At 33.9% G+C, this 57,671-nt stretch carries 55 protein-coding genes (2 of these 55 running past the window's edge); 19 read left to right on the forward strand and 36 right to left on the reverse strand.

Features of this window, described 5'->3' with window-relative positions:
• Nucleotides 1-2,572 carry the 3' portion of a PAS domain-containing protein gene (locus tag J2Y38_RS11990; protein WP_309842732.1) on the forward strand. 635 nt of this gene lie to the left of the window's left edge, so only the last 2,572 of its 3,207 coding nucleotides appear in the window; the start codon falls outside the window, past its left edge; it ends in the stop codon at nucleotides 2,570-2,572.
• 52 nt (nucleotides 2,573-2,624) lie between these two features.
• On the opposite strand, the gene J2Y38_RS11995 is transcribed toward J2Y38_RS11990, so the two are convergent.
• Nucleotides 2,625-3,056 carry a response regulator gene (locus tag J2Y38_RS11995; RefSeq protein ID WP_309842735.1) on the reverse strand — a complete coding sequence of 144 codons (432 nt, stop codon included), beginning with the start codon at nucleotides 3,054-3,056 and terminating at the stop codon, nucleotides 2,625-2,627.
• Between the two features lie 213 nt (nucleotides 3,057-3,269).
• Here J2Y38_RS11995 and J2Y38_RS12000 point away from each other — a divergent pair, with 213 nt between their 5' ends.
• Complete coding sequence (locus J2Y38_RS12000; protein WP_309842737.1) at nucleotides 3,270-3,770, forward strand: pyridoxamine 5'-phosphate oxidase family protein; 501 nt, start codon at nucleotides 3,270-3,272, stop codon at nucleotides 3,768-3,770.
• A 133-nt stretch (nucleotides 3,771-3,903) separates the two neighbouring features.
• Here J2Y38_RS12000 and J2Y38_RS12005 read toward each other — a convergent pair whose 3' ends face one another.
• The 3 genes from J2Y38_RS12005 to J2Y38_RS12015 all read right to left on the reverse strand — a co-directional run bounded on the left by J2Y38_RS12005 (nucleotide 3,904) and on the right by J2Y38_RS12015 (nucleotide 5,998).
• A complete protein-coding gene (locus tag J2Y38_RS12005; protein WP_309842740.1) occupies nucleotides 3,904-4,620 on the reverse strand; it encodes a DUF72 domain-containing protein in 717 nt (238 codons plus the stop codon).
• Nucleotides 4,617-5,348 carry a DNA-formamidopyrimidine glycosylase family protein gene (locus J2Y38_RS12010; RefSeq protein WP_309842742.1) on the reverse strand — a complete coding sequence of 244 codons (732 nt, stop codon included), beginning with the start codon at nucleotides 5,346-5,348 and terminating at the stop codon, nucleotides 4,617-4,619. Before J2Y38_RS12010 ends, J2Y38_RS12005 begins: the two co-directional genes overlap by 4 nt.
• Nucleotides 5,349-5,425: 77 nt before the next feature.
• Nucleotides 5,426-5,998, reverse strand: a complete 573-nt coding sequence (locus tag J2Y38_RS12015; protein WP_309842744.1) for a ferritin-like domain-containing protein — start codon at nucleotides 5,996-5,998, stop codon at nucleotides 5,426-5,428.
• Between the two features lie 187 nt (nucleotides 5,999-6,185).
• Between J2Y38_RS12015 and J2Y38_RS12020 the strand changes: the two genes are divergently transcribed.
• Nucleotides 6,186-6,830: a hypothetical protein gene (locus J2Y38_RS12020; protein ID WP_309842747.1), complete on the forward strand. Its 645-nt coding sequence runs from the start codon at nucleotides 6,186-6,188 to the stop codon at nucleotides 6,828-6,830.
• Between the two features lie 71 nt (nucleotides 6,831-6,901).
• Here the strand turns inward: J2Y38_RS12020 and J2Y38_RS12025 are convergent, their stop codons facing one another.
• The 9 genes from J2Y38_RS12025 to J2Y38_RS12065 form a co-directional block, all read right to left on the reverse strand.
• Nucleotides 6,902-7,549: a DUF5661 family protein gene (locus J2Y38_RS12025; RefSeq protein ID WP_309842750.1), complete on the reverse strand. Its 648-nt coding sequence runs from the start codon at nucleotides 7,547-7,549 to the stop codon at nucleotides 6,902-6,904.
• Between the two features lie 90 nt (nucleotides 7,550-7,639).
• Nucleotides 7,640-7,801 carry a DUF1328 family protein gene (locus tag J2Y38_RS12030; RefSeq protein WP_035644678.1) on the reverse strand — a complete coding sequence of 54 codons (162 nt, stop codon included), beginning with the start codon at nucleotides 7,799-7,801 and terminating at the stop codon, nucleotides 7,640-7,642.
• Between the two features lie 83 nt (nucleotides 7,802-7,884).
• Complete coding sequence (locus J2Y38_RS12035; protein WP_309842752.1) at nucleotides 7,885-8,967, reverse strand: DNA topoisomerase IB; 1,083 nt, start codon at nucleotides 8,965-8,967, stop codon at nucleotides 7,885-7,887.
• Between the two features lie 114 nt (nucleotides 8,968-9,081).
• On the reverse strand, nucleotides 9,082-9,321 hold the full coding sequence (locus J2Y38_RS12040; RefSeq protein WP_309842753.1) for a Rho termination factor: 240 nt from the start codon (nucleotides 9,319-9,321) through the stop codon (nucleotides 9,082-9,084).
• 331 nt (nucleotides 9,322-9,652) lie between these two features.
• Nucleotides 9,653-10,345 carry a hypothetical protein gene (locus J2Y38_RS12045; protein WP_309842754.1) on the reverse strand — a complete coding sequence of 231 codons (693 nt, stop codon included), beginning with the start codon at nucleotides 10,343-10,345 and terminating at the stop codon, nucleotides 9,653-9,655.
• Between the two features lie 41 nt (nucleotides 10,346-10,386).
• Complete coding sequence (locus J2Y38_RS12050) at nucleotides 10,387-11,259, reverse strand: XAC2610-related protein (RefSeq protein ID WP_309842756.1); 873 nt, start codon at nucleotides 11,257-11,259, stop codon at nucleotides 10,387-10,389.
• A 33-nt stretch (nucleotides 11,260-11,292) separates the two neighbouring features.
• On the reverse strand, nucleotides 11,293-11,946 hold the full coding sequence (locus J2Y38_RS12055; protein WP_309842758.1) for a hypothetical protein: 654 nt from the start codon (nucleotides 11,944-11,946) through the stop codon (nucleotides 11,293-11,295).
• Nucleotides 11,947-11,998: 52 nt separating this feature from the next.
• Nucleotides 11,999-12,394 carry a hypothetical protein gene (locus J2Y38_RS12060; protein ID WP_309842759.1) on the reverse strand — a complete coding sequence of 132 codons (396 nt, stop codon included), beginning with the start codon at nucleotides 12,392-12,394 and terminating at the stop codon, nucleotides 11,999-12,001.
• A gap of 15 nt (nucleotides 12,395-12,409) precedes the next feature.
• On the reverse strand, nucleotides 12,410-12,685 hold the full coding sequence (locus J2Y38_RS12065) for a hypothetical protein (protein ID WP_309842760.1): 276 nt from the start codon (nucleotides 12,683-12,685) through the stop codon (nucleotides 12,410-12,412).
• A 282-nt stretch (nucleotides 12,686-12,967) separates the two neighbouring features.
• Here J2Y38_RS12065 and J2Y38_RS12070 point away from each other — a divergent pair, with 282 nt between their 5' ends.
• Nucleotides 12,968-13,555 (forward strand): DUF4142 domain-containing protein, encoded by a 588-nt coding sequence (locus J2Y38_RS12070; RefSeq protein ID WP_309842762.1) that lies wholly within the window; start codon nucleotides 12,968-12,970, stop codon nucleotides 13,553-13,555.
• Nucleotides 13,556-13,792: 237 nt separating this feature from the next.
• Here J2Y38_RS12070 and J2Y38_RS12075 read toward each other — a convergent pair whose 3' ends face one another.
• The 3 genes from J2Y38_RS12075 to J2Y38_RS12085 all read right to left on the reverse strand — a co-directional run bounded on the left by J2Y38_RS12075 (nucleotide 13,793) and on the right by J2Y38_RS12085 (nucleotide 16,449).
• The gene (locus tag J2Y38_RS12075; protein WP_309842764.1) at nucleotides 13,793-14,848 is read right to left on the reverse strand and encodes an NAD(P)-dependent alcohol dehydrogenase; all 1,056 of its coding nucleotides are present in this window, start codon (nucleotides 14,846-14,848) and stop codon (nucleotides 13,793-13,795) included.
• Nucleotides 14,849-14,946: 98 nt separating this feature from the next.
• Nucleotides 14,947-15,351 carry a cupin domain-containing protein gene (locus J2Y38_RS12080; RefSeq protein ID WP_053472227.1) on the reverse strand — a complete coding sequence of 135 codons (405 nt, stop codon included), beginning with the start codon at nucleotides 15,349-15,351 and terminating at the stop codon, nucleotides 14,947-14,949.
• 228 nt (nucleotides 15,352-15,579) lie between these two features.
• On the reverse strand, nucleotides 15,580-16,449 hold the full coding sequence (locus tag J2Y38_RS12085) for a helix-turn-helix transcriptional regulator (RefSeq protein ID WP_309842767.1): 870 nt from the start codon (nucleotides 16,447-16,449) through the stop codon (nucleotides 15,580-15,582).
• 275 nt (nucleotides 16,450-16,724) lie between these two features.
• Between J2Y38_RS12085 and J2Y38_RS12090 the strand changes: the two genes are divergently transcribed.
• Together J2Y38_RS12090 and J2Y38_RS12095 are read left to right on the forward strand one after the other, a co-directional pair.
• Nucleotides 16,725-17,312 (forward strand): Crp/Fnr family transcriptional regulator, encoded by a 588-nt coding sequence (locus J2Y38_RS12090; RefSeq protein WP_309842770.1) that lies wholly within the window; start codon nucleotides 16,725-16,727, stop codon nucleotides 17,310-17,312.
• Between the two features lie 101 nt (nucleotides 17,313-17,413).
• Entirely contained in the window at nucleotides 17,414-18,394 is a 981-nt protein-coding gene (locus J2Y38_RS12095; protein WP_309842771.1) for an L-dopachrome tautomerase-related protein, read from the forward strand.
• A gap of 125 nt (nucleotides 18,395-18,519) precedes the next feature.
• Here the strand turns inward: J2Y38_RS12095 and galA are convergent, their stop codons facing one another.
• Nucleotides 18,520-21,312: a beta-galactosidase GalA gene (gene galA / locus J2Y38_RS12100; protein WP_309842773.1), complete on the reverse strand. Its 2,793-nt coding sequence runs from the start codon at nucleotides 21,310-21,312 to the stop codon at nucleotides 18,520-18,522.
• A gap of 239 nt (nucleotides 21,313-21,551) precedes the next feature.
• Between galA and J2Y38_RS12105 the strand changes: the two genes are divergently transcribed.
• The 4 genes from J2Y38_RS12105 to lpdA all read left to right on the forward strand — a co-directional run bounded on the left by J2Y38_RS12105 (nucleotide 21,552) and on the right by lpdA (nucleotide 24,938).
• On the forward strand, nucleotides 21,552-21,935 hold the full coding sequence (locus J2Y38_RS12105) for a hypothetical protein (protein WP_309842776.1): 384 nt from the start codon (nucleotides 21,552-21,554) through the stop codon (nucleotides 21,933-21,935).
• A gap of 15 nt (nucleotides 21,936-21,950) precedes the next feature.
• Nucleotides 21,951-22,817: a chromate resistance protein ChrB domain-containing protein gene (locus J2Y38_RS12110; RefSeq protein WP_309842779.1), complete on the forward strand. Its 867-nt coding sequence runs from the start codon at nucleotides 21,951-21,953 to the stop codon at nucleotides 22,815-22,817.
• 59 nt (nucleotides 22,818-22,876) lie between these two features.
• Nucleotides 22,877-23,377, forward strand: coding sequence for a hypothetical protein (locus J2Y38_RS12115; RefSeq protein ID WP_309842781.1), 501 nt, complete (start codon nucleotides 22,877-22,879; stop codon nucleotides 23,375-23,377).
• Between the two features lie 154 nt (nucleotides 23,378-23,531).
• Nucleotides 23,532-24,938 carry a dihydrolipoyl dehydrogenase gene (gene lpdA / locus J2Y38_RS12120; protein WP_309842783.1) on the forward strand — a complete coding sequence of 469 codons (1,407 nt, stop codon included), beginning with the start codon at nucleotides 23,532-23,534 and terminating at the stop codon, nucleotides 24,936-24,938.
• Nucleotides 24,939-25,515: 577 nt separating this feature from the next.
• Here the strand turns inward: lpdA and J2Y38_RS12125 are convergent.
• The gene (locus J2Y38_RS12125; RefSeq protein ID WP_309842785.1) at nucleotides 25,516-26,010 is read right to left on the reverse strand and encodes a TlpA disulfide reductase family protein; all 495 of its coding nucleotides are present in this window, start codon (nucleotides 26,008-26,010) and stop codon (nucleotides 25,516-25,518) included.
• 389 nt (nucleotides 26,011-26,399) lie between these two features.
• On the opposite strand from J2Y38_RS12125, the gene J2Y38_RS12130 reads away from it, so the two are divergent.
• Both J2Y38_RS12130 and J2Y38_RS12135 read left to right on the forward strand, forming a co-directional pair.
• Nucleotides 26,400-26,702 carry a helix-turn-helix transcriptional regulator gene (locus J2Y38_RS12130; RefSeq protein WP_035644774.1) on the forward strand — a complete coding sequence of 101 codons (303 nt, stop codon included), beginning with the start codon at nucleotides 26,400-26,402 and terminating at the stop codon, nucleotides 26,700-26,702.
• 7 nt (nucleotides 26,703-26,709) lie between these two features.
• Nucleotides 26,710-27,816 (forward strand): NADH:flavin oxidoreductase, encoded by a 1,107-nt coding sequence (locus tag J2Y38_RS12135; protein WP_309842790.1) that lies wholly within the window; start codon nucleotides 26,710-26,712, stop codon nucleotides 27,814-27,816.
• Nucleotides 27,817-28,131: 315 nt separating this feature from the next.
• Here the strand turns inward: J2Y38_RS12135 and J2Y38_RS12140 are convergent, their stop codons facing one another.
• The 4 genes from J2Y38_RS12140 to J2Y38_RS12155 all read right to left on the reverse strand — a co-directional run bounded on the left by J2Y38_RS12140 (nucleotide 28,132) and on the right by J2Y38_RS12155 (nucleotide 34,183).
• Nucleotides 28,132-29,256, reverse strand: coding sequence for an acyltransferase (locus J2Y38_RS12140; RefSeq protein ID WP_309842792.1), 1,125 nt, complete (start codon nucleotides 29,254-29,256; stop codon nucleotides 28,132-28,134).
• 99 nt (nucleotides 29,257-29,355) lie between these two features.
• Nucleotides 29,356-30,003, reverse strand: coding sequence for a DUF1349 domain-containing protein (locus J2Y38_RS12145; RefSeq protein WP_256634529.1), 648 nt, complete (start codon nucleotides 30,001-30,003; stop codon nucleotides 29,356-29,358).
• Nucleotides 30,004-30,115: 112 nt separating this feature from the next.
• Complete coding sequence (locus tag J2Y38_RS12150) at nucleotides 30,116-32,332, reverse strand: glycoside hydrolase family 3 C-terminal domain-containing protein (protein ID WP_309842796.1); 2,217 nt, start codon at nucleotides 32,330-32,332, stop codon at nucleotides 30,116-30,118.
• 207 nt (nucleotides 32,333-32,539) lie between these two features.
• Nucleotides 32,540-34,183 (reverse strand): DUF6377 domain-containing protein, encoded by a 1,644-nt coding sequence (locus J2Y38_RS12155; protein WP_309842799.1) that lies wholly within the window; start codon nucleotides 34,181-34,183, stop codon nucleotides 32,540-32,542.
• A gap of 146 nt (nucleotides 34,184-34,329) precedes the next feature.
• On the opposite strand from J2Y38_RS12155, the gene J2Y38_RS12160 reads away from it, so the two are divergent.
• Nucleotides 34,330-34,674, forward strand: a complete 345-nt coding sequence (locus J2Y38_RS12160) for a 5-carboxymethyl-2-hydroxymuconate Delta-isomerase (RefSeq protein ID WP_309842801.1) — start codon at nucleotides 34,330-34,332, stop codon at nucleotides 34,672-34,674.
• A 279-nt stretch (nucleotides 34,675-34,953) separates the two neighbouring features.
• On the opposite strand, the gene J2Y38_RS12165 is transcribed toward J2Y38_RS12160, so the two are convergent.
• Nucleotides 34,954-37,212: an acyl-CoA dehydrogenase gene (locus J2Y38_RS12165; RefSeq protein ID WP_309842804.1), complete on the reverse strand. Its 2,259-nt coding sequence runs from the start codon at nucleotides 37,210-37,212 to the stop codon at nucleotides 34,954-34,956.
• 305 nt (nucleotides 37,213-37,517) lie between these two features.
• A complete protein-coding gene (locus J2Y38_RS12170; protein WP_309842805.1) occupies nucleotides 37,518-38,435 on the reverse strand; it encodes an EamA family transporter in 918 nt (305 codons plus the stop codon).
• Between the two features lie 101 nt (nucleotides 38,436-38,536).
• On the opposite strand from J2Y38_RS12170, the gene J2Y38_RS12175 reads away from it, so the two are divergent.
• Nucleotides 38,537-39,961 carry a PLP-dependent aminotransferase family protein gene (locus tag J2Y38_RS12175; RefSeq protein WP_309842807.1) on the forward strand — a complete coding sequence of 475 codons (1,425 nt, stop codon included), beginning with the start codon at nucleotides 38,537-38,539 and terminating at the stop codon, nucleotides 39,959-39,961.
• Nucleotides 39,962-40,160: 199 nt separating this feature from the next.
• On the opposite strand, the gene J2Y38_RS12180 is transcribed toward J2Y38_RS12175, so the two are convergent.
• The 6 genes from J2Y38_RS12180 to J2Y38_RS12205 form a co-directional block, all read right to left on the reverse strand.
• Complete coding sequence (locus tag J2Y38_RS12180; protein WP_309842810.1) at nucleotides 40,161-41,108, reverse strand: bestrophin family ion channel; 948 nt, start codon at nucleotides 41,106-41,108, stop codon at nucleotides 40,161-40,163.
• A gap of 47 nt (nucleotides 41,109-41,155) precedes the next feature.
• Nucleotides 41,156-41,875, reverse strand: a complete 720-nt coding sequence (locus J2Y38_RS12185) for a hypothetical protein (RefSeq protein WP_309842812.1) — start codon at nucleotides 41,873-41,875, stop codon at nucleotides 41,156-41,158.
• A 77-nt stretch (nucleotides 41,876-41,952) separates the two neighbouring features.
• Nucleotides 41,953-43,356 carry a HAMP domain-containing sensor histidine kinase gene (locus J2Y38_RS12190; protein WP_309842815.1) on the reverse strand — a complete coding sequence of 468 codons (1,404 nt, stop codon included), beginning with the start codon at nucleotides 43,354-43,356 and terminating at the stop codon, nucleotides 41,953-41,955.
• 1 nt (nucleotide 43,357) lies between these two features.
• Entirely contained in the window at nucleotides 43,358-44,032 is a 675-nt protein-coding gene (locus J2Y38_RS12195; RefSeq protein ID WP_309842817.1) for a response regulator transcription factor, read from the reverse strand.
• Nucleotides 44,033-44,199: 167 nt separating this feature from the next.
• On the reverse strand, nucleotides 44,200-44,820 hold the full coding sequence (locus J2Y38_RS12200) for an outer membrane beta-barrel protein (RefSeq protein ID WP_309842819.1): 621 nt from the start codon (nucleotides 44,818-44,820) through the stop codon (nucleotides 44,200-44,202).
• A gap of 110 nt (nucleotides 44,821-44,930) precedes the next feature.
• A complete protein-coding gene (locus J2Y38_RS12205; protein WP_309842823.1) occupies nucleotides 44,931-46,205 on the reverse strand; it encodes a BamA/TamA family outer membrane protein in 1,275 nt (424 codons plus the stop codon).
• 235 nt (nucleotides 46,206-46,440) lie between these two features.
• On the opposite strand from J2Y38_RS12205, the gene J2Y38_RS12210 reads away from it, so the two are divergent.
• Nucleotides 46,441-46,914, forward strand: a complete 474-nt coding sequence (locus tag J2Y38_RS12210; protein WP_309842826.1) for a hypothetical protein — start codon at nucleotides 46,441-46,443, stop codon at nucleotides 46,912-46,914.
• A gap of 82 nt (nucleotides 46,915-46,996) precedes the next feature.
• Here the strand turns inward: J2Y38_RS12210 and aspA are convergent, their stop codons facing one another.
• Nucleotides 46,997-48,406: an aspartate ammonia-lyase gene (gene aspA, locus J2Y38_RS12215; RefSeq protein ID WP_309842828.1), complete on the reverse strand. Its 1,410-nt coding sequence runs from the start codon at nucleotides 48,404-48,406 to the stop codon at nucleotides 46,997-46,999.
• Between the two features lie 135 nt (nucleotides 48,407-48,541).
• Between aspA and J2Y38_RS12220 the strand changes: the two genes are divergently transcribed.
• Both J2Y38_RS12220 and J2Y38_RS12225 read left to right on the forward strand, forming a co-directional pair.
• Nucleotides 48,542-49,120, forward strand: a complete 579-nt coding sequence (locus J2Y38_RS12220) for a pentapeptide repeat-containing protein (protein ID WP_309842831.1) — start codon at nucleotides 48,542-48,544, stop codon at nucleotides 49,118-49,120.
• Between the two features lie 12 nt (nucleotides 49,121-49,132).
• Complete coding sequence (locus J2Y38_RS12225; protein WP_309842833.1) at nucleotides 49,133-49,888, forward strand: hypothetical protein; 756 nt, start codon at nucleotides 49,133-49,135, stop codon at nucleotides 49,886-49,888.
• A 13-nt stretch (nucleotides 49,889-49,901) separates the two neighbouring features.
• Here J2Y38_RS12225 and J2Y38_RS12230 read toward each other — a convergent pair whose 3' ends face one another.
• The 4 genes from J2Y38_RS12230 to glyA all read right to left on the reverse strand — a co-directional run bounded on the left by J2Y38_RS12230 (nucleotide 49,902) and on the right by glyA (nucleotide 53,732).
• Entirely contained in the window at nucleotides 49,902-50,399 is a 498-nt protein-coding gene (locus J2Y38_RS12230; RefSeq protein WP_309842834.1) for a GNAT family N-acetyltransferase, read from the reverse strand.
• Between the two features lie 17 nt (nucleotides 50,400-50,416).
• A complete protein-coding gene (locus J2Y38_RS12235) occupies nucleotides 50,417-51,457 on the reverse strand; it encodes a GMP reductase (RefSeq protein WP_309842837.1) in 1,041 nt (346 codons plus the stop codon).
• Between the two features lie 276 nt (nucleotides 51,458-51,733).
• Complete coding sequence (locus J2Y38_RS12240) at nucleotides 51,734-52,327, reverse strand: tRNA-(ms[2]io[6]A)-hydroxylase (protein ID WP_053472194.1); 594 nt, start codon at nucleotides 52,325-52,327, stop codon at nucleotides 51,734-51,736.
• A gap of 130 nt (nucleotides 52,328-52,457) precedes the next feature.
• Entirely contained in the window at nucleotides 52,458-53,732 is a 1,275-nt protein-coding gene (gene glyA / locus J2Y38_RS12245) for a serine hydroxymethyltransferase (RefSeq protein ID WP_309842841.1), read from the reverse strand.
• A 109-nt stretch (nucleotides 53,733-53,841) separates the two neighbouring features.
• Between glyA and fahA the strand changes: the two genes are divergently transcribed.
• Nucleotides 53,842-55,125 (forward strand): fumarylacetoacetase, encoded by a 1,284-nt coding sequence (gene fahA, locus J2Y38_RS12250; RefSeq protein ID WP_291144512.1) that lies wholly within the window; start codon nucleotides 53,842-53,844, stop codon nucleotides 55,123-55,125.
• A gap of 135 nt (nucleotides 55,126-55,260) precedes the next feature.
• Here fahA and J2Y38_RS12255 read toward each other — a convergent pair whose 3' ends face one another.
• On the reverse strand, nucleotides 55,261-56,301 hold the full coding sequence (locus J2Y38_RS12255) for an agmatine/peptidylarginine deiminase (protein WP_180856940.1): 1,041 nt from the start codon (nucleotides 56,299-56,301) through the stop codon (nucleotides 55,261-55,263).
• A 187-nt stretch (nucleotides 56,302-56,488) separates the two neighbouring features.
• On the opposite strand from J2Y38_RS12255, the gene J2Y38_RS12260 reads away from it, so the two are divergent.
• Nucleotides 56,489-57,671, forward strand: partial view of a choice-of-anchor I family protein gene (locus J2Y38_RS12260; RefSeq protein WP_309842847.1) — the 5' portion only. The gene runs 338 nt beyond the window's last position; the window shows 1,183 of its 1,521 coding nt (coding positions 1-1,183); its start codon is at nucleotides 56,489-56,491; its stop codon lies beyond the right edge, outside the window.

The raw sequence follows: 57,671 nt of genomic DNA on the forward strand, positions 1-57,671 counted from the left end.
ACTGAATAAACCTATTTTTCAATCGCTTCCCGAAGCCGCAGGTCAAGGTTTAGAAGAGATTTTATTGAATGTTTATGTAACCGGAGAAAGATTTACGGCGAATGAACTTCCGGTAAAACTTACCAGAAATGGCAAAGTCGTAAATACTTTTATTAATGTTGTTTATGAAGCTTTAAAAGAGCCTGACGGTACGATTTCCGGAATTGTTACGATCGCAAACGATGTTACGCTTCAGGTTACGGCACGAAATGCTATAGAAGAAAGCGAAAAACGTTTTAAGAATATTGTGAGACAAGTCCCGCTTGGAATTGCCATTCTTAAAGGGAAAGATTTGCTGGTCGAAATGGTTAATGAAACATACTTGCAAATTGTAGATAAAACCGAAGAACAAACGCTTAATAAATCGGTTTTTGAATATCTACCGGAAGCTAAAGAAACGGTTCATCCACTGTTATTACAGGTTTATGAAGACGGAATTCCTTATTTTTCAAACGAATTACTGGTTACTTTAAATCGATATGGAAAACAGGAAGATTGTTATTTCAATTTAGTTTTTCACCCTTTAAGAGAAGAAAATGATGTTGTAACGGGCGTTATTGTGGTGGGTTATGAAGTTACAGAATCTGTAAAAGCACGATATTATCTGGCTGAAAGTGAAAAAGCGTTTAGAAACCTTGTGATGCAGTCACCTATTGCCATGACCATTTTTAAAGGAAAAGATCATATTATTGAACTGGCCAATACAACAATGCACGAAGATATTTGGCAGAAAAAGCCAAGCGAAACTATTGGCAAACCTGCTTTAGAAGTGTTTCCGGAGCTCTTAGATCAAAAATATCCTCAATTGCTTAAAGAAGTACTATATAACGGAAAAACAATCCGTGAAAACGAATCTGTTGCGTTTATTGATATTAAAGGAAAATTAGAGAAGTTTTATCTGGATTATCAATACACGCCTTTGTACGAGAAAAATGGGGAAATATTATCGATTATGATTACCGTAAACGATGTTACTGAGAAAGTGGAAGCAAGAAAAAAAGTAGAAGATGCCGAAGAAAGAGCCCGTTTAGCATCTGAAATTGCCGAGATTGTGACCTGGGATTTAAATATCCCAACGCAGGAATTGATTTATTCTGATAATCTGCCGGAGCTGTTTGGTCTTCAAAAAAACATAAAAATTACGCGTCCGCAGGTTTTATCCCGTATTGTGGCCGAAGATTTTGATTTAATTCAAAAAGCCTATGAAATTGCTTTACGAACAAATATTTACAAATACGAGGCACGGGTTTTAAAACCGGATGACAGTATTGCCTGGATTCGCGTTCACGGCAAGATATTTTTTGATGAATTAAAAAATCCTACCAAAATGCTGGGCACTGTGATGGACATTACGGAGGAAAAGAACAGACAGGAAATTTTAATGAAAAGTGAAAAAAAATTCCGGGTTCTTGCTGATTCAATGCCGCAGTTTGTTTGGACGAGTGATGTGATGGGGAATCTGGATTATTTTAATCAGTCGCTTTATGATTTTTGCGGCATCACAAAAGCCGATGTTGATCAAAACGGATGGCTGCAGGTTATACATCCCGATGATCGTGAAGAAAACATAAATACCTGGATGCAGGCTATAAAAACGGGAGAAGAATTTTTGTTTGAGCATCGTTTTCGCCGTCACGATGGAGTATACCGCTGGCAATTTAGCCGTGCAATTCCGCAAAGAGATCCTGAAGGAAAGATTCAAATGTGGGTTGGTACAAGTTCTGATATTCAGGATCAAAAAGATTTTACAAATCAGCTTGAAAAGCAGGTTCATGATCGTACGGAAGAACTGGAGCTGAAGAATCGGGATTTGATTAACATGAATATCGAACTACAATCTTTTGCCTATATTTCAAGCCATGACTTGCAGGAACCGCTTCGAAAAATTCAGACTTTTGCCAGTCGTTTGGCGGAGTTAGATGATCAGAATATTTCGGCGAAAGCCAAAACTTATTTGGAACGAATTGAGGTTTCTGCCAAAAGAATGCAGACATTGATTCAGGATCTCCTAACCTATTCCAGAACCAATTCTGCCGAAAGGATTTTTGTAAAAACTAATTTAGATGAAATTGTTGAGGAAGTAATACTTGATTTTTCGGAACGTATTGAAGAAAAAAATGCCGTAATCGATCTTCATCCTTTGGGCGAATCGACTATCATGCCGTTTCAGTTTCGACAGTTACTACATAATTTAATTGGCAATGCTTTAAAATTCTCCCGAAAGAATATTCCGCCGCATATTGAAATTAAAGCCCGCAGAGTTCCTGGAAGTAAACTAAATCTTAAAGTTGATTATCCTGAAAAGACATATTTATGTTTGCGGATTAAGGATAACGGAATTGGCTTTGATGACGAATACAACGAACGAATTTTTGAAGTTTTTCAGAGATTAAATACCGAGAGTGAATTCTCCGGAACCGGAATTGGCCTGGCAATTGTGAAAAAAATTGTCGAAAACCACAAAGGAATTATAAAAGCTAAAAGCGCAAAAGAGCAAGGTGCTACTTTTAAAATTTTCCTGCCTGAGCTATAAAAAAAACACCAAACTTAAAAATGAGTTTGGTGTTTTTTATGTTTTAAAGCAATTATATTTTATACACAAAAGTCTTTCTGTCAGGAACAAACTCTTTCCAGTTAATGGTTAAGGAGTGTTCTATAGACTTTATGATGTCTTTCATTAAAACCGGTTTTGTAATGAAATAATTTGCGCCCAGATTAAGGCATTTTTCAATTATACTTGGCTCATTTGATGTCGAAAAAATGATAACCGGAATATCACTTTTTTCTTTGGAACCTTTCAGCTCGTTCAAAACGTCAAAACCATTTTTTCCCGGCATGTTTAAATCTAAAAAAATCACGCTAGGAGTTGGCGGCGGATTATAAACGGCATTTAAGAGCTTTTCTCCACCTGAGTAAGTCTGGAGGTTAATATCTTGCGATAATGACTCTACAGCGTCTGTAAATATGCTTAAATCGTCTTCGTCATCATCTGTGTAGAATATTGTCCATTCTTTCATATATGTTTTTGGGTAAAATCTGTTTCTTCAAAGATAATTAAAAATTAGCGAAATAAAACAATTTGTTTAGATATTCTCACAAATTCAGTTAATTGAAATATAATAATTTAAAAGCATAATTCTGTAAGCCATTCCGCAGCAAAAATCTCAATTTTGTTATACAGTGTTTTAAACACTTTTAAATCAAAATATTAAATAAAAAATTATAGAGCCATGGGAGATCATAAAGACCTTACAGAAAATTTAGCTGCTGATAAAATCAAAGAATTGGCAGAAAATATAAAAACTTGCATGTTTTGTACTTACGACAGCTACAGACTTCAGTCACGACCAATGTCGGTTCAAAAAGTAGATGATTTGGGACGTCTTTGGTTTTTATCTGACCGAAACAGCAGCCATAATGCTGAAATTACACTGAATCCGCAAGTTGAGCTATTCTTCTCTGAACCGCATGATAAATTCCTGACTATTCACGGAACTGCGACCATTTCTTACGACAGGGAAACAATCAAGGAATTATACGACCCAATTGTAAAAGTCTGGATGCCGGGCGGCGAAGACGATCCGAACTTAAGCGTGATTACCGTAACGCCGGAAGACGGTTATTACTGGAACAATAAAAATGGTAAAATTGTAGCTATTGCAAAAATGACGGCAGCTTTTGTAACTGGTAAAGTTATGGATGATGGTATTGAAGGTAATTTGAAATTGTAGTTATTTTTTAAACCGCAATCCCGATAGCTATCGGGAGCGCAAAGATTTACGCAAGGTTCGCTAAGATCATTTCTTTGTGTGCTTTGCGTTTTTTCTTTGCTCCCGATAGCTATCGGGATTGCGGTTAAATCCCTTAAGCAGTCATAATCCTCTTCATCTCTAAAGCATTCAAGATTCCGGCTTGACTTGCTGTATTATTAAAATACATAAATCCTGATTTTAAATTAGTTATATTTTTTATCTGAAGTAATTCTTCAAGTGAATAACTCGAATAAAACATTTGCGGAATTCCGTGTAAACGGATATAAACAAGCGGAAAATCTGTGAAGATTGTTTGTGGTAATTGCGGATGGCTTACGCTGCAAAACGTGATATTATTTACCATAAAAGCATCCCAAACCTCTTGATTCCACCAGGATTTATGACGAAATTCAATTACATTTTGGAATTTCAGGTCTAAATTGCTGATTATTTGCTGTAATCTTTCTGAAGTAAAATAATAACTCGGCGGGAACTGAAAAAGTACACAAGCCAGCTTTTCTTTCAAACCATTTTCACAGACATTATAAAATTCTGAAAGGAGGTTTTCGCAATCTGAAAATTGTTTAATATGCGTAATTTCTTTGGGTGCTTTTACCGAAAAAAGAAAGTTTTCCGGTGCTTTATTATACCAATTACTGAAGATTCTAAGCGTCGGAAACTTATAAAAGCTTCCGTTGAACTCATATGTGCTAAAGTACTGGGAATAAAACTCAAACCATTTCGAGTATGCCAGATTGTCAGGGTAGAAAATTTCCTTCCAATAGCGGTTATTGTAGCTTGAGCATCCTATTAAAATTTCATTTTTCATTGGTGAAGCTGTTGGCAGTTATCACAGTAAAAACTTTGACGTTTTTTCTTCCCTGTCGGTTTTTTTATGATGGGTAAATTACATCTTTTACATTCTTTTTGCGAATATGCAAGCCAGTGTTTTTTGAGTTCATTTTTCTTTTTCCAATACAAAAATTCAAAACTATAAATCGAACATTCGGCTATAAGTTCATCGATTTTTTCGGGCGGGATTTTTCCAACCAAAGATTTCGGATGAATAAAACATCGGTACAAAACTTCATTTTTGATAATATTCCCTACTCCCGAAAATATATTTTGATCTAAAATGGCATCGCAAATCATTTCATCTGGGATTTTATCCAGACTTCTTTTTGCCTTTTTCGGATCCCAATTTTCATTTAAAACATCTTCGCTCCAATCGTAATATTGATTTATTGAGCCTTCTAAAACCTTTACAGAACAGGTATAAAAGTTGATTTCTCCACTTGAAAACCCTAAATGCAACCTTGGTGCAGTATCTTTTTTTTCGTTGATTCTGTAGGTTCCAAACATCATTAAGTGGATTTTGACTGTGAAATCATCAAAACAAATCAGGAAATGCTTTCCCCAGGTTTTAAAAGATAAAATTGTTTTATCTCTCAAACGCTCTAAATCGATACTGGAATTTCCAGAAACTTCTATTACTTTTTTTCCTGCAAACTGCTGTGCTTCTTCTCTTAAAATCAATATTGACGGACCTTCGGGCATATACTTTAGTTTTAAATTTTTAATGAAAAAAAAGCGCAGTTTTGACAACTGCACTTTTAATATGATATTTTTAAATCCTATTCTGCTTCTGCAGCTTCAAGATTTACAGCGTTTACAGCAACTTCTGTAAGCAGTTTATCTGCACCTTTTTCTTCGTCAAGTGTTAGCTCTAATAATGCTGCAGCTTCTTCATAACCAAGCGTTTCGGCAAATTGTCTTAACGTTCCGTAAGTGGCAATTTCATAATGTTCGATTTTTTGGCTCGCTGCGATAATTCCGGCATCTCGTACTACACCAATTTCGGTTTCTTCCAGAATTCCTTTTCCTTCTTCGATTAAACCTTCCATGGCATCACATTTTTTGGCGGTTGCTTTTTTTCCAATTAAATCAAAAACTTTCTCCAAACGTGTTACATGTTCTTCAGTTTCGGTCAAATGGTTATTAATGGCGTCGATCAATTCTTCTGAAGTGGCGTTTTTAGCCATTGTTGGCAGTGCTTTGGTTAAAGCTTTCTCTGCCCAGTAAATATCTTTCAGGCTGTCTTCAAATAATTCTGCTAAACCCGCCGCTGCGTTCGATTTTGGTTTTGTAACTCCTCTTTTTACAGTTTCTTTTGCTTTAGTTTCTTTCTTCTGATCTGTAGTTTTCATGGTAATAATTTTTTATGATTAATATTTGTAAAATTACCGCCTTGATTATCAGCGAGGTTATAATATTCTTCGATTAAATTTCATTCTAAACATCTGTTAATTATACAATTACATTTCGTAATTCTATAAGAAAACCTTTCGGTTTCAGAATTAGATTTGTATGTATAACTATTTAAAATAAAACATCATGAATACTACAGATAAAACAAACAGAACTTTTCCCAGAGATCCGGGAAGTCCAAATAATGACGACAGAAATACGGTTATGAATGAGGAACTTTATGATTTAAATACACAAGAAACTCAAAACAGAGATCCGGGAAGTCCAAATAATGACGACAGAAATACGGTTATGAATGAGGAACTTTATGATTTAAATACACAAGAAACTCAAAACAGCCGCTCAGAAGACGCAGAACGCGGTTATACGGTTCGAAATGGTCATAACCCTAACAAACCTAATCCCGATGAGAGATTGGGCGTTTACGACGATGATTTGGACGATTTAGATGATGATTTCCATAAAGACAGAGATCTTGAAGACAACAACGATACTATTTATGAGGTTGTTTTAGAAGATGAAAACGACTTTGATGAGGAAGATGAAGATGAATACATCGAAGAAGACCTTGACGAAGAAGAGCTTGATGAAGTCGAAAATGACGAATTTGACAATCCTGCCGATACTTTTGAAAACGACTTTAATGAAACTGAAGAAGATCTTGAAGACATTGACGACGATGATGATGAGGAAGAAGACGGCGAATATATCGAAGACGATGTTCAGGAAGAAGACGATGATTATTCAGAAGAAGATAAAAGAAGATTGTAATTTTTTGGAAGATTGAAAACGAAAAAGCCGTTAAGTTTATCCTTAACGGCTTTTTTATTCGTTATAAAATGCTAATCGCCTATTTTTTCTAATACTGGAATATCATCCATTTTTTGTAAACGTTCTATTAGCCCTTCCTTTGCTTCTGCTAATTCCTGTTCGGCTTTACCTAATTCTTTGTACCATTCTTCTTTTCCTGTTTTTGAGCCTTCTATTTTACGCATAATTTCGAAAATTTCGCCTTCCGCTTCCATCACCTTTAGGCGTTTATAGTACGTGAGGCTTTCGGTCATGTGTGCCAATGCAATCATTGCGGTCAGGAACGGATGATTGTTGGTTACGTTTACATCTCTTATTTTTCCGTGTTCGAGTTCAACTTTTAAGGCAAAAGCAAATTCTTCCATATTAAAATCAGCATATTTGCTTTTTGGGTTCAAATAGGCTTTAATTGCTTCTACATTATCCATAGTCGAAAGATCGACATCGGTTTGTTTTCCGTCTAATAAATCTTTGTAAACTACATTTGCTACTGCCCTTGCTTCGGCAATTGTTGGGTCGTTTTCGGGATTTTCAAAATCACGTGCCGACCAGTCCCAGTTATTTGGATGCACAGGTTTAAGGTATTTTTCACAAAAATCTGTTACATCATTTTTTAAACTTACCATTTCGTCTTGTCTTTTAATGTAAACGTCCTGGTAAGCACCGCTTTTAGTTCCCATAATTTGATATTTTTAAAAGATAAACGACACATTTACCGAGATATATATGTGCCGTTTTTAATTTCGTTCTTATTTTACTGAATTCTTATGTTAAACACTTCTTCTTCCGCTTATCAGCGAAATAATAAATAACACTAAGAATATGAAAAATAAAATTTTTGCTATACTAGCGGCTCCAGCGGCAATTCCACCAAAACCAAATATTCCTGCAATGATTGCCAGAATAATAAATATGACTGTCCAACGTAACATAATAATTGATTTTTAGTTAATACTGATTTTGTTTGTTTTTCAAACTTTATGCTTTTGAAAGAGGTGCATTAACTCTTAGATTATTATTGCAAACTGACTTGATAATTTTCGATCAGCTCTGCAAAGGCGCTTTCGCTTCTTGAAAAGTACTTTTTTGTGCTTCGGCTCTTTTTTACTTTATCAAAATAAGGCTGAATCGATCCGTCTTCATAAGTTGTGACCAACAAGGGATGAACGTAATAATTCTTGCAGACATTTCTGGTATTTCCGAGCGCTTCTGCCGTGGCATCATAAGCCAGAACAATATTTTTTTTGATTTCTTTTTCATCTGATGTAACGCCAAGTTCCATCAAACTTTCAAAGAATATGATTGAGGCGGCCCAGGTTCTAAAGTCTTTGGCACTAAAATATTCGCCCGAAATATTGTGCAGATATTCATTGACCATATGACTGTCTAAAACCTTTCTTTCGCCGTTTTTATCGTAATATTTAAAAACTTCCCAACCCGGAATTTCTTCGCAGCGGCTTACCAGTTTGATCAATTGCTTGTTTCTTGTGGTAATCGTGTGTTGTTTTCCTTTTTTTCCGATAAATTCAAATCGGAGGGAATTTTTATTGATGTTGATGTGTCTTTTTCGTAAAGTCGAAAGTCCGTATGATTTATTGTCTTTGGCGTATTTTTCGTTTCCTATTCGGATATGCGTTTCTTCCATTAACCGGATTACAAGTGCAATTACTTTTTCTTTCGACCATTCTTTTTGTTCTAAATCGATATCAACTTGTTTTCGTATAGAGGGAAGCTTTTGTCCGAATTCAGCAATTTTGTAAAACTTAGTTTGATTGCGGATTAAATTCCATTTTGGGTGATACCGATATTGTTTTCTGTTTTTAACATCTAAACCTACCGCTTGTAAATGTCCGTTTGATAAATCCGAGATTTTTACATTTACCCAGGCCGGCGGTAAAACCAAGCTGTTAAAACGCTTTATTTCGCTTTTTTGCTTAATACAGCGTCCGTTTTTTTTATAAATAAAACCATCATCTCCCTGACATCTTTCAATTGGTAAATTTTGATTGTTTACATAAACTAATTCTAATTTTTCTAACACCAAATGCGGCGTTTTAATTAGCTGTGTCATTAGTTTTTGGGTTCTGGCGGTATTCATGGTTTTCTATTTTTTTTGCCGTAGATTTCACAGATCCAAAAGATTTTTCCTTTTACATTTCTTTTTCTTCTCACATAATCTGAGAGAATCTGTGAAATCTGCGGCATTTGTATTTTAATTAGTTCTAAGAGATTTAATCAAACTTTTTTTATTCATGTAAGAACGTCCTGAAACACCTACTTTTCTGGCTTGTTGATAAAGTTCATCTTTTGTCCATTCTTCATAAGGTCTTGCTCTTCCGCCTTTTTCTCCTGCATTTGGCGTATTTGCAATACGCGCCGATTTCTCTTTACTATAACCCTTGTTTACAAGAGCTTCGTATTGTGCTTCGTTTTTAATTCTTGGATCTGGCATGACGTAAAAATTTAGATTAGTAATAGTTGTATGGTTTAATCAAAGTTCCCAAAAAGAAAGATTTTTCTGTTATACAATTTTGATTATTACTTTCATAATTAAGATTGTAAATTGATAGATATTTTAGATTACGGATTTTAGATTAGCCTCAATCTTGTCATTTCGACGAAGGAGAAATCTCCGTAAGTAACTCCGCAAAGAAAAGCGCCAATCTTTGTCGATATGCGAGTGCGATTTCTCCTTCGTCGAAATGACAAATTCATTGAGGATTTAAACAAAAAAATCCTATTCATATAATGAATAGGATTTTTTGTTTTGATATACTTCTTAACTATATATCTTTCTCAACTATATATTTTTTCTTATTGCTTTTTGGATCCATGTAAGAAATACCAAAACCTTCTTTATCTGTGTTTAAAGTTAATTTTGAGAGTATTTCTTTTTTAATTTTCTTTCCTTTAATATTAATATCAGTAGTAAAATTACCTTTAAAAACAATTTCCAAATTTGTTTTGTCAATTTTGTATTCAATACCTGAGATTAAAAATTCTGCTTTGAGGTCTTTGAGAGAAGTCTTTTTTTGAAAATCAAATACTTTTACATCCGTTTCACTAAACAATATAGAAAGTCCTTTATTGTATAAATCGATTCTTCCGTTACCGCTTTCTTTATCTTCATTTACAAATTCATTAAAAATAACATCAAATGATGGATATTTTTCTTTAGCATTTACATTGAATTTTAAAAATACTCCACTATTTAAAAAATCATACTGCAAATCAGATCTCGGGATAACTTGAAAACTATAAAATGCGGCAGATCTATTGGAATCAGTTTGCAAATCTTTAATAAACAACAATTTACTTGTTACTTTTAATCCATCTCTAAAATAATTAAGTTCTGGGCTAAAAAGTGATTCATCTGTATTATTACCCAAAAACAAATCATCAAAACATGGAAAATACGCTTGCGCGGAAACTGTAAGATTTGCAATGAATAATAAGGATATGTAGAGTTTTTTCATTTTGCGATTGTTTGAATTATGAAAATTGTTAAAAACAACATTTAATCACACTTTACTTTTTTCAAATCATTTATTTTCTCATCATATTTAAAGCAGGTCTTTTTTATTAAAACCATTTTATTATTGACCACTTTATATTCTGCTTCCATAACACTTGTGCCGGCGCAGCATTGATTATGTTCATGAATTCGTTTGGTTTTACTGTCAAATTCTAAAGAACTTCCACTAAAACCGCTTTCAAAATATTTTCCTGTTTTAGGATTATACAGAAAATACAAACTCGAACTGTCAGGACCAGCTGTTCCTGCTTCATAAACAGAGAAATCTTCTATTCCATCAAAATTATAATCATCAATACTTATGTTATTTAAACCCAAAAGCTGACATTCTAAATCAATTTTTTGAAGTACTTTATCTGTTCTTTTTTCAATGATTTTTACGCCTATAACTTTTGCTTCATAGTCGCCTTTTCGCTTACTGAGAATTAATTTAAAATACTTGTCCTTAAAAGAAACCGACTGTAAAATTTCTCTTTCTCCCCATTCTATTTTATTTCCAGAATTAATTTCAAACATTTTAGAAAGATTAATTTGAAGTTCTTTTCCTGAATTTAGGTCTTTCCAAATCCCATTTAATTGAGCGCTTTTTGAATTGTAATTCTGGAAAATTAATTGAGCACTTTCTTTACCATTTTTGTCTTTTTCCGTAAATATTAAAGTCTTTCCAGTGAGTTTAGCCTTCAAACTAATTGGAGTATCAAAATTAGAATAAGCATAAATTCCCGTTCCTACTCCATCAGAATAAATATCTGTTGCAAACTCAATTGGATATTTATCGATAAATCCAGTGTAAGTTATTTGTGCTGAGAGAAAAGTTGTTGCTAATAGAAAGAATAAGGTGATTTTTTGTTTCATAAGATTACAATAACATTGGTTTATTATTAGTGATTATTGTAATATTTCCCCGTAAGAAATTTGAATTGAATCATCCTTTTTTGCTGCATCCCAATAAACATATGGCTCCGCTTTTTTAATTCCCGCAAGGTCTTTTTCAAAATTATTTTGATAAATAACCATTGTTTTAGCATCTTTACCAGATTGTTTAAAAGCATTTTCATTGAATCGTATATTTCCAACATACAAGATCTCTCCTTTGGTTACTTTAAAAGGAATTAAAAAACCATTTACGTTATCATTTCTTTGAAGAAATGCAATACCACTATTTGTAAAAAGTCGAATATTTGTGATTTCATAATCACCTTCTGGTTTTTCAATCGCAAAAAGATATGTCAAACCATTATCTAAATCTCCTTTATGTTTCACTTTTAAAATTTGCGAAGGTATAAAACGTACTTCTTTTGAATACTTTCTGGCTAATTTAGGATCTGTTGATTTATAACTTATCAGCATAAAATACCCATTAAAATGTGCTTTTTCTTCTGGAAAAGTCATTGATCCGAAGATTAATCCATTGTCAGTTTTCTTTGGATTAAAAGTCATTTGCTGGGCAGTTAATTTTGATGCAGAAGTACAGAAAATAAAAGAAGATAGGAATAAAATACGGGCTAAAGATCTAATAGATTTGTTTTTGGTAATTTTCATGAATAATATTTAAAAATGTTTTGTTTTTGATGGTGCCAAAATATAAATTTTATTAACTCCAACTCATATTAATATATACTGTATTTCCTTTTATTTTTACCCGGCCTCCATAAGATTCCAAATCCTTTGGATGAATTTCATATATCTTAGTTCCGTCTTTTATTTCTGGCTCAACGCCTTTAAATCCTTTACTTTTCAAAATCCAGTTCTTAATTTCAGATTTTGAACTCGTAAATTCAATAATGAATTGTCTGGTAAAAATACTTCCTCGTTTTTCCATATTAGTAATATCGGCATCTTTAGGAAGTTTATCTAATTTTCCCCAGCTTAAAGCAGCCTCAATGGCTTCCTCTCTATCCCAAGGCATAACAAATGATGAAAAATAATTTAGGTAAATAAAAGAAAATCCTAAAAATAGTAAGACCAAAAACATCTTGATTATTCTCATATTAGTAAAGGATTATTATTTGGTTAAACCAATATCATCAATAGTATCTTGAGGTAAAGCTTTTGTTTTTAACAACTTAAAACCGTACTTGAAAATAAAGTAAATTATAATACCAAATATCACAGTCATAATGAAAATTCCGAAAAGAAATCCTATTCCTTCATAAGTAGATTTCCCTAATACTCCGATACTTTGCATTAATGCTTTTAATATAGCTACAATCAGGGAAAGTGAAAGCAGTGATCCTATTATAATTAAAAAAATACCAAAAATCTTTCTTACTGCTGTCATAAATATAATTTTCTATGTTTTATTGGGCGAAAATACAATAGTTCAAACTTAATTTAATTTAAAAATTTGCTTTTTATTCTGTTTCCACCTTTATATATATTTATAGGAAATAATAAACCAAATTACTTTGACAAGTATATCAATAAATTTAATCTAGATAATACGTATTTATACTGTTTTATTATTAGTGCATCCAAATCATATAAAAATCTCTAAAAATCCTGTAAGACATTCCTGTAACTTCTGAATAATTTTACATTATAACATTTAAACTATAAAATCATGAAAAAGATATTATTAGCCAGTAAAGCAATTTTAGGAGCTGGACTTATTATTATATGCCTTAACTCTTGTAAAAATGAAACCAAACAAGAAGATCCGAAAGAAGTTGCGGAAGATGCTAATGAAGCCAAATTTGACTCTATTGACAGTAAAGAAGATGATTCTGAATTTTTAGTAGATCAGGCTGAAATTAACCTGGCTGAAATCGAAATAGGAAAATTGGCACAGCAAAAAAGTTCCAATGCCGAAGTGAAAAAATTTGGTAAAATGCTTGTTGATGAGCATACTAAATCGGCATCTGAAGTAAGTGCTTTGGCAAAAGCTAAAAACTTTACACTTCCAAGTTCACTTACTGAAGAAGGACAAGAAGAGTACAATAAACTAAACGAAAAAACAGGTCTTGATTTTGATAAAAAATTCGCCGATATGATGATCGATGGTCACCAAAAAGCAATTGACAAACTTCAAAAAGCTGTTAAAGATGCGCATGACGAAGATGTTAAACTTTGGGCAACGAACAATATCGCAGGATTGACAGCGCATTTAGAACACGCTAAATTGCTGAAACAAAATCTTGACAAAAAGTAAAATAAATTTAATTGGTTATTTATTTTTAAGAGGCTAAGGTTCTGAGTTTCTAAGATTCTAAGTAATTATGCTTTTGAGCATCTTAAAATCTAAGAACCCCAAATCTTTGCTAAAAACCCCTTCAAGAGTTGAATTGCTTGAAGGGGTTTGTTTTTTTTAAAAGATTCTAAGATGCTAAGGTTCTGAGATGCTAAGAAAAAAAAACTTAGGATCTTAGCATCTCAGAACCTTAGCATCTTATTTTAAAGACGCCATATCAATCACAAAACGATATTTGATATCTCCTTTTAGTAATCTTTCGTAAGCATTGTTAACGTCGTTTACACCAATTACTTCAATATCGGCTGTGATGTTGTGTTCTGCGCAGAAGTCCAGCATTTCCTGAGTTTCAGCGATTCCTCCAATGGCTGATCCTGCGAAACTTCTTCTTCCTAATATAAGACTGAATGACGTTACAGGAAGCGGATCCATTGGTGCGCCCACTAAAGTTAATGTTCCGTCTACTTTTAATAAATTTAGGTATGAATCAATGCTATGTTCAGCAGAAACGCAGTCTAAGATAAAATTCAGGCTTTTTGCATATTTCGCCATTTGTTCAGGATCTGTAGATAAAACTACTTCATCTGCACCCAGACGTTTTGCATCTTCTGTTTTAGATAAATTAGTGGTAAACACAACAACATGAGCGCCCATAGCTTTTGCTAATTTGATTCCCATATGTCCTAAACCACCAATTCCAACGATTCCAACTTTTTGACCAGGACCAACATTCCAGTGTTTTAAAGGAGAATAAGTTGTGATTCCGGCACATAATAAAGGTGCAACTCCGGCAAGATCTAATTTATCTGAAATGTGGAGCACAAAACTTTCATCAACTACAATACTTTGAGAATAACCTCCAAAAGTCTGGATTCCGCCTAAATGTTTGTCCGGAGAATTGAATGTCAAAATACTTCCTTCATCGCAATATTGTTCTAAATCGTTTTTGCAATTGTCACATTCTCTGCATGAATCAACCATACAGCCTACTCCGGCAAGTTCTCCAACTTTGAAATTTTTAACGTGATCGCCTACTTTTACGATACGTCCAACAATTTCATGTCCGGGAACAATTGGATAAATCGTTCCGTGCCATTCGTTTCTGGCTGAATGCAGATCAGAATGACAGATTCCGCAATACAAAATTTCAATTTCAACATCGTGAGCCTGTACAGCACGACGCTGAATATCTAAGGTTTTTAATGGTGCTTCGGCAGCTTCTGTACCAAAGGCTTTTATGTTTTTTGTTTCCATATAGTTTGTTTTTTTGTTTCAGGTTTTAGTTTGTTTCAAGTTTTCTTTGTTTCAGGTTTCAAGTTTTAGAAAACTTAGTCCCTTAGTATCTTAGAAACTTAGTGACTCAAAACAAAATACTCTCCATCGGTTACTTTTTCTAACCAGGTTCCGTGGCCTTTATCAATTTCTGTGATAATGGCAACATACGAGAACTTGTCAAATGGAGTTGCTCCATACCAGTGTTCTACTCCAGGCAGAATCGTAACTACTTCATCTTTAAGAAGTATACGAACTGCACTTCCTCTTTCCTGGTAATAACCTACTCCATTCTTTGCAATAAGCATGTGCAGACTTGCATTGCTATGCCAGTTGCTTCTTGCACAAGGTTCAAAAGTAACTTCCTTAATAACAGTATTTTCAGGATGAATATCACTGCTTTGCTTCTTGTACGAAACGTCGCCCGTCATATATGCACTAGGGACTTTTCCTTCTTCGATAACGGCTGAATAATTTGTTGACATAAATTTAGTTATTTTTTTGAGATTTACTTTACTGAAATTACTTATATATTTCATTATCAGAATTATAAACTAAATTTAGAAAGCTAGAATCCGCTTTATGAAGTAGTAATTTAGTTTGTTGAAACTGATAAATTATTTTAGTATCATAATTTCAAAAGCAAAATTAGGGCAGCAATGCTTCCCGGAAATAACAATATTCAAACAAAAAATTATGAAATTGAAACAATTTTACATTCTTAACGATTTAGGAATCGTTCCTGTTAGTCTTTTAAAATAATTATTGAAATAACTCGGATACTCAAATCCAAGTGAATAACCAATATCTGAAATACTCCAGTCGGTGTGCTGTAACAAAGCTTTTGCCTCATTGATAACTCGTTCTGTAATATGCGCCGTTGTTGGTTTTCCGGTAACTTCTTTTACAGAACGGTTTAAATGGTTTACATGCACAGCAAGACTCTGCGCATAATCCTGCGGCGTTTTTAAAGCCAGCGGTTCATTTTTAGTTTCTATTGGAAATTGTCTTTCTAATAATTCTAAAAATAAAGACGTAATTCTCGCAGATGCATTTCTATGTTTAAAGAAATTATCCGACGGCTGCATTTTCATCGATTCATGAATAATCAAATTGACATAACTGCGCATTAAGTCATCTTTAAAAACATAATCGGTTTCATATTCCTGAATCATTTTCTGAAACAATGAATCTATAAACACCTTTTGTTCAGCATTTAAAGAAAAAATTGGTGTTCCTCCTATTTTAAATAAAGGTGATTCGTGAAGTGTTTCTGAACGGTCTTTTGCTCTCAGAAATTCTTCTGTAAAAACGCACGCATAACCTTCATATCCTTCAGAAACGGTTTCCCATGAATATGGAATAATCGGATTACCGAAAAACAGAATCGTTCCATCAGTTTCTATTCCGCGGTCGGCATATTGTATGATACTTTTACTCGTATTGATACAGATTTTATAAAAATCCCTACGACTATAAACCGGAATTTTACTTAAATCTCCGTTGATCTGATATACTTTAAATCCCTTCAGTTTTAAATCTGAAGTAAAATCGCAATTCTGAGTTTCTGTTTGATTATTCATTTTGCAAAGTTATGAAAATCAAATATTAGATTTTTGTTTTTTTTTGTTTCAGGTTTCAGGTTTTAAGTTTTTAACCGCAAAGAGCGCTAAGGTTTACGCAAAGGTCGCAAGTTTTTTTTATTGGAATGAATGAATCTCGCAAAGTCGCAAAGTTTTATTTTCTTTGTGTGCTTTGCGCAACCTTAGCGCTCTTTGCGGTTAGATTAACTTGAAACAAAAAAACTTGAAACAAAGAAAACCTCAATCCTGAAACAAAACTTTTTATCTTTGTTTACATGAAGGATTTACTGCCCGTTATAGACTACGTTTCAAGATATGTTGATTTGACAGATGACGAAAAAAATCATCTGGCTTCTTTTTTGAAAATTACCAAAGTAAAGAAAAGGCAATTTATTGTACAACCGGGTTTTGTATGCAAACACAAAAGCTATGTTGTAAAAGGTGCTTTTAGAGGTTATTTAGTCGATAACGAAGGAAAAGAACACACTTTATCTTTTGCTATTGAAGATTGGTGGATTTCTGATTACAGCAGTTTAATTTATCAGGAGCCTGCTACTCTTTTTGTGGAAGCGCTTGAAGATTCGGTTTTAATTCAAATTGAATATGAAGATGAGCAGAAATTTCTACGCGAGATTCCGAAACTTGAAAAATTCGAGCGTATTATAACCCAGCGTTCGCTTGCTTTTCAGCAAAAAAGACTTTTGTCTAATTTTACCAAAACTGCCGAAGAACGTTATGATGAATTCATAAGCAAATATGCTGAAATCGCTAAACGTGTTCCGCAATATGCTTTGGCTTCTTATCTTGGTTTTAGCACCGAGTATTTGAGCAAAATACGCAATCGGAAAATCTCAAAAAGTTAAACTAGTTTAACCGAATTTCCTAAACCAGTTCATTTTTATTTTTCTTGTTCTGTCCCAGATTTGCATTGTCAATAAGGACAAATAATTTCAATTTAATAAAAATGAAAAATACAATTTTAATTACCGCTTTTTCTATTCTTTTTGCTGCTTGTGACAGTGAAAAAAAGCCTGCAGCAACTCCAGTTTCCCTTCAAAGTAAATATACCGTAACAGATGATGGTCTTTATCCGGAAGGAATTGATTACGATTCTAAAAACGAAAAATTCTTATTTAGCTCATTGTATAAAGGTGCCGTTTATGCAATGAACCCAAAAGGAGAAACTACTGTTTTTGCTACAAGCAATAAATTGGTTCTGCCAACAGGAATTTATACAGATGAAACCAGAAATCGATTAATTGTAGCTAATGCCGATTTGGGAATTTCACAAAAAAGTAATGCCACAAGCGCCGGAACGATTGCAACAGTAAGTATTTTCAATCTTACTTCGGGTGCTTTGATTAAAGAAATTGATTTGAAAAATTTTACACCAAATGCCGGATCATGTCTAAATGATATTGCGGTAGATAATGATGGAAATATTTACATTACCGATTCGTTTTCTCCAAATATCTATAAAATCGACACTAGTTTTAATGCATCATTATTTGTTACGAATACTTTATTTCAGCCTGCTCCTAACCAATTTGGTTTAAACGGAATTGTTTTTCACCCTGATGGTTATTTACTGGCTGTAAAAACAGATGATTCTAAATTGTTTAAAATTTCGATTTATAATCCTTCAATAATTACTGAAGTTACAGGAGCAACTTTCAGCGCACCTGACGGAATTGAATTAGACAAAAACAATAATCTGGTTGTTGTCGAAAACGGATTGGCTTTAGGCAAAACGTATACTTTTTCAAGCAGTAATAACTGGAAAAGCGCTTCTAAAATTAGCGAGACTACTATTGGTAAAGATGATTTCCCAACTACCGCAGCTTTGGCTTCAGATGGAAATGTTTATGTAATTAGTTCTAAATTGGGTAAGTTATTGGGCGGAGATAAAACGCAGTCTTCTTACGATATTCAGAGAATAAAATAAGTTTTACTTTAAGTTTTTTTCACGCAGATTTTGCAGATTTAGGCAGATTGGTAAAGATTTTTAGTTTTTAACTGATTAATAAAGATCAATATTAATCTGCCTAAATCTGCAAAATCTGCGTGAAACTATTTTAAATTCAAACTCCCTGCTCGTAATCCTTTCGCGGAAGCGGATAAAATAACTTCTTTAGCATTTTCTTCTTTTTGGATAATTATTTGAGCGTATCCATTAAAAAGTTTTCTTTTCCAAGGTTCTGCTGGCGTTATTACCTGAATAATTCCGGGATCTGTATTCATTACGTCCCAGTCTTTTATTTTTTGAAGCGGAGTTGCGACGATATGAATCGTGTTTTTACCTTCTTTTAAAATTGCCGAATCCAAAATATACTTTTGAGAATCTTCAGCACTTGGATTTACTTTATTTCCATTGATAAAAACTACAGTTTCAACTCCAATTTTCTTGTAAAAGAAACTCACGATATTTGAAGCCAAATTGTTTTTTAGTTCAAATTCTCCTTTATAAATATAAGATGGCGCCTGGTTTTTATAATCCCGATCTTTAAAAGCGGTTTTCCAGTCGTTTTCGGGATAATTTTGTAATTCCTGAGGCAAAGTAGCTGTTAATCCTTTTTGTTCCTGAAAGTTAGTTATTTGAACTAACGAAATAGCATTAAGAAACTGATCTTTTTCTAAAGAAGTTGGGTCACCGTTTCCTACTCCTAAAATCTTTCCGCCTTTTATAGAAAATTCAATTTCATCATTTGAAGTTGGAATATGTAAACCATTTTTATCTGTAACCTCAACTGTTACAACCGTTACTTTTGAATTTGGCACATTTTCTTTATCTACAGAAAGTTTAATATTTTCAGCTTTTCCGGTTGTTTTTTGAATTTCTGTTAATATTTTTTTTCCATTTTTATATCCAATTGCTTCCAGAGTTCCCGGCGCATAATTTACTTTCCATTCTAAATGGCTGTTTTGCTGCATTTTCTTTTTGCCGAGACTTTTTTTGTTTAAGAAAAGTTCTACTTCATCACAATTAGAATGTACCCAGACATCAATTTCTTTACCTTCCATCCCACTCCAGTTCCAATGCGGCATAATGTGCAGAACAGGCTCGGTTCCCCACCACGATTTTAAATAAAACACATTGTCTTTCGGGAAACCGCAAACATCCATCATTCCGAAATACGAAGTTACCGACGGCCAGCCGTAAGGCGTTGGTTCTCCGCGATAATCAAAACCTGTCCAAATGAACATTCCTGCTAAATAAGGTCTTTCGGCATAAAACTTCCAGCCTTCTTCAATGCTGTAAAAACTTGGGCGAGGTTTTTTGTCATAAGCACTTTGGTAATGTTTGGCATCATCAGTAAAATAAATTCCACGCGTTGCAAAAGTAGAACCTTCCTCCGTTCCCATTCCGGGTTGGTTTTTAAACTGATTTCTATGTGCGTCAATATCACCATTTCCTAGATAATTATAGCCCATAATTTCAACAACAGACGAAATTCCGCTTTTAAATCCACTGCTAATTCCTACCGTTACAGGTCTTGTTGGCTCAATACTTTTGGCATAATTCTGCATGACATTCGTAATACGTTCGCCCACAATATTTCCTTCAATATTCCATTCTTCGTTTCCAACCGACCAGCAAAAAATACTTGGATGATTTCGGTCGCGCTCCATCATTCGCTTTAAATCATTCAAATGATAATCGTTAATTCCCATTAAACGCGTTTCATCAATTACAAGCATTCCCAATTCATCGCAGGCTTTTAGCAATTCAGGAGTTGGCGGATGATGCGAACAGCGATACGCATTCAATCCCATTTCTTTCAGTTTTTTAATTCTATAATACTGAATTTCATCTGGAAGCGCCGTTCCAATTCCAGCATGATCCTGATGATTATTGGTTCCTTTTAGTTTTAAAGGTTTTCCGTTAAGAAAAAAACCGTTTTCAGGATCAAACTCAATTGTTCGAATTCCAAAAGTGGTTTCATAATTATCAATTGTTTTTCCGTTTTGCTTAATCTGCGTTACTAAGCGATATAGATTTGGCGATTCAATACTCCACAAAAGCGGATTTTCAACATATAATTTGGAGCTATGCGTGCTAGTTTTGTAAAATTCTGGAGCTACTATATTTTCAGAAAAATTGGCGACTTGTTTATTTTGAGGATCCAAAACAGTCTGAACAATTTCAATTGATCCTTTATAATTTCCTTTGTTTTCAATCGTAACATCTGCAATAACATCAGCACTGTTATTTTTAAGTTCAGAAGTTACATAAGTTCCGTTTGCTGCAACATGAACCGGATTTGTTTTCTGTAAATAAACATGTCTGTAAATCCCCGCACCTTCATAAAACCAACCTTCTTCCATTGATGCATCGGCACGAACAACAATTGTATTTTCTCCGCCATAATTGACGTAAGCCGTTACATCATATTCAAATCCGTTATAACCGCTTTGTTCAGTTCCGAGATAATATCCGTTAAAAAATACTTTTGAGTTTCTAAAAACACCGTCAAATTTTAGACTGATAATTTTACCATTATCGGTTTCCGGAATATTGATTTTTTTTCGATACCAGCCAATGCTTTTCTCCGGAAAACCTTTTCCTGCGGTCTTAAATCCGTGGCTGAAACTTCCTTTTTCACTAAATTCTTGTTCAACAGCCCAATCGTGAGGTAAATCTAACTTTCGCCAGGCACGGTCATCAAAATCTTTTGCCGCCGGACCATCGCCAAATCCGGTTTTGGTTAAGTATGAAAAATAACCCGTTGCGTGTCCAAAATCTTTTTCTGTATCGTATAAATGACCAAACGAAAAACGCCAGTCTTTATCAATTAAAATCAATTCTCTTTCTGATTTATTTTGGGCGAATGCCAAACAGGAAAGCAAAAAACTGACAGACAAAAAAATTCTTTTAACGGAAACAATTTTCATAAACATGGTTAGGTAAGGTTAGAACGATAAAATTATGGTATAAAAAGGACTTAATTTAATAGTATTTTATCAAAAGATATACAATAAGTTCTAATAATCTGTTTGAAAATGGTACTTAAAAAATTTAGAATCATTCTATTGGCTATACTTTTTTAAATGACTTTGATTTGACGTAATTTTATATAAAAATTTAAAAAACAGAGATTACTATGAGTGTTATTAAAGATGAAAAAAAGCTTCTTACAACCATTAAACGTATCGATGAAAAGATCGATAAGAATAATGATCAAAAGATACTGGCCTTTTTTGAATCTCTTGGATTAACTGAAAGAGATGATGTTCCCCAAAATTTTCTGGATTGGGATACGATTCTTATTGTCGTACCCGACCGCCACATTTCGCATGAATTAAAATATTATAAATATTCCATATCAAGACTTTTCTTTGTAACTAATCCTTATGCCGATCAAATTCATATTTATGATTTTGACCAATGGAAAAGTGTAACCCGAAACAAAACACAATTTCAAATTAGAGAATTGATGAAAACGAGTTTTGGAGGTGTAAAGAAAACTTCGAATGAAAACGATTAATTTTAAGCTTGCCAAATGAAATGGATCACCCGTGAAAGGCCTAAAATTGATAGAATTGCCTGTCCATGGCTGATCAAAAATTTTGTTGATGCCGATGCCGAATTTATTTATGTTCCGTTTAGTGAAGTTGTAAAGAAAGCGAAAGAATTAGATGCGATTCCGTTTGATATTCCAGATGTAGAATTTACGCATTATAATGAAGAATGTACTTTTGATTACATTATAAAAAAATATCAAATTGCTGATCCAGCGGTTTTAATTATGGCAAAAATTGTTCGCGGCGCCGATACCGACCGTCACGATCTTGCTAAAGAAGCCGCCGGACTCTGGGCAATTTCTGCCGGACTTTCGCATAATATTACAAACGATACCGAATTATTAGAAACCGGATTAAAGCTCTACGATGCATTGTACAGCTGGGCAAAACATTTGTACAAACAAAATCATTTGCAAAATAGCCCGTTCGAAAACTTACTTCACGAGGTATATAACAAGTTTTTAATTGAGAAAAAAAGCAGTAAAAAAACGCCTTTATGGGTTAAAGAATTAAAGAACATCATTCAGGATCAAATTGATGCGCAGTTTACTTTTGATTTAAAAAAAATCTCTAATGATTTAGAACTAAACCCTTCTTATTTATCAAGGGAATTTTCTAAATATTTTGAGGATTTGAATTTTGGTGAATATGTTCGAAAACTGCGAATTGAAAAAGCGATAAACTTGATTCAGAATTCGACTTATACTCTAACCGAAATTGCTTATATGACGGGATTTTCAGATCAAAGTCATTTTACGAGAATATTCAAACTGCAAACAGGAAAAAATCCTTCTTCTTATAGAAAAAATGCCTTGAAAAGTAATTCAGATACAAAAGGTAAATAGCATTCTATTTCTAAAATTACATTGTCGATAGTTTTGTTTTTTAATTAACAAAACTAATCATGATTTCATTTAGACCCATTTTCGTAATCGCTTTATTCTCTTTCAGTTTTAATGCATTTTCTCAAACTGTTTATCCCAAAATTACAGGTTATTTCGGAGTTATGCACCCTATTGCCTCTTTTAGCAGTGAACAAACCAGTGTGAATTTTAGAGATTATTATGCAGTTGGTTTTCCTACCGGAATCAATATTTGGAAGAACCAAAAAATAGGTTTTTCTTTTGAAGTTGTTCCCAATATAAGAGTACAGGGAGACAGCGATAAAGTGACTAATTTATTATTTCATCCCGGCGTTTTAGTGGCTCTTGGAAACGGTTATACTTTTGCCGGAAGAGCAGCTTTTGAAAGCAGCGGCAGATATGGTATAACTCCTGTAATTAATAAAACGGTTATCAAAAGCGATAATTGCAGTTATTTTGTTGCTCTTCCGCTGCCCGTTCGTTTTGGTAATGATCATCCTACGTCTTTTACGGTTGGTTTTCAATTTGGAATTGCTTTTTAAATATCACGAATTCAACTTTTAAGATAACGAAATACAATAAATTAACTTCCAGAATACATTTTAAATCCTTAAATTTCATCGACTTAAAATAAGGCATATAGATTGCTTAAAGTTTTAAGTCTAATGTACTTTTAACTATTTAAAAAAATCAATTATGGAAACAAAATTTGATATCGTTGTTATTGGTTCTGGTCCCGGCGGTTATGCATCGGCAATTCGTTGTTCGCAGCTGGGATATAAAACTGCCCTAGTAGAAAAATATAAAGCGTTGGGAGGAACCTGTACAAATGTGGGCTGCATCCCTACAAAAGCCTTGCTTGACAGTACAGAACATTATCATACAGCCGAAACCAAATTTGCAACACACGGAATCCTAACCGGAAAATTGAGTTTAGATTTCAAAAAGTTAATTAAAAGAAAAAGCGAAGTTGTAGAGCAGAATATTGCCGGACTTAATTTTTTAATGAAGAAAAACAAAATCGAGGTTTTTGAAGGAATTGGTTCTTTTTTGAATAATTCTGAAATCAGTGTAAAACACAACGATGGCAATTCTACTAAAATTACTTCGACTTATTTTATTATTGCAACAGGCTCAAAACCAGCTACAATTCCCGGAGTTGAAATCGACAAACAACGAATCATAACTTCAACAGAAGCACTTTCACTGCCCGAAAAACCGAAAAGCATTGTCATTATTGGCGGAGGCGTAATTGGCGTAGAAATGGCTTCTATTTATGCCAGAATTGGTGTTGAGATTACGATAATAGAATATTTTGACAGCCTGATTCCAACAATGGATAAAGATCTTGGAAAAGAACTTAAAAAGATTTTTACCAAACAGAATATCAAGATTTTATTGAGTCATAAAGTACAATCGGCTAAAAATAACGGCAAGAATGCAACGGTTAGTTTTTTGGATGCTTCCAATAATCCACAGGAAATTACCGCCGATTATTGTCTGGTTGCCGTTGGAAGAAAACCTTATACTGAAGGTTTAGGTTTAGAAAACACCAATATCGAAGTCGACTCAAAAGGTCGAATTGTTACCAACGAAAAACTGCAAACCAAAGCCGAAAATATTTATGCGATTGGCGATGTTGTTGTCGGAGCAATGCTCGCACACAAAGCCGAAGAAGAAGGAATTTTTGTTGCCGAAACTATAAATGGTCAAAAACCGCATATTAATTACAAGTTAATTCCGGGCGTTGTTTATACTTGGCCGGAAGTAGCTTCTGTTGGTTATACTGAAGAAGAACTAAAAGAGAAAGGTATTGAATATCGCGTTGGAAAATTTCCTTTTTCAGCCAGTGCAAGAGCAAGAGCTGCTATGGAAAAAGATGGTTTTTCTAAAATTCTGTCTGATCCAAAATACGGTGAACTTTTAGGAATGCATGTCATTGGCCCGCGAGCCGCAGATTTAATTGCTCAAGGTGTTATCGGAATGGAATATGAAGTTACAGACGAAGATATGTTCAGAATTTCATATGCTCACCCAACCTATTCTGAAACTTTGAAAGAAGCTTATATGATTGCTTCCGGACAGGGAGCTATTAATATTTAAGTTTTTTGTTTCAGGTTTTCTTTGTTTCAGGTTTCAAGTTTTTACAGTACTTAATCTTTGTCCAAGTTTCAAACTTTGACAAAGATCTGTATTGTATTTTTTACCTCATTTAATTTCAAAAATCCTGATAAATTTTTGTTCTAGTTTTTTCCTCTTTCTTTCTTCTTTCCATCTTGAATAGAAAATAACAATAAGAAGAAACAAACTCACAATTGTAGTGGCTCGCCTAAGGCCTCTTCCAAAAAAGAGAAAAAAAACATTAATGAATATTAAAAAAACTACTGGAGAGAATTTCGTCCAAAGCAACTGAAACTTACTGTTTTCTTCAACAACGTAATTCACATTAACCCTATTATCAATATTCTTGTAATTTCCTCTCACAATAAAAATTGTAGGAGATGTCGCTGAATTTATAGTTAACCGAAAACTTTTATCATCAAAAAGTCCATAAAAAGGTTTTGCGCCGCCAAATATGGGAAATAGCCTAAAGTGACTTAAGTTCACTTTTAAAGAACCTATTTCGATATTATTTTGCAATCTTGTACGGAAGTCTGATAAAGAAAGGTTTGATTCCATTTTATTGAGCAGTCAACAAACCATTAACCATATCTTCTAAAGCTTTTCCGTGGATATTTTTAGCTATGATAATTCCATTTTTATCAATTAAAAAGTTCAGAGGAACAGACTGAAGCATATAATCTCCGATAACCGGAGATTTCCAATATTTTAAATCGCTTACTTGTATCCAAGGCAGTTTTCCTTTTGCAATTGCTCCCAACCAAAGCGGTTTTTTAGTATCCATAGAAACGCTGTAAATTGAAAATTTATCAGGATAAGCATTGTATAATTTTAATAAAGTCGGCTGTTCTTTAATACATGGCCCGCACCAAGATGCCCAAAAGTCAACTAAAGTTAATGAACCTCGTAAAGACGAAAGTACGACATTGTTTCCTTTTGTATCTGGAAGATCTATTTCTGGTGCTATATCGCCAATATCAGTACCTATAACCTGAGCTTTTGAACTGGTTATTACACAACATAAGAATCCTAAAATAAGTAACGTTTTTTTCATAGTTTATTAAGTTTATTGTTTTGGGGAACGTTTTTTAATCTCGCAAAGACGCAGAGTCGCAAAGTTTTTTTTAAGTCTTCTCAATTGAATTGCCTCCAGCTTTAGCTGGAGGTTTATAAAAATTAGCTCGATAGGCTTTAGCCAAAAATATAAAGTTTGGCTAAAGCCCTTTTCTCACTTTTCTTACTATCTCCAGCTAAAGCTGGAGACAATTGAAAAACAACTTTGCGACTTCGCTCTCGATAGCTATCGGGATTGCGAGATTAATACGCAAGCAAATATAATTTTTCTTTCCTAAATTCTTCATCATTTGTCCTACTCCATCATAAAATTTTCCTAAAAATATTTCTTTAAATTGATATATCGGGAAAAGTCGATATATTTGCATCATGGAAAATATAGAACTTTTTAAGGCACTCTCTAACAAGTCCAGATTACAAATGCTGGAATGGCTTAAGGAACCCGAAATAAACTTTCCCAGTCAGCTGGAACATGGCGGATTTGAACATGGAGTCTGCGTGGGACAAATTCAGGCCAAAGCCGGTTTGACACAATCTACAGTATCTGAATACCTGTCTATTTTACAACGCGCCGGTTTCATCGAAGCCAAACGTGTTGGACAATGGACTTACTATAAACGCAACGAAGGTGCCTTTGAAGCACTCAGTAAATTAATTCAATCTAATTTGTAAATTACTTATGAGTACAAACAACCTGTTTTCGCCGTTTAACTTAAAATCGTTAAACCTTAAAAACCGAATCGTAATGGCGCCAATGACGCGCTCTTTTTCTCCAAACGGAGTTCCAACTGATGATGTAGCTGCTTACTACCAAAAAAGAGCTGAAGGCGAAGTTGGTTTAATATTATCTGAAGGAACTGTAATCAACAGACCTTCTTCATCCAATGATGCTAATGTACCGCATTTTCATGGTGAAGCTTCTTTAAACGGATGGAAAAAAGTTATTGATGAAGTTCACGCTGCAGGCGGAAAAATGGGACCGCAGATCTGGCATATGGGAATTATGGATAACCACCATTCTGGATGGGTTCCGCCAGTTCCTTTTGAAGGTCCTTCCGGATTAAATCGTCCTGATTTTAGAAATGGTGTTACTATGACCGAAAAAGATATTGAAGACACTATTCTTGCTTTTGGACAAGCTGCAGCTGATGCAAAAAGATTAGGTTTTGATACTATCGAAATTCACGGTGCACACGGTTATTTAATTGACCAGTTTTTTAGAGCAGAAACAAATTTACGTGAAGACATTTTCGGTGGAAAAACTTTACCGGAACGTAATCGTTTTGCTATTGAAGTGATTAAAGAAGTTAGAAAACAAGTGGGTAACGATTTTGCTGTAATCATGCGTTTTTCTCAATTTAAACCTTCTGATTACAATTATAAACTGGCTAAAAATCCGCAGGAATTAGAAGCTTGGCTTACTCCTCTTGTGGATGCTGGAGTGGATATTATACACGCTTCGCAACGCAGATTCTGGGAACCAGAGTTTGAAGATTCTGATTTAAACTTTGCAGGTTGGGCTAAAAAAGTTACCGGAGCTCCAACTATTACAGTTGGTTCTGTTGGTCTTTCTGGAGATTTCTTTGGTGCTTTTGCTGGTGAAAGTTCTCAGCCAACTTCTTTAGAGGAATTAAACAGACGTTTCGACAGAGGCGATTTTGATTTGGTTGCTGTTGGAAGACCTTTATTATCTGACCCAAATTGGACTGCTAAAATTAAAGCCGGAAAAACTGAAGAGTTAAAAGGTTTTAGTAAAGAAGCTTTGGGAGCATTGGTGTTAGAATAAATCTTTTTTTAAGGTTCAGAGTTACAAAGGGACAAAGGTTTTCTTTTTGGATTAAATATATAAAAAGGATGAAACTATAAAGTTTCATCCTTTTTTATTTTATTTTACCTCAACAATTATCCGCCATTAATATCTGTAGAGACGTACAGCAGTGCGTCTACATAACGTTATGTAATCAAATATAATTACAAATAGAAAGGGATGAAACTATAAGCTTCATCCCTTTTTTGAATATCTATAACTAACAAAATTAGAAATTCAAGATTTTATATACGTTGCGTAGATGCACTGCAGTACATCTAAGCCCAGTGCATTTTACGCTATTTTACGTTTTTGAAATTTATTCTGAAGCCAATTACGAACTGGTTCGTCGTATAATTTTAAACATAAATATGCTATTACAATACTCGCAATTAAAACTCCTATTCCTACAACATAACCGTCCTGAAGCGAAACTTTATTATCGACAACCCAAGCGGTATACCAATAAATTAACGGATAATGCGTAATGTAAATTGGATATGAAATATCTCCTAAAAGCTTGCATATTTTTGCAGAGAAAGCACTTTTAATTTGTCCGCCTGCCCCTATTGCAACAATAATTGGGAAGATTAAAATAATAACGAATGATTCGTATAAACCATTCATCCATAAAGTATTGTCGTCTCCAAATCTTGGCAATGCCAAAACAATTGTGATTAAAATACTGCAAACCCAAAATGCTCCTTTTATATGGATTAATTTTCCTAAACGAGAAAGTAAAACTCCGGCAAAAAACGGATACAATAAACGGGTGAAACCAATATTCATTTGTTCCAGGTTTAAGGACCAGCCGCCAATTACGTCTCCTTTTGGACCAAAAACGGTATAGTTAATTAACAGTCCGGCAAATATCAGCACAAAAACTGATAGTACTTTATTCGAAAATCTGCGAAAAATTAGGGCGTACAAGATGTTTGCAATGTATTCGAAAAAAAGTGACCATGCCGGACCATTTAAAGGATGCATTTCTCCCCAGCCTCTAATTTCCATTGAAGGCGGAATTGGCAAGAGTGTGAAACCAATAAACATGGTTAAAATTACTTTCCACACTTCCATTCCTGCAATTTGTGGAAATAGTATATCTGAGGCCTGAAAATAATAAAATATAGCACCAATGATCATTCCCATAATCACCATGGGCTGTAAACGGATTAATCGGCGTTTGTAAAATTCCCATTGTGTCATTTTCCCCCAGCGGTCGTCATACGCATAAGCGACAACAAATCCTGATAAAAGAAAAAAGAAATCAACGGCTAAATATCCGTGATTGATAATTTGTGCAAAACGATTTCCTCCATTAAAGGTTTCAAAAATGTGAAAAATAACAACTAAAATAGCCGCAACTCCACGTAAACCGTCCAGAATTTCGTAATGTTTTTTGGGTTTTATATCATTCATAATAATGGTTAATTTATAATTGTGAATTGTGAATGGTTAATTGTTAATGATTAGCTGTGAATTGATAATTTATAATTCACCATTAACCATTTACAATTATTATTGATGGTTTTTCAGCCACTCTAATCTTCTTTGATCCGCTAAATGTTTTACAGAGAAGTTTTCGAATTTAGCCTCAAAACCTTTTCCGTCAGGAGAAGCGGCCATTAACCCAACCATTACTGGGGTATTATCTTGTAGAGGCGCGTTTCTGGTCATGATATAATTTTTATCATCAAAAGAATAAAATACCTCAACAGCATCTAATCTTCTTACCGCTTTTATCCAGATAAACGGCGGTGCTTTTTCAAGAGTAGTTACGCTCCAGTCACTTTTATCATGTGTTACGACGGTACTGATATTGAATTTTCCGTCAACAAATTCTACTCCGGTTTTGATGTAGTTTTTTTCATCAACACGAATCATTAAACCCATTTGGTCAAAACGAGCGATATAATTTCCGGTGATTTTTACTTTGGCTTCAAATTCACCGCCATACGTGGCGTAATAAAAAGGCGCATCATCAACCGTGAATCCGTAGTGAGAAATTCTCCAGTAATCGCTGTTTGCGGTTACGTTCATGATTAATGCATTGTTTTTAATTTCCCATTTTTCAGGTTCATTAAACCATTGCATTTTTTCCAGACTTTGCGCCGAAAGTTTTTGGAATAAAATAAAAGCTGTGGCAAATAGTAGTATTCGTTTCATTTTATGATTTTATAAGATTAAAAAAACGTCTTACTTCTAACTAAAATATAAAGCAAAGCTGCAACTTTTTACACTTGCAGCTTTACAACCAACCAATTTAGAAATAATGAAATTATTGAAGTGAGAAGCCCACTTTAGATTTTATATCAGTTGAAGATGCTCCTACGATTGCTTCAAAAGCTCCCGGTTCAGCAACCCAGTCGTGTTTTTTATCATCAAAGAAACTTAAAGCCGTTTTATCGATTGTAAACGTAACTGTTTTCTCTTCTCCCGCTTTTAGCGAAACTTTCTCAAATCCTTTTAATTCTTTAATCGGACGAGGTAATGAAGATTTTAAATCGCTGATATAAAGCTGTACTACTTCAGATCCTTCTCTGCTTCCTGTATTTTTTACCGTAACAGAAAACGTGATTTTATCGCTGCTTGAAATTTGTTTTTTATCAGCTGTTACTTTTCCGTATGCAAAAGTCGTGTAGCTCAATCCGTGACCGAAAGAGAACAATGGTTTTATCTTTTGTTTGTCTGCCCAACGGTATCCAACAAAAATTCCTTCATTGTATTTTACTTCATCCTTACCCGGAAATTCTCCTAAAGCGTGTGCTCCGTTATCAGCTAATTTTACCGGGAAAGTGAAAGATAATTTTCCAGAAGGGTTTACATCTCCAACTAAAACCGAAGCCAAAGCATTTCCAGCTTCAGTTCCTAAAAACCATCCCTGAACAATTCCCGGAACTTCTTTTACCCACGGCATTGCAACCGCATTTCCAGAAATATTTACGTAAACTATGTTTTTATTTACTTTCGCTAATTCGCTGATTAATTTATCCTGACCATAAGAAAGCTCTAATCCGTTACGATCATGACCTTCATCATCCTGATTTGGGGCTTTATTCAAACCTCCAATAAACAATACAATATCAGCATCCTTAGCCACTTTTAAAGCCTCAGCAGTTAATTCAGCAGGAGAACGTTTTTCTTCTAAACTTACTTTTGCAACAACTCCATTATAATTACTTGTAGGATCTCCTACGTAACCACGAGCATAAACGATTTCAGCCTGATTGCCAATTCTTTTCTTTAAACCTTCAAGCGGTGTAATTTCGTAACGTGCTTTCAAAGAAGAACTTCCTCCTCCCACAGTCATCATTTTGATAGCATTTTCACCAATTACAGCAATCTTTTTAGTTTTAGAAAGATCGATTGGTAAAATATTATTGTTGTTTTGTAATAAAACAATTCCTTCCTGAGCAATTTTTAAACCTGCTTTTGCATGTTCTTCTGTTCCAAAAGATCCAAAAGGACGATTTCTGTCCATTGTAGTTAAGAAAGCCAAACGTAAAACGCGACGTACTTTTTCGTCTAATTCTTTTGTTCCGATTTCACCTTTTCTGATCATTTCAGAATATGGTTTTGCTAAATAATAGTTATCATAAGCATTACTTGTTCCCCATGAAAGCCCGTTTGTCCATGAACCAAACTCCATGTCTAAACCATTATGAATCGCTTGTTTCGTATCGTTTACACCTCCCCAGTCAGAAACTACAACACCTTTAAAGCCCCATTCTCCGCGAAGAATATCGTTTAATAAATATTCGTTGTGGCAGCATTGCTGTCCTTTGTATTTATTGTAAGCTCCCATAATTGCCCAAACTTCACCTTCTTGTACAGCTGCTTTAAAAGCCGGAAGATAAATTTCGTACAACGCACGGTCATCAACTACTACGTTAACAGAATTACGGTTTGTTTCCTGATTGTTTAAAGCAAAGTGTTTTACACAGGCAGCAACTCCATTAGACTGAACTCCTTTAATATATGGAACAACCATTTTTGAAGTTAAGAAAGGATCTTCTCCCATATATTCGAAGTTACGGCCGTTTAAAGGGCTTCTGTAAATGTTTACCCCAGGTCCTAATAGTACGTTTTTGTTTCGGTAACGTGCTTCTTCACCAATTGATTTTCCGTATAAAGAAGCTAATTCCTTATTCCAAGTTGAAGAAAGTGCGGTTAAAGCCGGAAATGCAATACAAGAATCATTTGTCCAACCTGCCTGATCCCATTCGTCCCATTTTACTTCAGTACGAATTCCGTGTGGCCCGTCGGTCATCCAGTTTTCGGGAATCCCAAGGCGTTTTACCCCAGGTGAACTAAATTTAGACTGCGCATGAATTATGGCAATTTTCTCTTCGGTTGTCATTCTTGAAAGCGCATCTTCTACACGCTCGCTAATTGGCTTTTTATCATCAAGATAAACCGGAACCTTATTTTGTGCATTCACTCCGAATGAACTCAACAAAACTAAAACAAGGATTGTTTTAACGTTTTTAAACATAACTAGTAATTTATTTAAGCATTCAATTTTTGGTATAGATACAAGTGGTCAATTGTACCTTTTAATAATATTGTAAAGCTAAAACGTTATAGTTCGTTTTGAATTTTTAAACGAAAAAAAGTAGTGAATTAAAAAATTAAAATATTGATTATCAATTTTTTAACAAAAAATAAGCATCAAAAAAAGTAGTGATTTTAAAATAAATCTTTACATTTTCAATGTAATTAAACCTATTTTCATGACCATTTCTTCAAAATCATTTCTCGAAACTGCCGCTTTATTTCGGGCTCTTGTTCGATAATTGTAAATTGTACTTAAAGAGTAACGAAGAAAGGCCGCAATTTTTACACTGTCGTTAATTCCTAAACGAATCAAAGCAAAAATTCGAAGCTCAGTATTTAGCAATTCTCCCTGTTTTAAAACAATTTGTTCTTCTTTAATTAAAAGGGCGTTAAAGTCTTTTACGAAAGTGGGATATAGATTCAGGAAAATAATATCGAAGTTTTTATACAATTCTTCTAATTCTGTATCAACCAAAGTCGTTGACTTTAGCATTTTGTAGATTTCGTCAAATTGTTTTGCCGTTGCTTTTTTATTTAAAATGATGCGGTAATTCTCCAGTTTATTAATGTAAGTCGAACAAAGGCTGAAAAAATGCGCAATATATTCTTCCTTGATATGATTCGATTCAGATAATTGTGCGTTACGTTCCTGCAGCTGATTATTGGTTTCAGTAATATCCTGATTTAATTCGGCTAATTTTTGACTGGTTTCATAGAGTTCTCCCCGAATTCTTGAAACTTTTTTCATTTGTTTGTAAACGTAAATTACCGCAATAATTAAAAATACAGAAAGCAAACTGATGCAGATTAAATAAAGCTGTAATTCTGTTTTTCGTTTTGCTTCTTTTTCTAAATAAACGGTATTAATGATCGAATATACTTCTGACATTAAAAGCGTGCGGAACTGCACATTACAATAAAGAGCATCTTCAATTGCCGATTGTGTGAGTTTATACGCCATATCAACATCTTCAATTTCGTAAAAAACCAAAGCCAGTTCCTGCAGCGAAGCATTGTCTTTATTGGCATTTTTAATATCAGCGGTTGCCGAAAGTGCATAATATTTTTTTCGCAATTCAAGCTGATGTGTATGCTCATAAATACTTCCAAGCAAATAGGTAATCATGGCATATTGCGAATCATCTTCGCTAGTATTTTTAAGCAGATTCATTAATTGCTTTTGGGCACTAACTATTTTTTTATGATATACATCGTGCTGAATTTTATTGATTTGGTAATTAATAGATTTTGGATCTAAAACCATCAATAATGAATCACGGTATTTTTGAATTTGCTGTAAATATTCTTTGCTGTAACTATTTGCAGCATAATGCTCAAAAAATTCACGATAGGAAACATAATAGTTTGGAAGAAGCGATTTTGACAATTTGTTTTTGTCGATGCTTTTTAAAATGGCTTCAGATTCACGGTATTTTCCCGAAGAGGAATAAAGTGTAACTAATTGAAGATTGGCTAAATCGGCTAAATCTTTATCGTGAAGTTCAGAGGCAATTTTTAAGTTCTTTTTTACGTATAAAATAGCTGAATCTGAATTGAATTTCTGGTATTCTGTATATAAAGTTTTATTGTAATTGTACTCTTGTTCTTTCGTTAAATCTTCAGATTTGATTTTCTTGAAGTTTAGAATCCTTTCTTCTTTTAAACGAACGTAATGCTGTTTGTTTTTTAGCGCCAGATTTAACTTGTCTATAATATCATCTGTACTTTCCGAAGCAAAAACCGGAAAGCTCATCAAGACGATAAAAAGTAACAAAAGTGGATTTTTCAAACTGAGTTAAAAATAAATGAAACGTACAAATATAATAAAGTGTAAACAGAAAAATGAATTATTTATATATCCGATAAAATAAACAAAAGCTGGTATTGTTTTTATAATTTTGTTTGAAGCGAATTTCTAACTTAAACTACTATCAAATGCCAAATTTTATTATCGACTGCTCTGAAAATGTATTAAGATTAAAATCTGCAGACGACATCATGCAGGAAGTTTTTAATTCAGCTTTATCAACAGAGCTTTTTACCGCGCCAGAAATTAAAGTTCGCATAAATCCTTTTTCACATTATAATAATGGCAATACTTTGAGTGATTTTATTCATGTTTTTGGTTATATAATGGAAGGCCGAAATGAGGAACAAAAAAACAATTTATCAAAAGCAATTATAACAAAACTAAATACTATTTTACCTGAAGTGAAGTCAATTTCTATGAATATAGACGATTTTCAAAAGGCTGGTTATTTTAATAGTAAAATGATTTAATTTGATTTTTGATATAAATAAATTTATCACAAACATCAAATATTATAATATTATTTCCGATTTTATCATTCCGAGGAACGAGGAATCGCACTAGAGAATCGACAAAGATTGGCGATCTGCTGTACGGAATTTCTAGTGTGATTCCTCGTTCCTCGGAATGACAAAACTTTGCGTTAAGCCTTACCAAAAGAAAAACAAAATTCATCAAAGTTTAAAACTTTGACAAAATTCCTCTAAAAACTTATAAACCTTATATCACTTATATGGTTTAAAAAAAAACTACACCACAATTGGCGCCGCCAAACAACTCTCTGGAATATCAAAAGCGTTCACCAACGCAACGGCATCCGGGCGAATATCCCAGCAAAGCTGATTAACCAGTTTACGAACCGCTTTGGTTTTTACCGCTTCCATATAGCCATCTTCCAAATACCATCCTTTGTTTTTTTCTATCTGCGAAAGCGCATATAATTGATATAATTTGGTCAATATTAGTTTTGAATTTTCATCTTTTATTTCTTTAATTGCTTCCCGAAACTGTTCTAAAACAATACGTTCCAAATATGCCTGTGCAACATCTATCATTTGATGCTGAACAACATTAAAAGCATCATAAGCTTCTAAACCGCCATCAACCAATTTTTTGATACGTCTTGCTGCCGAAGCCAGAATTGTTTTTTCTCTATGAACAAAAGCCTGTAAATGAAATTCTCCGTCCAATAAATGTTCATCATCAGATCTTCTTGTTGCGATTGGATTTTTCTCTGTAATCGCTGTTTTGGCATTTTCATATACATAATTGATGATTCCCAAAGAGCCCATTTCACCAAAAGATTTTCTGAATTCAGACAAACGATTTTTAGCAACTAATTGCATTAAAACGGTATTATCACCTTCAAAAGTGGTGTAAATTTCGGTGTCATTTTTTAAAGCATCGATTCGGTTTTCAGATAAATACCCTTTTCCTCCGCACGCTTCACGGCATTCCTGCAAAATATCTCTTGTACTCCAGGTTGAATAGGATTTCATTCCGGCTGCAAGGGCTTCGATTTCCTGCATTTCAGATTCTGTTCTGTTCAAAAATCTTTTAGTCAGATATTGAAGTGCAAAATGAACAGCATAGGTTTTTGCCAAATGCGGCAACAATCTGCGTTGATGCATTCTGTAATTTAAAATCGGAACTTCAGATCCGCCTTCTGGGCCAAATTGTCGGCGTTGATCGCTATAGCGAATGGCAATCGTTAATCCAGATTTGGCTGCAGCCAAAGCCGAACGCGGAATCCCGATTCTTCCTCCTACCAAAGTTCCCAACATCGTAAAAAATCTTCTGTTATCACTCGGAATTGGGCTTTCGAATTCTCCTTTATCGTTTACAGAAGCGAAACGATCCAGCATATTTTCTTTCGGAATCACGACATTATCAAAGCTGATAGTTCCGTTATCAACGCCATTTAATCCCATTTTATGTCCGCAGTCACCAATTGTAACTCCATTTATCGTATTTCCATTTGTATCGCGCAAAGGCACTACAAAAGCATTTACGCCATAATCGTGATCGTCGATAATTAATTTAGCGAAAACAGTTGCCATTTGTCCGTGAACTGCGGCGTTTCCGATATATTCTTTCTGAGCATTTTTATTTGGCGTATGAATCGTAAAAGTCTGATCGCTATGATTGTAAGTTGCGGTAGTTTCTAAACCTTTTACGTTTGATCCATGATGCGTTTCGGTCATGGCAAAACAACCCGGAAGTTTTAACGAACCAATATCTTTTAGATATTTTGCATAATGTTTCTCTGTTCCAAGAGACTGTACGCTCATTCCCCAAAGTCCAAACTGAACACCAAATTTTATCACCAAACTTAAATCGTGATAACTCAGTGTTTCCATAATCGCAAAATAATCTTCTACATTTCCTCCTCCGCCATATTCCTTCGGATAAGCCATGTTTCCTAAGTTTTCATCGGCTAAAATTTTACACCAATTGTAAACCGTTTGGCGAAAAACATTAATATCTGTCGAAGTTTCGTAAGCAAATTCAGGTCTTGAAATTACTGATTTTACTTTTTTTATGATGTGAGCTTCTTTTCCGTCCAGAAATTCGGTTATTTTTTGAATATCAAAATTGCTTGTTGTCTGCGAATTTGCGGTAAAAGAATCGGCTTTTGTTTTGAAGTTTTGAAGTGCTTCTTCGCCTAAAATTCCAAGATCATTTTCGAGTTTTGTAAAATCGGATTCTAAGGATGAAATGTCCAAATCTTTATCAGAAAGTGCTACGGCAATATCAAAAATTGACTTTATAGAAGATTTATCCTGAATGCTTTTTTCAATGTCTAATTTCCATTGCGCCAATTCATTTCGCGAAGGCGGATTTGAAATATCAACTTTAGAGAGAAGATATTCCTGTTCTTCGGATGAAAGGGCTTTTTGAGATTTTATAAATTCTTTTAATGTGGCAAATTCCTTTTGAGTTAAAAGATCATCAGACCACACTAAATAAAACAATGGAGTAAAAGCTTGAAGTTTTGCTGGTTTCATATAATAGGGATTCGGTTTTATTTTTTTTGCCACAGATTAAGAGGATTTTCTTTTGCCACGAATTACGCGAATTTTCACGAATTTATTTTTTTATACTGATTCTTTAAATCAATTTGAATTCGTGAAAATTCGCGTAATTCGTGGCAAACTTTCTAGACAAAGAAAATAATCCTTATAATCTGTGGCCTATAATTTCATTTTACTGCATAAAAAAACAGGAATGAAAAATACTCATTCCTGTTTTAAAACCCTGTTAAGATTCTCGTAATTTTACATTTTAAACCAATAAAAATACAAGAGTTATTTTACTGAGAATCTTTAGACGACAGGATATATTTCTGTTTTATAGCAAAAATATGATTTGAATTAAAAACTAACACTGCAATAAAAATAATGCCGTAAGCACTGATTTGCAAAGCACTGATTTTTTCGTGATAGACAAAATTTGCCAGTAAAAATGCGATCATCGGATTTATATTTAGCAGCATTCCAACTGTTGATGAGTTTATTCCTGAAAGGGCGTACAGGTTTAGGAATAACGGAATGATGGTAAATGCAATTGCGATGGTTTCTATACAGAAATAAAATTTAAATTCGGTTGGAACTGGTCCGCTGTATTCCGGATAAAAAGGGAATAAACATATCGCTGCCAATGTAATATGAAACGTTAGAACAACAAATCTGTCGAAACCTTTATTAACACGCTGACTTACTAAATAACAAGCGTAAGTAAGACCAATAATGATACTAAAAAACATATCCATAATGTCGGCATAAGACAAAAGCAGACATCCGAAAATGCTTAAACCAACAGCCAGCCACTGCGTTTTTGCCAGTTTTTCTTTTAAGATAAAAAAGGCAAGCAAAGTCGTTAAAATGGGACAAACCAAATAAGCCAAAGAAGTTGCTTTTACGCTTACATGATTCATTACATAGATAAAAGTGAACCAGTTTGCCATTAAAAATACGCTTCCGCCGATGTTTAATAAAACTGCTTTTTTCTTTTCTGAAGCTGATAAAGATTTAAAAATGCTTATTGTTTCCTGCAGTGCTTTTCTTTTGAATAAAAAGGTAATTAAAAGCATTAAAATGCTGCAACTGAAAACACGATAAAATAAAATATCGAGTGCAGGATAGTCATGAATAGGTTTTAAAACCAAACTAAAAAATCCCCAAACGGTATAAGCGGTAATGGCTGCGATATAATATTTTGTTGTTTTCACGACAGTTTCTTTTTTGTTTTTTTTAATGAAACAAATTTCTAAAAAATAAAATAGCAATACAGATACAGTTTTTGTAAATTGCAGCATAACAGTTTATTTTTATGAAGAGTTCAAATTACTTGTATTTACAGTTTGCTGATGTTATCGAAAATCAGATAAAATCAGGACTTTTAAGTGTTGGGGATAAACTGCCTTCAATACGTGAAGTCTGTGCCGAAACAGGCTACAGCATGAGTACGGTAAGTAAAGCGTATTATGAAGTAGAAAGCCGATCGCTGATTGAATCGCGCCCGCAGTCGGGTTATTATGTGAGTAATATTTCGGCACGAATAATTGCTGAACCTTCTGCAAGTACGCCAATTTTAACCGTTGAAAACATTGAACGCGAAGATTTAGTAGACTTGGTTTATGGCGATATGCGTAAAAAAAACCTAACAATGCTTTCACTTGGTTTTCCTTCAAATGAATTACTTCCAATTGCTAAACTGAATAAAGGAATGGTTCAGGCCATGCGCCAGTTGCCAAACAGCGGTACGAGTTATGAAGAAATTCAGGGAAACAGTAATTTGCGGAAAGAAATTGCCCGCTGGTCGTTTACCTGGGGCGGTTCTTTGACGGAAGATGATATTATTACGACTCCGGGCTGTATTTCTGCCATTTCTGATTGTTTATTGACTTTGACAAAACCGGGAGATACTATTATTACCGAAAGTCCGATTTATTTTGGTATTCTGCAATTGGCCAGTTCTTTAGGCTTACATGTAATGGAACTTCCTACGAACATGACAACGGGAATTGAACTGGAAGCGGTTAAAAAAACGCTTTCCAGTAATAAAATAAAAGCTTGTGTTTTAATGAGTAATTTTAGTAATCCGTCTGGAAGTATGCTGCCAAACGAGCATAAAAAAGAGATTGTGCGCTTAATGGATTTTTATAATGTTCCGTTAATCGAAGATGATATTCATGGCGATTTGTACTTTGGCGCAAGCCGACCTACAAATTGTAAAACATACGATGAAAGCGGCATTGTGCTTTGCTGCAGTTCGGTTTCTAAATCTCTGGCACCGGGATATCGCGTTGGCTGGGTTTCGCCAGGGAAATTTAAAAAAGAAGTTTTAAGAACAAAATTATATCATACGATCTCCTCGCCTACTATTACGCATGAAGTTGTGGGCGATTTTTTGAAAAACGGACGTTATGAAAATCATCTTCGCAAAATTCGCCAAATCCTGAATCAAAATTGCAATAATTATATCAATACTGTTTTAGAATCTTTTCCAGAGGGAACTAAAGTGAGCCAGCCTCAGGGCGGATTTTTTCTTTGGGTCGAATTAGATCAAAAAATTGATACGGCTGCTTTTTATCATTTGGCTTTAAAACATAATATCAGTATTGCGCCGGGAAGGATTTTCTCTTTTCAAAATCAGTTTTCGAATTGTATGCGTTTGAGTTTTGGGCTTCCGTGGAGTAATGAATTGCGGGAATCTATTCGAACTTTGGGAAGATTGGCGGCGAAACAGTTGTAAAGTCATTGCGAGGAACGAAGCAATCTCATTTGCTAAATCAAACTTTGTGTCTTATTGTTAGTGAGATTGCTTCGTTCCTCGCAATGATAAAAACTCAGAACCTTAGCAACTTAGAATCTTAGCAACTTCAAAAAAAAGCTGGACAGCGCTAACCAATACACTGTCCAGCCAACAATTAAAGAAGACCAAAATTAAAGTCTTATAACACGAAATAAGCGTCGTTTTCGACTTTCTTAGGTTCGTCGTCTAAGTGGAATTCTTTCAGAATATCAAATTCGCTTTGATATTCGTTCAGCATTTGCTTGATATTTTTTTCAATTGTGTTAGCAATTGTGGTAACCGGCGTATCGGTTGGTCTGTTTTCAAACGGATCCTGCAAATGAATCGCCATTCTTTCGATCAAAAAGAAAGCGGCAGCAATTGCTGTAATCAACGGAATCGCAAACCAACTCAATACACTTGTCAGCCCAAAAGGCAGTAACAAAATAAATAAACACAAGGTTAATCTAATGTACATACTGTAGGTTGTTGGGAAAATCGTGTTTTTGATTCTCTCGCATTTTCCCATTTCATCGCATAATCTCGATAATGTATTATCGATTTCAACTTGTTGGTACATGTTGATTTTTTTCTCGTTTTTAGCATTTTTAAGATCACGCGCATGAAGCATTAAAATAGCATTAGGAACATTTTGATGGTTCTTGATGTATCTAATTTCGTCTTCGCTCATTAAACCTTTTAAAGGTTTTACAGCATCTTTATTTCGAAGTGCCTGACCTAAACTATAACACCATGCGATTTGTCTTTTGGCAAAATTTTCTTTGAATTCGCTTGCTTCTACAGAAAAATCAGGATCTTTATAAAATGTCAAAACCTGACGTATTAAGGTTCTGGAATCGTTTACAACGGCTCCCCAAACAATTCGCGCTTCCCACCAGCGATCGTAAGCCTGATTCGACTTAAAGGCTAATAATAAGGAAATAATGGTTCCAATCATCGTTGGAATTGCAATTGGAATATCTACAGGAAGTGTGACAAAATAGTGATGAAAAATTTCGAATAATACGGTATAAGCAATCACTAAAGCCATTTCTACTTTAATTTTCCCGAGAACGTACTTCATTGGTATTCTTTTCTTTAATAACATATTTTCGGTTTTAATTAAATTAATATTTGTTTAGAAGAAATCTGGTTTTATACTGTTTCTTCATATAATGAAAGCACCGGAAGTCCCAGTTTATCATTAATGTTTTGTTTTTTTACTTTTTTGAATTTGATTTTTTCACCTTTGCGGGTTTCAACCAAAAGATCAATTTCATATTTTGAAATGGCTTCGGTTAAATAAGGTGCTGCCGTTTCATAATTGTCATCAATTTTTGAAGTCTGGCTTACAATTTCATAAGAGAAATTTTCATTTAAAAACTGCTGTACATCTTTTACATGAACATTTGCGGCGCTGTTTTCTATATAAAGTGCTTTTGTAAAATCTTCTTTAAAATCGTTTCCTAAATGCAGAATCGGGCATTTTTGATTTGCCGCTAATTGCACTAAATATTGATGAATGCGTTTAGTTTCCTGTTTATAAGAGTGCGTTAAAACGACTAATTTTACAGCAAAATGTTCAATTATTCCTCTAAAAATTGGAGACGAAAGGCCGTATTGATTGTGAATTTTAATTTTGCAGTTTTTAGTATGATCAATCATATATCTGCAGGTTTCGAGAACTTCTTCCTGACTTTTGGTAAGTCCGGTTCTCATTTCACGTAAAAAATTAGAGGATGAAAAAGCATCTGGAGTATCAGAAACCATCATTAAAACAATTTCACAGTCTGATTCTTTTGCCTGACTAATAGCTGATTTTACAGCAGAAATTGTATCATCTTTTAAAGTAGTAGGTATTAGGAAATTTTTCATATGTATAATCTTTTAGTTTATACATACAAAATAAGGGGCTGTAAATTAGAAGGGTATTAATCTTAAATTAGAATTTTCTAAGATTCAACATTAGATTTTTTAATGTTGGCCTTTTTAGGATTTATCTTTTTAAAGATGATTGTTACGATAGTTCCTTTGTTTTGTTCCGACTGCACTTGTATTTCGCCATCGTGCATACGAATGATTTTTGATGCCAGAGGCAGTCCTAAACCGTAACCAATATATTTGGCCGCAATTTTTCCTCTAAAGAAAGGTTCATACAAATGCGGAATATCTTCTGGCGGAATTCCAATTCCGATATCGTTAATCGAAATTCTAATCGCATCCTGATTGGCAGAAAGGGTTACAAATACTTCATTGTTATCTGAATACTTTACGCCATTCGTAATAATATTATTGATTGCCAGTTCTAAAAGCGGTTTATTACACGGAATTAAAAGCAGATTAGAATCTTTTGGTGCAAAATTCATTTTAATGCTGACACGATTATCAGGATAAATTTTATCTAAATCTGATTTTACTTCTAATAACAATTCATCGATTCTCGCAATATCTAAAACCTGTTTGTTTCCGTCGTATCCCGTTTGTGTCAATTTTAATAAACTTTCGGTCAGGTTTCCTAATCTTGACGCCTGACTGTAAATATTTTGTAATGATTCGACATATTCTGAAACTTCACGCTCTTTCAACAGCATAATTTCAGATTCGGCAATTATGGTTGTAATTGGCGTTTTTAATTCGTGTGAAGCATTATTAATAAAGTTGGCCTGAATTTCAAATGACGTTTCAAGTCGGTCTAACATATCATTAAACGTTTCTGTTAAATCTGAAATTTCATCTGAGTTTTTCACTTCCGGAAGTCGGTTATGAAGATTTGAAGCGCTGATTCTGTTTACTTCTTTGGTAATTCTTGCAACAGGATTAATTACTCGTTTTGCCAAAAAGCGACCTAAAAAGAAAGCCAGAAGTATAAAACCAATACCTCCAAAAAGTAATATTTTTATAATATATATAGATGTCGTTTTTCCGCGTCGGTCGCGCGCGCCTACAATTACAATGTATTTTTGATTGCTTTCTGTAAAAACCTGCCCGAGATAATATTTGCTGTTAACTTCAAAATAATCTTTTCCGGTTGACAGAATATTAGCATAAAACTTATTTGGGAGATTTAGCTTTGTGTTGTAATCAAAACTATTGGCACTGTTTATTTTCAGAACATATTCTTCTTCTTCAATAAGTTCTTCCAGTCCGTTTTTCTTTAAATTACTATAGTATTTGCTTTTTTCCGGATCGTGCTGAAAGTGAATTGATGCTACAATTTTGGCACGGTCTTCTAACCTTTTTAAGAAATGGTAACGGTTATTTTCTCTAAATAAAACAAATACTATAATACTCAATAGCAATGTACTAAAGGTAGAAAGTGCTACATAAGTAAAAGTAATTTTTTTTCTAATATCCATTCTATGGCTTTATAACATAACCTAAACCTTTCATGGTATGAATAAGTTTGGTTTTAAAAGGTTTATCAACTTTTTTTCTTAAATATGTAATATATACATCGACAACATTGGTGTTCATATCAAAATTAATATCCCAAACGTTGTCTAAAATTTGATCGCGGGAAACGATTCTTCCGGCATTTTTCCCCAGATAATACAATAATTTAAACTCTTTTGCGGTTAAAATTATTGATTCTCCTTCTCTTTTAACCGTTTTGGCACGTCCGTTTATTTCTAAATCGCCAATGGTAATTACATCGATTTTATCTGTTTCCTGATGCGCTCTTCGGTGTAAAGCATTTACTCTTGCATCAAGTTCTCCAAATTTAAAAGGTTTTACCAAATAATCATCGGCACCAGAATTAAGACCCGTAACAATGTTTTCTGAAGTTCCCAGCGCTGTTAAAAGTAAAATAGGCACAAAGTTTTTACTCGCACGAAGTCTTCGGCAAATCTCGATTCCATTAATATCCGGTAACATAACATCTAAAACGACAACATCAAAGTTATAGTTGTGGATCATTTCAAGGGCAGTTTTACCGTCCATAGCCACACTTACTTCGTTGTTATTTTCGGCAAATCCTTTCCGTAAAATCGATAAAAGATTTGGTTCGTCTTCGACTATTAGTAACTTCATATTAATTTGTATATACAACAAAAATAAGGATTGACTTCAAAAATATTATTCATAACAGTTGTAAATTATGATTTAATTATGAACAACTGCTTTAAAAACCATAAAAAAAGCACCCGCTTTTACGAATGCTTTCTTATCCTTTTTAAAATAAAGTTTGAAAATTCTTTCTAATTTTTAAAATTAAAACTCAATACTGCTCCAAGCCCAAACTGGAAAGTCGAAATATAATCATCAACTGCAACTGGTCCAACCCAATACGACCAATAATAACTTTCTCCTACCGCTGCCGACATAGATTGTAAATAAGCGTTAATGTTTACAGATACAGTCGAAGCAGTTTTAATCTTTACCCCGCCTTTTACATCCCAGGCAAAATAAGTACCGCTTCCGCCCTGAGGTGTTTCTAAAATACTAACCCCTGCTCCTGCTCCCAAATAAGGTAATAAATTTGATCCAGTATCGAAATAATGGGTAAAATCTGCGAGAATAAAATTGAAGGCACCTTTATCGTTTCCGGCATTAACCTGGCTTCCTAAAGGACCATAAAAAGGTATTTTCACATCTGATCTTAAATACTTTAATTCAACAGAATTGTTTGTTGAAAAGAAGTATTCAAATCCCGCTCCATATTGAAATCCATCTTCAATTGTTGCAGAATAACCGTCGTAATCCAGCTCATCTGAAAAATTATAACCGCCATACAAATTAAGCGAAAAAGACCTTGCATCCTGAGCCTGCATTCCTATCGCCGACAGGAATACAGCTAATAATAAACTGTACTGTTTCATAAATTATGTGTTTGAAAGTTAAATGGTACATCAAATTTAAGTTTTTTATTGTAATTTCTTACATTTCAAAATATAAATTTCAGATAATCAAACACTTAAAAAATAAATTTTTAAAAAGTTTCGCCTGCATTTAAGTAAAATCCTTTCGAATTATTTCCCCACGCATTATCAACAATCAGGTTAGTACGTGTTTTTTTGTCAATTAATATTCGAAGGCCAAGACCAACCGTTGGCTGAATAGCATGAAAAAGCGAAACATCATTGTCTTTATTACTTGCGGTTACAAAATTGGTAAAAGCTACGCCGCTAAACATTTGATTACAGGTTATGGGAAACCGAAATTCTGTAGAAAGATATACAAGTCCGTTTCCTCTAAATAATCCTTGTGTGTAGCCTTCTCCGCTCCTGCTGCGCTGATCCCAGCCAATTGCGGGCAGATTTAAATACGGAACATCACCTCTTGTTACAAACTGTCCGTAAGCCCAAATGCCGAGGATGTAACGAGGGTTTTTCTGCGAAAGCGGAATAAAATTTCGATATTCTGCATACAAAACGTTGCTATATTTTTGATTGTGAAAAAATACAGGATTAAAACGATAATTGATATTCGCAAACCAGCCTTTGGAAGAATTTACCTGATTGTCTCTCGAATCGTAAACCATATTAAAACTTACTCCGGTTAGAAAATATTCTAAATTATCAAAACCGTGTTCCTGATTGTAACTATAATGATAGGTTAGATTTCCGTTTTCGACATCTAATTCTTTGTCTTTTATATTGGTGTACCAATCGATATTGATTCCGGCACCAACATAAAAATTCTTTCTTACTTCGAAAGAAGCCGTTTGATGAAATTTGAAATAATTATAATCCATTTCCTGTGCCAAAGAATCGATACTAAAACCTGGTTCCTGATCACGATGAGGCGGAATTATATCTGTTCCGAGTCCGTAGTTTGGCTGTGAAAATATATAAAGCCTGTAATCACCGCTTAAAAAGATTCGGTTATTTTTTAGCAGAATATTGTTTTTGACATTAATCAGCCACTGCTTTTTTACCGTATAGGTTATGCCCAGATTTGCTACTGAATATTTATCTGATTCTTGTTTTCCTTTGAAAGTATACTGTGCAACGGCACCAAAAAAGAATCCCGTTGCGGGTTGTGAACCTATTGCGGGAATTACGAGGAAAAAATTGTTTTTTGTTGGTTTAACAACTAATGTAGAATCTGGTTTTTTAAAGATTTCTAAAATAGTTTTTGGCGGGCATATTTCCTTGTTTTGAGAATCTGTTTCGGTTTGAGCGATTAAAAATAATGGAAATAGAAAAAGCAGAACTGCCATTTTAATTTTATGCTGAAAACTTATTTTTTTTAAGAATTTCATTAAGCAAAAATTTTAATTTCTATTTAAAAAATCAAACCTCTTGTAAATATAACTCTTATTTTCAACATTTTACAGAACAAAACATTAGGAATAACTCTTTCAATAAAATCTTATTCTACAATTTTTTAAACTTTTACAATCAAAACGAATTTACGGTTGAAATTAATTTTGCAAAATGTTTTAAGGAACATAAATATTTCATTTAAAAACATTTACAAAAAAAATACATACTATAATGAAAAATACTTTTGAATTTAAACTTCCTCATTTTCCAACTGATAATTTTGAATTTGAAAATAATATCTTTTCAGGAAAATCAACATTAAAACAAAACGGAGTTATTGTAGAACAAAGTAAAGAAAGAGGAAAACCTTTTTTAATAAAAAGAGTGAATGATGAAATTGTAGAAGCTTTCCCTAAAATGAACATTCCGGATATCTCTGCGCAGGTTTTAAGCATAGACGGAAAAAGATGTGTCATGGCTGCGCAATTAAAATGGTATGAATATATAATTGGTGCGCTGTCTTTTCTTTCCTTTTTTAGTGTAGGTGCAATTGGCATTATTGTGGGAAGCACCGCTACTATTATTAATTATAATTTTTTCAGAGAAAATACTTCCCGAAAACATAAATATTTTAAAGTTTTTGGAGTAAACATAATTTGTTTGATTTTATATTTAATAGCAGTAAATCTAAAAATGAATCAATAAATAATTAAGGAATTTAGAACCAAAAAAAAGAAAAAAGCCGCCAGTAAATTGACGGCTTGTTATTATATTTTTTATAGCAATTTTATTTTGTGATAAATTTTGGATGGATTAAATTTTCTAAAGAATAGATTTCATCCCATTTTTCCTGTGTAATCAACTTTCTTTCTAAAACAGCAATTTGATGCACACTTTTATTCGTTTTTAAAGCTTCACCTGCAATACTCGCACTTTCTTCGTAACCTATAATTGGGTTTAACTGTGTCACGATTCCTATGCTGTTCATGACCATATTATAACAGTGATCGACATTTGCTGTGATTCCGTTAATACATTTATCTATTAAAGTTTGAATCGCATTTGAAAGATAATCTAAAGAAGTAAACATCGCAAAAGCAATTACAGGCTCCATTACATTCAATTGCAATTGTCCTGCTTCTGCTGCCATTGTAACAGTTAAATCCTGACCAATTACATAAAAGCAAGTTTGATTTACGACTTCTGGAATTACCGGATTTACTTTCCCCGGCATAATTGATGAACCTGGCTGGCGTGCCGGTAAATTAATTTCGTTTAAACCTGTTCTTGGCCCAGAACTCAACAATCGTAAATCGTTGCAGATTTTAGAAATTTTAACTGCCGAACGTTTTAAAGTTCCCATAATCTGAACATACGCTCCGGTATCGACCGTTGCTTCTATTAAATCAGGTGAAAGTGTCAACGGAATTCCAACTTCTTTGGCTAAATAAGCTACACAAATTTCAGGATAACCTTCTGGTGCGTTTACTTTTGTTCCAATGGCAGTTGCGCCCATGTTGATTTCGAGCAATAATTCCTGAGCATTTTTTAAACGCTGAATATCTTCGCCAATTGTTGTCGCGTAAGCTTTAAATTCTTGTCCTAAAGTCATGGGAACGGCATCTTGCAATTGTGTTCTTCCCATTTTTAGAACTTCTTTAAACTCCTCTCCTTTTTTGGCAAAAGCAATTTCTAACCCCGAAAGTGTTTTAATAAAGCTGTCCATTTTTAAATACAACGCAATCCTAAATGCCGATGGATAGGCATCGTTTGTAGACTGTGAACAGTTTACATGATTATTGGGATGCAGAAAGTTGTATTCGCCTTTTTTGTGTCCCAGATATTCAAGTCCAATATTGGCAATTACTTCATTGGCATTCATGTTTACAGAAGTTCCCGCGCCGCCCTGAATTAAATCGCTTACAAATTCGTCATTAAATTTTCCGGCAATAACCTGATCGCTTCCGTAGCAAATGGCTTCGGCAATTTTTGGATCGATTGCTTTACAGTCTTTATTGGCAAGAGCGGCGGCTTTTTTCACATAACCTAAAGCTTTGATAAACAAAGGTTCTTTTGAAATGGGAATTCCGGTAATATTGAAGTTTTCTACCGCTCTAAAAGTTTGGATTCCGTAGTACAGATGATTCGGAATTTCTAATTCTCCTAAAAAATCATGCTCCTTTCTTGTTGGTTCCATATAATTAAAATTGATGTTTTTTAACTTAAAAAATAAGCGTAAAGCTACATCAAATTCTAAATTTTGTTCACAACTTTTACTTAATATTTTGGCTTAAATTAGTACCTTTTCAGCCTCAAAAATTTAAAAATAAACTTGAAAAAAGAAAGCGAATATTTTCTTGATAAAGAATATAATACGATTATTTATGCCAAAGACGATCTTAATTTTAAAGATTTCGAATGCTGCGTTTTTAATAATTGTAATTTTTCTGCCTGCACTTTTTTAGCGGTTACTTTTATCGATTGTGTTTTTAACGACTGTATTTTCACCGAAGCCAAAATTAATTACGTTGCTTTTAGAACCGTTACTTTTAATGGATGTGAAATTAAAGAAGTGAATTTCGCAATGTGCGATAAACTGATTTTTGAAGTTCACTTTAATAACTGCATTCTTGATTTTTCCAAGTTTTATACGTTAAAGATAAAAGGAACTCCATTTACCAATTGCAGTTTAATAGCAGTTGATTTTATGTCCGCCGATCTCACAGGTGTTTTATTTGAAAATTGCGATTTATACCGTTCAGAATTCGACAAAGCCATCGCCAACAAAACCGATTTTAAAACGAGTTACAATTATACAATCGATCCATCTAAAACTAAACTTAAAAAGGCTGTTTTTGCTTTGAAAGAGCTGAAAGGTTTATTGTTTAAACATGATGTTATTGTGAGTTAAATGATAAAAAATATGAAAAACATAAATTACAGAATTTTTATTCTCCTTTTTCTTGTCACAATTAGTTGCATTCAAAAAGAAGAAGCCGATGTAAAAAAATCAATCAAAAATATTATTGAAAGATTTCCTCAATTAAAAACTAATAAAGATAAATTTGGCAATGACTACAAATTTGTAAAAAGCGTAAAAAACGGAAAATTTAATTTTGAAATTCAATTATTTTCTGAGCCAGATAGTATTAAAGGCAGTCAAGAAATTATTGTTTTTGTAAATTCAAAAAAAGAATGTTATGCGATTCCATTTTTTTCAAATAAATATAAAGATTATTGGGAATTTCCTTTTGATAAACAAATTCCTAATGTTCAAAAGATAAATTCTACTTTTACTTTAGAGTTGAATAATGCTTTAAATAAATTAACAGCAAAGGAAAAAGACAAAGAAAATATTAAATATGAAATCACAAATGATCTCCTTTATTCTATTTTAAATTGTCAAAACCTAGAAGAACGTGACAGTACTTTAGTTTATCGAACTATGTATCCAAATTCAGATCTACCTAATGAAGATTATGATGAATCTCATATCAGACTTAAAAAAAATTATAGCTTAATGCTAAAAGAATGGCATCCTGAAGAAAATATAATAAATTACAATTGCTATCTAGACAGGAAAAATTATCGAATTTATCAATTAAACTATTATAATAAACCCAAATTTAAAGTAAAAACATATAGACAAGATTGGGGATTTACTCCTTTAAGTCTTTAATTTTCATTAATGATTAAAACACTTTCCCCATCACATAATCTTCCATTAAATAACCATTTCCAATTTCTATGTCAACTGTTTCTTTGATTTCAAAACCTAGTTTTTTATAGAAATTCAATGCTGTATTAAAACGGTTTACGTTTAATAAAAGTGCTGCCGAATTATTTTCTAAAGCCAGTTTTTCAATGGATTCGAAAACTATTTTCCCGTAACCTTTTCCTTGTGTTTCCGGCAGAAGATAGATTTTATGGATTTTGGTTATGGCTTTATTATTATAATTATGCTCAATTCCAATAAAGCCAATTGTAGATCCTGAATCTGAAATTAGATAAAATAATTGTTCTTTATTCTCGATTTGCTTTGCTAAAGCTTCTTCTGAATAAAATAAACCCAGCATATAATCTAACTGTTCTTTAGTCAAAATTTTGCCGTAAGTAATTGGCCAGGTGATATTAGTGATTTCCTGAATTGTTTTGATATCACTTAAACCTGCTTCTGAAATGGTAATCATATTATATTCTAAATATTTTAATTTGTAAAAACCTGATTTTCTTGTTCGCTTACGCGGATGAAAGTTGTTCGCTTTGTAAGTTCTTTTAATTTTGATGCGCCAACATAAGTACAAGTGCTTCGTAATCCGCCCAAAATATCTAAAACTGTGGCAATAACATTTCCTTTGAACGGAACTTTTACTGTTTTTCCTTCGCTTGCTCTGTATTCTGCAACGCCTCCAACATGTTTTTCCATCGCAGTTGCCGAACTCATTCCGTAGAATTGTTTGAATTTTTCTCCGTTTATTTCGATTAATTCGCCTCCACTTTCAGTATGCCCGGCCAGCATTCCGCCTAACATTACAAAATCAGAACCTGCACCAAAAGCTTTTGCAACGTCACCCGGAGTTGAACAGCCGCCGTCGCTTATAATATGACCGCCTAAACCGTGAGCTGCATCGGCACATTCGATAATGGCAGAAAGCTGTGGATAACCTACGCCTGTTTTGACACGTGTTGTGCAGACAGAACCCGGCCCGATTCCCACTTTTACGATATCGGCTCCAGCCAAAAGTAATTCTTCGACCATTTCGCCTGTAACTACATTTCCGGCAATAATTACTTTATCGGGATATTGTTTTCGGGTTTGTTTTAAAAACTGAACAAAGTGTTCTGAATAACCGTTTGCAACGTCAATACAAATAAATCTTAATAACGGATTTGCTGTTATGACTTTACCTATTTTATCAAAATCTTCTTTTCCGGTTCCGGTGCTTATGGCTATATAGTTGTAGAAATCCGGCGTTACATTTTTCAAAAAACTATTCCATTCTTCTAAAGTATAATGTTTATGAATGGCGGTAAAAAGTTTTTCTTTTGCCAAAACCTGAGCCATTTCAAAAGTACCGACTGTATCCATATTGGCGGCCATTATGGGAATTCCTGTCCAATCTGAAGTGCTGTGTAAAAACTTAAAATTTCGTTCTAATGAAACTTCAGATCTGCTTTTGAGCGTTGATCTTTTTGGGCGAATCATTACGTCTTTAAATCCTAATTTCAGATCGTTTTCTATTCTCATGGCTTTGAATTTTGGTTACTTTCAAAGATAGGAATTTTTAGATTGCAGATTTTAGAATTTAGATTTTAGAATTTAGATTTTAGATTGGTAAACTTTGCGCTTAATTGGCACACGGATGATACGGATTCGCTTTTGCGAAAGCGCGGATTTGACGCGGATTTTTTAATTTGGTTTAATTCTGTTTCAAGTTTCAGGTTTGTCACGTTGAGCGAAGTCGAAACGTACTCCAATGAGAAACTTGAAACTTTAAACCTGAAACCTGAAACAAAACTAAAACTATCCGTGAATAGTTTCGTTTTTCCCGTAATTTTTAATAATCGATTCTTCAAATTCTAGCCATTCTCTCCAGCGTTTTTCAACGTCTATTCCGGTTCCGTATTTTCTTGCGTAAGTGATAAATGTAGTGTAGTGTCCGGCTTCACTTTCCATTAATTCTCTGTAGAAAACAGCTAATTCTTCGTCCTGAATATTTTCAGAAAGAACTTTGAAACGTTCGCAGCTTCTTGCTTCTATCATCGCTGAGAATAATAATCTTTCTACAAGCCCGGAAACACGGCTTCCGTCGCCGCTTTTTTTCATGTATTGGTACAGTTCGTTTACGTATTCATCTTTACGTTCACGTCCTAATTTTAATCCTCTTTTGATGATGATATTATGAACCTGCTCAAAATGATCTATTTCTTCTTTGGCTAAAGCCAATAAATCTTTAACCAAATCCTGATGTTCTGAGTTATTAGTAATAATTGTAATCGCGTTTGTTGCTGCTTTTTGCTCGCACCAAGCGTGATCTGTTAAGATTTCTTCTATGTTTTTCTCAACGATATTTACCCATCTTGGGTCGGTTGGCAATTGTAATCTTAATACGCCCATTTGTCTTTGTTTTTTTGTTTCAGGTTTCAGGTTTCAGGTTCTTTTAGGAACGAAAAAAGTTTAAAGTCTTAAACTGTCTTTTGAACAGCATAAAACTTTAAACTTGAAACTTTAAACTTGAAACTATTTTTTAATATGCAAAAATCGGTCTTTCGCTCATTAATTCGTTTACTTGTTCAGCAACTTCTTCGATAACATCTTCATTTGTATGATCAGTAAGAACTTTATCGATTAAAGCTACGATAGTTTCCATATCTTTTTCAACTAAACCACGAGTTGTGATTGCAGCTGTTCCAACACGAATTCCTGAAGTGATAAATGGTGATTTATCGTCAAAAGGAACCATGTTTTTGTTTACTGTAATTTCTGCTTTTACTAATGCATTTTCAGCTTCTTTTCCAGAAATATTTTTATTTCTTAAATCGATAAGCATCATGTGGTTATCAGTTCCGCCAGAGATAATGTTGTAACCTCTTTTTACGAAAGCATCTGCCATTGCATTTGCATTTTTTTGTAATTGCATTGCATAAGAGAAGAATTCATCTTTTAATGCTTCACCAAAAGCAACCGCTTTAGCAGCAATAATGTGCATTAAAGGTCCACCTTGATTTCCAGGGAAAACAGCTAGATCTAATAATGAAGACATCATTCTAATTTCTCCTTTTGGAGTTTTTAATCCTTGTGGATTTTCGAAATCTTTCCCCATTAAGATCAAACCTCCACGAGGTCCGCGTAATGTTTTGTGAGTCGTTGTAGAAACGATATGACAATGTGGAATTGGGTCATTTAATAATCCTTTTGCAATAAGACCCGCTGGGTGAGAAATATCAGCAAATAAAATTGCTCCTACGCTGTCAGCGATTTGTCTGAAACGAGCAAAATCCATATCACGAGAATAAGCCGAAGCTCCTGCGATGATTAATTTTGGCTGTTCTTTAGTTGCAATTTCCTGGATTTTATCATAATCTAAACGACCAGTTTCAGCATCTACACCATAAAAAACCGGACGATATAAACGTCCTGAAAAGTTTACAGGAGAACCGTGTGTTAAGTGACCACCGTGAGATAAATCGAAACCTAAAATAGTATCTCCAGGATTTAAACATGCGTGGTAAACAGCTGTATTTGCCTGAGAACCTGAGTGAGGCTGTACGTTTGCGTATTCAGCACCAAATAATTCTTTAGCTCTGTCAATTGCAATCTGCTCAATAACGTCAACTACTTCGCAGCCTCCGTAATATCTTTTGCCTGGATAACCTTCAGCATATTTATTAGTTAAAACAGAACCAGCTGCTTCCATTACTTCGTCACTTACAAAATTCTCAGAAGCAATAAGTTCTAGTCCGTGAATTTGTCTTTCTTTTTCCTCTTGGATAAGATCAAAAATTTGTTCGTCGCGTTGCATTTTTTCGTTTTTCGTTAATTTCCTGCAAAAATACAAAAAAACGTTTGTGATACTGTTAGATTATGATATATTTGACATGTAATTTTTCAACAAATAATTAACATCTAACATGCCAATAACCGCCAACGATACTAAAAGAAAATCATGGTTAGAAGTACCAGAAAATAGCGACTTCCCTATTCAAAATATCCCTTTCGGTGTATTTCTTACCAAAGAAAATGTCGTTACAGTAGGAACTAGAATTGGCGATTACGCTATAGATTTAGGGGCTTTACAACAATTAAACTATTTTGAAGGAATAGATTTAACCGATGATATGTTTATGCAGGACACGCTTAATGATTTTATTTCTGACGGAAAAAAAACATGGCGTTTGGTACGAAATCGTATCGCTGATATTTTCGACGAAACCAATCCTCAGCTAAGAGATTCAACAAAAGACCGCGATATTGTTATTTTTAATATCGACGATGTGGAGATGCAATTACCCGTTTTAATTGGTGATTATACTGATTTTTATTCAAGCAAAGAACATGCTACAAACGTTGGTAAAATGTTCCGCGATCCAGAAAATGCGCTTCTGCCAAACTGGTTACATATTCCAGTTGGATATCACGGAAGAAGTTCTACAATTGTTCCGTCTGGAATTCCGGTTCACAGACCAATGGGACAAACGATGCCTGCAGGCGGAGATTATCCTGTATTTGGTCCATCACGTTTAGTAGATTTCGAACTTGAAACTGCTTTTATTACTACTGATGTAAATATTATGGGAGAAAATATCCCAACATATGAAGCAGAAGATTATATTTTCGGGATGGTTTTATTGAATGACTGGAGCGCGCGCGATATCCAAAAATGGGAATATGTGCCTCTTGGACCATTCTTAGCCAAAAACTTTGCAACGTCAATTTCTCCGTGGATTGTAACTATGGATGCTTTGGAGCCTTTTAGAACAAAAGGGCCTAAACAAGATCCATCACCGCTTCCGTATTTACAAACAAAAGGAAAAAAAGCTTTTGATATTCATTTAGAGGTTTCAATTAAACCTGAAGAGGCTGAAGAAACTGTGGTTTCAAAATCTAATTTTAAATATTTATACTGGTCAATGAGTCAGCAATTAGCGCATCATACTTCAAACGGATGTCGTGTTAATTCTGGTGATATGATGGGATCAGGAACGATTTCAGGACCGACTCCTGATAGTTTTGGTTCTATGTTAGAATTGACTTGGGGCGGAAAAAATCCGCTTACTTTAAAAGATGGAACTGAACGTAAATTTATTGAAGATAATGACACTGTAATCATTAGAGGTTTCTGTGAAAATACTGAAGTAAGAATTGGTTTTGGAGAAGTTTCCAGTCAATTGTTACCTCCCTTTATTAAACAATGAAGAGCAGATAAATTATCTGAAGAGATATAGAAATAAAAAAACCTTGGTTATCGCCAAGGTTTTTTTATGCGGCTAATTTTAACCATATAAGTAATTTAAGTTCATTTAAAAATATTACATATATGGTTTTATTTATTAAGCAGGAATCTGTTGGCTTAAGCAATGTAGTGTTCCGAATCCCCAGATGAAATCTATACAGCTAATTCCGATTACTTCTCTGTCTGGAAAACATTCTGAAAGTATATTTAAAGCTACACGATCGTTGCTGTCATTAAATGTTGGCACTAAAACACAATTATTCAAGATTAAGAAATTAGCATAACTTGCTGGTAATCTTAAATCTTCAAAATCTACACGTTTTGGCATTGGCAACGCTACAATAACCGGCGATTTTCCGTTTTCTAGTTTGGCATTTTGTAAACGTTTCAAATTATCCTGTAAAGGTTTGTAGTTTGAATCGTTTTTATCAGTTTCTACAATTGTTACGATTGTATCTTCGTTTACGAATCGGCATAAATCATCTATGTGACCGTGCGTATCATCACCTTCTATTCCGTCTCCAAGCCAGATTACGTTTGTAACTCCCAGATATTCTTTAAAAACAGCTTCGTAATCTTCTTTGGTAAAACCTTGATTTCTAACCTGAATTGTTGGGTGCATTAAGCATTCTTCAGAAGTTAACAAAGTTCCTTTTCCGTTTACATCAATTGCTCCACCTTCAACAATTACCGGTTTTCCTTTATAAGTAACCTGAGTTAACGGCACATCAATAAAATCGGCAACTTTACCCGGAACAAATTTATCTAATTGATAGTTTTTATATTTTGCCCAGCCGTTGAAGTTGAAATTTAATGCTTCTCTTTTTGAACCATTTTTTACAATAATCGGCCCGGAATCACGCATCCAGCTTCTGTTGGTTTTATGGATTATATAGGAAACGTTTTTGATATTAACACGAGCTCTTTCAAGCATTTCAGCTACTTTTTCTTTTAGCTTTTCATCGGCTACGACCAAAAAAACAGTTTCAAAAGTCGCTACTTTTTTAATAAATTCTACAAAAGCCCATTGAACTGCTTCATATTTTCCCGGCCAGTCGTTACCGTTATGCGGAAAACATAATACAATTCCTTGTTGTTTTTCCCACTCTGCTGGAAATCTTCTATTATTTGCTGCCATAAAAGGTTCTAATTTTTAAAAGTGTACAAAGATAAGCATTCGTTAGGATTTTAAAACATCTGAATAAAATCATCTGTTATTTCACAAATAATATCTTCCAAAATTTAAGTTAAAGATTAAATAATGAAGGCTTAATATTCGACCGGAATCGGCTAATTACTTTTGGCAAAAACTAAAACACTAACAAATGAAAAAAGTAACTCTATCCTTATTAGCAGCTTTATTTTTAATGGCTAGCTGTAATAACGATGAAAACTCTAACAACGAAGAACCGGAAACTGTTGTAAATGAAAATCCTGCCACTTTTAAAGAAATTGGTTCGATTAAAATTGGCGGAGAAGCTGCTGCTGAAATTTCTGCTTATTGCGAAAAAACAAAAAGACTTTTTACTGTAAATAACAGTGGAACTAATCAAATTGATGTTATTGATTTAGCCGACCCAACAAAACCGGTTAAAATTGGTCAAATTAATTTAGCTGCTTATGAAGGTGCTTCAAACAGCGTTTCTATTTATGATGGAAAACTGGCTGTTGCTTTAGAATCAACGACAAACAAACAAGGAAACGGAAAAGTTGTTGTTTTTAACACAAGCGATTACAGCTTAATAAAACAAGTTACAGTTGGTGCATTGCCAGATATGATTACATTTTCTGCTGACGGAAAATATATTATGACTGCTAACGAAGGTGAACCAAATACTGATTATTCTCAAGATCCAAACGGAACTATTTCTATTATCGAAACTAGCAATTATACTGTTACAACTCTTGATTTTGCTTCTTTCAGCAGTCAGGCAGCGGCATTGGCTAAAGACGGATTCAGAATTTCTAAGTATGCTAAAAGTTTTGCTCAGGATATTGAACCAGAGTACATTACAATTTCTGATGATTCAAAAACGGCCTGGGTAACTTTGCAGGAAAACAATGGTGTTGCAAAAGTGGATTTGGCTTCAAAAACTATTACTGCAATTTATCCTTTAGGATTAAAAGATTACAATACGGCAGAAAATGCTATTGATGTAAGTGATAGTGACGACAAAATTGCATTTGGCCCATGGAAAGTTAAAGGATTATATATGCCGGATGCTATCAGTCATTTTTCTTCTAATAATGTTCCTTACTTTGTTACTGCTAATGAAGGTGATGCAAGAGAATATGATGCTTATACAGACATTAAACGTATGAAAAGTTTGAAGCTTGATGCAACGGTTTTCCCTGATGCTGCTACTTTAAAATTAGATGCTAATTTAGGAAGATTGAATCTTATTACTGATATGGGAGATACAGATGGTGATGGAGATTTAGATGAAATGGTAAGTTTTGGTGCAAGATCATTTTCTATCTGGAACGGAAACACTGGAAAAATCGTTT

The organism is Flavobacterium sp. 2755, from assembly GCF_031455715.1.
Classification (GTDB): Bacteria; Bacteroidota; Bacteroidia; order Flavobacteriales; family Flavobacteriaceae; genus Flavobacterium.

What these genes read in the sequence shown, in the direction of transcription:
- J2Y38_RS11995 (WP_309842735.1), bottom strand. Translation starts at nt 3,056, where the DNA reads ATGAAAGAATGGACAATATTCTACACAGATGATGACGAAGACGATTTA.
- J2Y38_RS12000 (WP_309842737.1), top strand. Translation starts at nt 3,270, where the DNA reads ATGGGAGATCATAAAGACCTTACAGAAAATTTAGCTGCTGATAAAATC.
- J2Y38_RS12005 (WP_309842740.1), bottom strand. Translation starts at nt 4,620, where the DNA reads ATGAAAAATGAAATTTTAATAGGATGCTCAAGCTACAATAACCGCTAT.
- J2Y38_RS12010 (WP_309842742.1), bottom strand. Translation starts at nt 5,348, where the DNA reads ATGCCCGAAGGTCCGTCAATATTGATTTTAAGAGAAGAAGCACAGCAG.
- J2Y38_RS12015 (WP_309842744.1), bottom strand. Translation starts at nt 5,998, where the DNA reads ATGAAAACTACAGATCAGAAGAAAGAAACTAAAGCAAAAGAAACTGTA.
- J2Y38_RS12020 (WP_309842747.1), top strand. Translation starts at nt 6,186, where the DNA reads ATGAATACTACAGATAAAACAAACAGAACTTTTCCCAGAGATCCGGGA.
- J2Y38_RS12025 (WP_309842750.1), bottom strand. Translation starts at nt 7,549, where the DNA reads ATGGGAACTAAAAGCGGTGCTTACCAGGACGTTTACATTAAAAGACAA.
- J2Y38_RS12030 (WP_035644678.1), bottom strand. Translation starts at nt 7,801, where the DNA reads ATGTTACGTTGGACAGTCATATTTATTATTCTGGCAATCATTGCAGGA.
- J2Y38_RS12035 (WP_309842752.1), bottom strand. Translation starts at nt 8,967, where the DNA reads ATGAATACCGCCAGAACCCAAAAACTAATGACACAGCTAATTAAAACG.
- J2Y38_RS12040 (WP_309842753.1), bottom strand. Translation starts at nt 9,321, where the DNA reads ATGCCAGATCCAAGAATTAAAAACGAAGCACAATACGAAGCTCTTGTA.
- J2Y38_RS12045 (WP_309842754.1), bottom strand. Translation starts at nt 10,345, where the DNA reads ATGAAAAAACTCTACATATCCTTATTATTCATTGCAAATCTTACAGTT.
- J2Y38_RS12050 (WP_309842756.1), bottom strand. Translation starts at nt 11,259, where the DNA reads ATGAAACAAAAAATCACCTTATTCTTTCTATTAGCAACAACTTTTCTC.
- J2Y38_RS12055 (WP_309842758.1), bottom strand. Translation starts at nt 11,946, where the DNA reads ATGAAAATTACCAAAAACAAATCTATTAGATCTTTAGCCCGTATTTTA.
- J2Y38_RS12060 (WP_309842759.1), bottom strand. Translation starts at nt 12,394, where the DNA reads ATGAGAATAATCAAGATGTTTTTGGTCTTACTATTTTTAGGATTTTCT.
- J2Y38_RS12065 (WP_309842760.1), bottom strand. Translation starts at nt 12,685, where the DNA reads ATGACAGCAGTAAGAAAGATTTTTGGTATTTTTTTAATTATAATAGGA.
- J2Y38_RS12070 (WP_309842762.1), top strand. Translation starts at nt 12,968, where the DNA reads ATGAAAAAGATATTATTAGCCAGTAAAGCAATTTTAGGAGCTGGACTT.
- J2Y38_RS12075 (WP_309842764.1), bottom strand. Translation starts at nt 14,848, where the DNA reads ATGGAAACAAAAAACATAAAAGCCTTTGGTACAGAAGCTGCCGAAGCA.
- J2Y38_RS12080 (WP_053472227.1), bottom strand. Translation starts at nt 15,351, where the DNA reads ATGTCAACAAATTATTCAGCCGTTATCGAAGAAGGAAAAGTCCCTAGT.
- J2Y38_RS12085 (WP_309842767.1), bottom strand. Translation starts at nt 16,449, where the DNA reads ATGAATAATCAAACAGAAACTCAGAATTGCGATTTTACTTCAGATTTA.
- J2Y38_RS12090 (WP_309842770.1), top strand. Translation starts at nt 16,725, where the DNA reads ATGAAGGATTTACTGCCCGTTATAGACTACGTTTCAAGATATGTTGAT.
- J2Y38_RS12095 (WP_309842771.1), top strand. Translation starts at nt 17,414, where the DNA reads ATGAAAAATACAATTTTAATTACCGCTTTTTCTATTCTTTTTGCTGCT.
- J2Y38_RS12105 (WP_309842776.1), top strand. Translation starts at nt 21,552, where the DNA reads ATGAGTGTTATTAAAGATGAAAAAAAGCTTCTTACAACCATTAAACGT.
- J2Y38_RS12110 (WP_309842779.1), top strand. Translation starts at nt 21,951, where the DNA reads ATGAAATGGATCACCCGTGAAAGGCCTAAAATTGATAGAATTGCCTGT.
- J2Y38_RS12115 (WP_309842781.1), top strand. Translation starts at nt 22,877, where the DNA reads ATGATTTCATTTAGACCCATTTTCGTAATCGCTTTATTCTCTTTCAGT.
- lpdA (WP_309842783.1), top strand. Translation starts at nt 23,532, where the DNA reads ATGGAAACAAAATTTGATATCGTTGTTATTGGTTCTGGTCCCGGCGGT.
- J2Y38_RS12125 (WP_309842785.1), bottom strand. Translation starts at nt 26,010, where the DNA reads ATGAAAAAAACGTTACTTATTTTAGGATTCTTATGTTGTGTAATAACC.
- J2Y38_RS12130 (WP_035644774.1), top strand. Translation starts at nt 26,400, where the DNA reads ATGGAAAATATAGAACTTTTTAAGGCACTCTCTAACAAGTCCAGATTA.
- J2Y38_RS12135 (WP_309842790.1), top strand. Translation starts at nt 26,710, where the DNA reads ATGAGTACAAACAACCTGTTTTCGCCGTTTAACTTAAAATCGTTAAAC.
- J2Y38_RS12140 (WP_309842792.1), bottom strand. Translation starts at nt 29,256, where the DNA reads ATGAATGATATAAAACCCAAAAAACATTACGAAATTCTGGACGGTTTA.
- J2Y38_RS12145 (WP_256634529.1), bottom strand. Translation starts at nt 30,003, where the DNA reads ATGAAACGAATACTACTATTTGCCACAGCTTTTATTTTATTCCAAAAA.
- J2Y38_RS12150 (WP_309842796.1), bottom strand. Translation starts at nt 32,332, where the DNA reads ATGTTTAAAAACGTTAAAACAATCCTTGTTTTAGTTTTGTTGAGTTCA.
- J2Y38_RS12160 (WP_309842801.1), top strand. Translation starts at nt 34,330, where the DNA reads ATGCCAAATTTTATTATCGACTGCTCTGAAAATGTATTAAGATTAAAA.
- J2Y38_RS12165 (WP_309842804.1), bottom strand. Translation starts at nt 37,212, where the DNA reads ATGAAACCAGCAAAACTTCAAGCTTTTACTCCATTGTTTTATTTAGTG.
- J2Y38_RS12175 (WP_309842807.1), top strand. Translation starts at nt 38,537, where the DNA reads ATGAAGAGTTCAAATTACTTGTATTTACAGTTTGCTGATGTTATCGAA.
- J2Y38_RS12180 (WP_309842810.1), bottom strand. Translation starts at nt 41,108, where the DNA reads ATGTTATTAAAGAAAAGAATACCAATGAAGTACGTTCTCGGGAAAATT.
- J2Y38_RS12185 (WP_309842812.1), bottom strand. Translation starts at nt 41,875, where the DNA reads ATGAAAAATTTCCTAATACCTACTACTTTAAAAGATGATACAATTTCT.
- J2Y38_RS12190 (WP_309842815.1), bottom strand. Translation starts at nt 43,356, where the DNA reads ATGGATATTAGAAAAAAAATTACTTTTACTTATGTAGCACTTTCTACC.
- J2Y38_RS12195 (WP_309842817.1), bottom strand. Translation starts at nt 44,032, where the DNA reads ATGAAGTTACTAATAGTCGAAGACGAACCAAATCTTTTATCGATTTTA.
- J2Y38_RS12200 (WP_309842819.1), bottom strand. Translation starts at nt 44,820, where the DNA reads ATGAAACAGTACAGTTTATTATTAGCTGTATTCCTGTCGGCGATAGGA.
- J2Y38_RS12205 (WP_309842823.1), bottom strand. Translation starts at nt 46,205, where the DNA reads ATGAAATTCTTAAAAAAAATAAGTTTTCAGCATAAAATTAAAATGGCA.
- J2Y38_RS12210 (WP_309842826.1), top strand. Translation starts at nt 46,441, where the DNA reads ATGAAAAATACTTTTGAATTTAAACTTCCTCATTTTCCAACTGATAAT.
- aspA (WP_309842828.1), bottom strand. Translation starts at nt 48,406, where the DNA reads ATGGAACCAACAAGAAAGGAGCATGATTTTTTAGGAGAATTAGAAATT.
- J2Y38_RS12225 (WP_309842833.1), top strand. Translation starts at nt 49,133, where the DNA reads ATGAAAAACATAAATTACAGAATTTTTATTCTCCTTTTTCTTGTCACA.
- J2Y38_RS12230 (WP_309842834.1), bottom strand. Translation starts at nt 50,399, where the DNA reads ATGATTACCATTTCAGAAGCAGGTTTAAGTGATATCAAAACAATTCAG.
- J2Y38_RS12235 (WP_309842837.1), bottom strand. Translation starts at nt 51,457, where the DNA reads ATGAGAATAGAAAACGATCTGAAATTAGGATTTAAAGACGTAATGATT.
- J2Y38_RS12240 (WP_053472194.1), bottom strand. Translation starts at nt 52,327, where the DNA reads ATGGGCGTATTAAGATTACAATTGCCAACCGACCCAAGATGGGTAAAT.
- glyA (WP_309842841.1), bottom strand. Translation starts at nt 53,732, where the DNA reads ATGCAACGCGACGAACAAATTTTTGATCTTATCCAAGAGGAAAAAGAA.
- fahA (WP_291144512.1), top strand. Translation starts at nt 53,842, where the DNA reads ATGCCAATAACCGCCAACGATACTAAAAGAAAATCATGGTTAGAAGTA.
- J2Y38_RS12255 (WP_180856940.1), bottom strand. Translation starts at nt 56,301, where the DNA reads ATGGCAGCAAATAATAGAAGATTTCCAGCAGAGTGGGAAAAACAACAA.